48 protein-coding genes, 1 tRNA gene and 2 pseudogenes are annotated in these 51,484 nt (G+C 46.9%); 21 read left to right on the top strand and 30 right to left on the bottom strand.

The genetic code is table 11. The features are described 5' to 3' along the window. Positions 1–146: 146 nt before the first annotated feature. Positions 147–386, bottom strand: coding sequence for a hypothetical protein (locus RIF25_RS17420; protein WP_456154080.1), 240 nt, complete (start codon positions 384–386; stop codon positions 147–149). Then, a pseudogene (locus RIF25_RS15200) lies at positions 322–498 on the bottom strand (transposase); the annotation flags it as partial. The gene RIF25_RS17420 and the pseudogene RIF25_RS15200, both read right to left, overlap by 65 nt. A gap of 298 nt (positions 499–796) precedes the next feature. On the opposite strand from RIF25_RS15200, the gene sixA reads away from it, so the two are divergent. Next, a complete protein-coding gene (sixA, locus tag RIF25_RS15190; RefSeq protein ID WP_322879369.1) occupies positions 797–1,315 on the top strand; it encodes a phosphohistidine phosphatase SixA in 519 nt (172 codons plus the stop codon). A gap of 14 nt (positions 1,316–1,329) precedes the next feature. Here the strand turns inward: sixA and RIF25_RS15185 are convergent, their stop codons facing one another. The 5 genes from RIF25_RS15185 to RIF25_RS15165 all read right to left on the bottom strand — a co-directional run bounded on the left by RIF25_RS15185 (position 1,330) and on the right by RIF25_RS15165 (position 7,026). Continuing rightward, positions 1,330–3,018, bottom strand: coding sequence for a mechanosensitive ion channel family protein (locus RIF25_RS15185; protein WP_322879368.1), 1,689 nt, complete (start codon positions 3,016–3,018; stop codon positions 1,330–1,332). 80 nt (positions 3,019–3,098) lie between these two features. After that, on the bottom strand, positions 3,099–4,400 hold the full coding sequence (locus tag RIF25_RS15180; protein WP_322879367.1) for a glutamate-5-semialdehyde dehydrogenase: 1,302 nt from the start codon (positions 4,398–4,400) through the stop codon (positions 3,099–3,101). Between the two features lie 44 nt (positions 4,401–4,444). Continuing rightward, positions 4,445–5,287 (bottom strand): Rpn family recombination-promoting nuclease/putative transposase, encoded by an 843-nt coding sequence (locus RIF25_RS15175; RefSeq protein WP_322879366.1) that lies wholly within the window; start codon positions 5,285–5,287, stop codon positions 4,445–4,447. 125 nt (positions 5,288–5,412) lie between these two features. After that, a complete protein-coding gene (locus RIF25_RS15170; RefSeq protein ID WP_322879365.1) occupies positions 5,413–6,366 on the bottom strand; it encodes a PRC-barrel domain-containing protein in 954 nt (317 codons plus the stop codon). 99 nt (positions 6,367–6,465) lie between these two features. Then, on the bottom strand, positions 6,466–7,026 hold the full coding sequence (locus tag RIF25_RS15165) for a peroxiredoxin-like family protein (RefSeq protein ID WP_322879364.1): 561 nt from the start codon (positions 7,024–7,026) through the stop codon (positions 6,466–6,468). Positions 7,027–7,189: 163 nt separating this feature from the next. Here RIF25_RS15165 and RIF25_RS15160 point away from each other — a divergent pair, with 163 nt between their 5' ends. The 6 genes from RIF25_RS15160 (at position 7,190) to RIF25_RS15135 (ending at position 15,899) form a co-directional block, all read left to right on the top strand. After that, positions 7,190–8,188 (top strand): adenylate/guanylate cyclase domain-containing protein, encoded by a 999-nt coding sequence (locus RIF25_RS15160; RefSeq protein ID WP_322879363.1) that lies wholly within the window; start codon positions 7,190–7,192, stop codon positions 8,186–8,188. Positions 8,189–8,374: 186 nt separating this feature from the next. Beyond that, a complete protein-coding gene (locus RIF25_RS15155; protein WP_322879362.1) occupies positions 8,375–8,887 on the top strand; it encodes a DM13 domain-containing protein in 513 nt (170 codons plus the stop codon). A gap of 125 nt (positions 8,888–9,012) precedes the next feature. Next, positions 9,013–10,206, top strand: a complete 1,194-nt coding sequence (mltA, locus tag RIF25_RS15150) for a murein transglycosylase A (protein ID WP_407682447.1) — start codon at positions 9,013–9,015, stop codon at positions 10,204–10,206. A 421-nt stretch (positions 10,207–10,627) separates the two neighbouring features. Next, positions 10,628–10,999, top strand: a complete 372-nt coding sequence (locus RIF25_RS15145; protein WP_322879360.1) for a response regulator — start codon at positions 10,628–10,630, stop codon at positions 10,997–10,999. Between the two features lie 51 nt (positions 11,000–11,050). Then, positions 11,051–12,856: a SpoIIE family protein phosphatase gene (locus tag RIF25_RS15140; RefSeq protein WP_322879359.1), complete on the top strand. Its 1,806-nt coding sequence runs from the start codon at positions 11,051–11,053 to the stop codon at positions 12,854–12,856. 160 nt (positions 12,857–13,016) lie between these two features. Beyond that, positions 13,017–15,899 carry a response regulator gene (locus RIF25_RS15135; RefSeq protein WP_322879358.1) on the top strand — a complete coding sequence of 961 codons (2,883 nt, stop codon included), beginning with the start codon at positions 13,017–13,019 and terminating at the stop codon, positions 15,897–15,899. Between the two features lie 734 nt (positions 15,900–16,633). Here RIF25_RS15135 and RIF25_RS17415 read toward each other — a convergent pair. From RIF25_RS17415 to RIF25_RS15125, 4 genes are all read right to left on the bottom strand, one after another. Next, positions 16,634–16,768: an HNH endonuclease signature motif containing protein gene (locus RIF25_RS17415; protein ID WP_407682446.1), complete on the bottom strand. Its 135-nt coding sequence runs from the start codon at positions 16,766–16,768 to the stop codon at positions 16,634–16,636. 77 nt (positions 16,769–16,845) lie between these two features. Further along, on the bottom strand, positions 16,846–16,920 hold the full coding sequence (locus RIF25_RS17410) for a hypothetical protein (protein ID WP_407682452.1): 75 nt from the start codon (positions 16,918–16,920) through the stop codon (positions 16,846–16,848). A 10-nt stretch (positions 16,921–16,930) separates the two neighbouring features. After that, a complete protein-coding gene (locus tag RIF25_RS15130; protein WP_322879357.1) occupies positions 16,931–17,068 on the bottom strand; it encodes a hypothetical protein in 138 nt (45 codons plus the stop codon). A 165-nt stretch (positions 17,069–17,233) separates the two neighbouring features. Next, positions 17,234–17,315, bottom strand: a tRNA-Leu gene (locus RIF25_RS15125). Between the two features lie 186 nt (positions 17,316–17,501). Between RIF25_RS15125 and murJ the strand changes: the two genes are divergently transcribed. The 4 genes from murJ (at position 17,502) to RIF25_RS15105 (ending at position 21,323) form a co-directional block, all read left to right on the top strand. Next, the gene (gene murJ / locus RIF25_RS15120; protein ID WP_322879356.1) at positions 17,502–19,184 is read left to right on the top strand and encodes a murein biosynthesis integral membrane protein MurJ; all 1,683 of its coding nucleotides are present in this window, start codon (positions 17,502–17,504) and stop codon (positions 19,182–19,184) included. Positions 19,185–19,493: 309 nt separating this feature from the next. After that, on the top strand, positions 19,494–20,006 hold the full coding sequence (locus RIF25_RS15115; protein WP_322879355.1) for a DUF1993 domain-containing protein: 513 nt from the start codon (positions 19,494–19,496) through the stop codon (positions 20,004–20,006). 363 nt (positions 20,007–20,369) lie between these two features. Next, positions 20,370–20,810, top strand: a complete 441-nt coding sequence (locus RIF25_RS15110) for a beta-lactamase hydrolase domain-containing protein (RefSeq protein ID WP_322879354.1) — start codon at positions 20,370–20,372, stop codon at positions 20,808–20,810. Positions 20,811–20,882: 72 nt separating this feature from the next. Then, positions 20,883–21,323 carry a beta-lactamase hydrolase domain-containing protein gene (locus RIF25_RS15105; RefSeq protein ID WP_322879353.1) on the top strand — a complete coding sequence of 147 codons (441 nt, stop codon included), beginning with the start codon at positions 20,883–20,885 and terminating at the stop codon, positions 21,321–21,323. Here RIF25_RS15105 and RIF25_RS15100 read toward each other — a convergent pair. From RIF25_RS15100 to cysK, 4 genes and pseudogenes are all read right to left on the bottom strand, one after another. Continuing rightward, entirely contained in the window at positions 21,299–22,999 is a 1,701-nt protein-coding gene (locus RIF25_RS15100) for a family 2A encapsulin nanocompartment cargo protein cysteine desulfurase (protein WP_407682451.1), read from the bottom strand. The genes RIF25_RS15105 and RIF25_RS15100 overlap by 25 nt on opposite strands. 529 nt (positions 23,000–23,528) lie before the next feature. Continuing rightward, positions 23,529–24,458, bottom strand: coding sequence for a family 2A encapsulin nanocompartment shell protein (locus RIF25_RS15095; protein WP_322879351.1), 930 nt, complete (start codon positions 24,456–24,458; stop codon positions 23,529–23,531). A gap of 97 nt (positions 24,459–24,555) precedes the next feature. Further along, positions 24,556–25,520: pseudogene (gene epsC, locus RIF25_RS15090) on the bottom strand (serine O-acetyltransferase EpsC). Further along, positions 25,517–26,506, bottom strand: a complete 990-nt coding sequence (gene cysK, locus RIF25_RS15080) for a cysteine synthase A (protein ID WP_322879348.1) — start codon at positions 26,504–26,506, stop codon at positions 25,517–25,519. The pseudogene epsC and the gene cysK overlap by 4 nt, the downstream one beginning before the upstream one ends. A 486-nt stretch (positions 26,507–26,992) precedes the next feature. Here cysK and RIF25_RS15075 point away from each other — a divergent pair, with 486 nt between their 5' ends. Further along, positions 26,993–27,574 (top strand): Crp/Fnr family transcriptional regulator, encoded by a 582-nt coding sequence (locus tag RIF25_RS15075; protein ID WP_322879347.1) that lies wholly within the window; start codon positions 26,993–26,995, stop codon positions 27,572–27,574. A 429-nt stretch (positions 27,575–28,003) separates the two neighbouring features. On the opposite strand, the gene RIF25_RS15070 is transcribed toward RIF25_RS15075, so the two are convergent. The 5 genes from RIF25_RS15070 to RIF25_RS15050 form a co-directional block, all read right to left on the bottom strand. Then, complete coding sequence (locus RIF25_RS15070) at positions 28,004–29,089, bottom strand: sulfate ABC transporter substrate-binding protein (protein WP_407682445.1); 1,086 nt, start codon at positions 29,087–29,089, stop codon at positions 28,004–28,006. Between the two features lie 123 nt (positions 29,090–29,212). Further along, the gene (gene cysW, locus RIF25_RS15065) at positions 29,213–30,052 is read right to left on the bottom strand and encodes a sulfate ABC transporter permease subunit CysW (protein WP_322879345.1); all 840 of its coding nucleotides are present in this window, start codon (positions 30,050–30,052) and stop codon (positions 29,213–29,215) included. 44 nt (positions 30,053–30,096) lie between these two features. Further along, positions 30,097–31,002, bottom strand: coding sequence for a sulfate ABC transporter permease subunit CysT (gene cysT / locus RIF25_RS15060; protein WP_322879344.1), 906 nt, complete (start codon positions 31,000–31,002; stop codon positions 30,097–30,099). Between the two features lie 6 nt (positions 31,003–31,008). After that, the gene (locus tag RIF25_RS15055; protein WP_322879343.1) at positions 31,009–32,034 is read right to left on the bottom strand and encodes a sulfate ABC transporter substrate-binding protein; all 1,026 of its coding nucleotides are present in this window, start codon (positions 32,032–32,034) and stop codon (positions 31,009–31,011) included. Positions 32,035–32,182: 148 nt separating this feature from the next. Then, positions 32,183–33,196 (bottom strand): sulfate/molybdate ABC transporter ATP-binding protein, encoded by a 1,014-nt coding sequence (locus tag RIF25_RS15050; RefSeq protein ID WP_322879342.1) that lies wholly within the window; start codon positions 33,194–33,196, stop codon positions 32,183–32,185. 466 nt (positions 33,197–33,662) lie between these two features. On the opposite strand from RIF25_RS15050, the gene RIF25_RS15045 reads away from it, so the two are divergent. Continuing rightward, complete coding sequence (locus RIF25_RS15045) at positions 33,663–35,534, top strand: iron uptake porin (RefSeq protein WP_322879341.1); 1,872 nt, start codon at positions 33,663–33,665, stop codon at positions 35,532–35,534. Positions 35,535–35,680: 146 nt separating this feature from the next. Next, entirely contained in the window at positions 35,681–35,806 is a 126-nt protein-coding gene (locus RIF25_RS15040; protein WP_407682450.1) for a hypothetical protein, read from the top strand. Between the two features lie 182 nt (positions 35,807–35,988). Here RIF25_RS15040 and RIF25_RS15035 read toward each other — a convergent pair whose 3' ends face one another. Continuing rightward, positions 35,989–36,783: a PspA/IM30 family protein gene (locus tag RIF25_RS15035; RefSeq protein ID WP_322879340.1), complete on the bottom strand. Its 795-nt coding sequence runs from the start codon at positions 36,781–36,783 to the stop codon at positions 35,989–35,991. A 184-nt stretch (positions 36,784–36,967) separates the two neighbouring features. On the opposite strand from RIF25_RS15035, the gene RIF25_RS15030 reads away from it, so the two are divergent. Further along, positions 36,968–37,507: a peroxiredoxin gene (locus RIF25_RS15030; protein WP_407682449.1), complete on the top strand. Its 540-nt coding sequence runs from the start codon at positions 36,968–36,970 to the stop codon at positions 37,505–37,507. Positions 37,508–37,653: 146 nt separating this feature from the next. Here the strand turns inward: RIF25_RS15030 and RIF25_RS17405 are convergent, their stop codons facing one another. From RIF25_RS17405 to RIF25_RS15020, 3 genes are all read right to left on the bottom strand, one after another. Further along, on the bottom strand, positions 37,654–37,884 hold the full coding sequence (locus RIF25_RS17405) for a helix-turn-helix domain-containing protein (RefSeq protein WP_407682448.1): 231 nt from the start codon (positions 37,882–37,884) through the stop codon (positions 37,654–37,656). A gap of 442 nt (positions 37,885–38,326) precedes the next feature. Next, a complete protein-coding gene (locus tag RIF25_RS15025) occupies positions 38,327–39,016 on the bottom strand; it encodes a potassium channel family protein (protein WP_322879338.1) in 690 nt (229 codons plus the stop codon). 63 nt (positions 39,017–39,079) lie between these two features. Then, positions 39,080–40,270 (bottom strand): aldo/keto reductase, encoded by a 1,191-nt coding sequence (locus tag RIF25_RS15020; RefSeq protein ID WP_322879337.1) that lies wholly within the window; start codon positions 40,268–40,270, stop codon positions 39,080–39,082. A 68-nt stretch (positions 40,271–40,338) separates the two neighbouring features. On the opposite strand from RIF25_RS15020, the gene RIF25_RS15015 reads away from it, so the two are divergent. Both RIF25_RS15015 and lepB read left to right on the top strand, forming a co-directional pair. Beyond that, positions 40,339–40,977 (top strand): exopolysaccharide biosynthesis protein, encoded by a 639-nt coding sequence (locus RIF25_RS15015; RefSeq protein WP_322879336.1) that lies wholly within the window; start codon positions 40,339–40,341, stop codon positions 40,975–40,977. A 37-nt stretch (positions 40,978–41,014) separates the two neighbouring features. Next, positions 41,015–41,623: a signal peptidase I gene (lepB, locus tag RIF25_RS15010; protein WP_322879335.1), complete on the top strand. Its 609-nt coding sequence runs from the start codon at positions 41,015–41,017 to the stop codon at positions 41,621–41,623. A gap of 369 nt (positions 41,624–41,992) precedes the next feature. On the opposite strand, the gene RIF25_RS15005 is transcribed toward lepB, so the two are convergent. The 3 genes from RIF25_RS15005 to RIF25_RS14995 all read right to left on the bottom strand — a co-directional run bounded on the left by RIF25_RS15005 (position 41,993) and on the right by RIF25_RS14995 (position 44,463). Continuing rightward, positions 41,993–42,157: a hypothetical protein gene (locus RIF25_RS15005; RefSeq protein ID WP_322879334.1), complete on the bottom strand. Its 165-nt coding sequence runs from the start codon at positions 42,155–42,157 to the stop codon at positions 41,993–41,995. 291 nt (positions 42,158–42,448) lie between these two features. Further along, positions 42,449–42,895, bottom strand: a complete 447-nt coding sequence (locus tag RIF25_RS15000) for an Rrf2 family transcriptional regulator (protein WP_322879333.1) — start codon at positions 42,893–42,895, stop codon at positions 42,449–42,451. Positions 42,896–42,897: 2 nt separating this feature from the next. Further along, on the bottom strand, positions 42,898–44,463 hold the full coding sequence (locus tag RIF25_RS14995) for a SagB/ThcOx family dehydrogenase (protein ID WP_322879332.1): 1,566 nt from the start codon (positions 44,461–44,463) through the stop codon (positions 42,898–42,900). Positions 44,464–44,760: 297 nt separating this feature from the next. Between RIF25_RS14995 and RIF25_RS14990 the strand changes: the two genes are divergently transcribed. The 4 genes from RIF25_RS14990 to RIF25_RS14975 all read left to right on the top strand — a co-directional run bounded on the left by RIF25_RS14990 (position 44,761) and on the right by RIF25_RS14975 (position 49,468). Further along, positions 44,761–45,297, top strand: a complete 537-nt coding sequence (locus RIF25_RS14990) for a pentapeptide repeat-containing protein (RefSeq protein ID WP_322879331.1) — start codon at positions 44,761–44,763, stop codon at positions 45,295–45,297. A gap of 573 nt (positions 45,298–45,870) precedes the next feature. Beyond that, a complete protein-coding gene (locus RIF25_RS14985; RefSeq protein ID WP_322879330.1) occupies positions 45,871–48,348 on the top strand; it encodes a phospholipid carrier-dependent glycosyltransferase in 2,478 nt (825 codons plus the stop codon). A gap of 74 nt (positions 48,349–48,422) precedes the next feature. After that, positions 48,423–48,827 carry a hypothetical protein gene (locus tag RIF25_RS14980; RefSeq protein WP_322879329.1) on the top strand — a complete coding sequence of 135 codons (405 nt, stop codon included), beginning with the start codon at positions 48,423–48,425 and terminating at the stop codon, positions 48,825–48,827. A 2-nt stretch (positions 48,828–48,829) separates the two neighbouring features. Then, positions 48,830–49,468 (top strand): histidine phosphatase family protein, encoded by a 639-nt coding sequence (locus tag RIF25_RS14975; protein ID WP_322879328.1) that lies wholly within the window; start codon positions 48,830–48,832, stop codon positions 49,466–49,468. 7 nt (positions 49,469–49,475) lie between these two features. Here the strand turns inward: RIF25_RS14975 and RIF25_RS14970 are convergent, their stop codons facing one another. From RIF25_RS14970 to RIF25_RS14960, 3 genes are all read right to left on the bottom strand, one after another. Next, positions 49,476–50,195: an ABC transporter ATP-binding protein gene (locus RIF25_RS14970; RefSeq protein ID WP_322879327.1), complete on the bottom strand. Its 720-nt coding sequence runs from the start codon at positions 50,193–50,195 to the stop codon at positions 49,476–49,478. Beyond that, positions 50,192–50,968 (bottom strand): ABC transporter ATP-binding protein, encoded by a 777-nt coding sequence (locus tag RIF25_RS14965; protein WP_322879326.1) that lies wholly within the window; start codon positions 50,966–50,968, stop codon positions 50,192–50,194. Before RIF25_RS14965 ends, RIF25_RS14970 begins: the two co-directional genes overlap by 4 nt. Before the next feature lie 55 nt (positions 50,969–51,023). After that, on the bottom strand, positions 51,024–51,484 hold a 461-nt coding region (locus RIF25_RS14960), incomplete at its 5' end, for a DNA adenine methylase (RefSeq protein ID WP_322879325.1).

Genomic DNA, 51,484 nt, shown 5'->3' with positions numbered 1-51,484 from the left:
CCCATGAAAACTTTATCTTCCCCGAAGAGGTACTCCCCCGTGGTAACGCTCTCTAAGGCACGTCAATCTATTAACTTAAGTCAAGTATTGATTTGAGTTGGAGGGCTTCACCAGATATTTAGTGGAGCCCTTTTTTCTTGAGAATTTTAGAACTGTAAGATCAAGGCAATGGATTGATAGAGGGAAAGGACACCATCTTCAGCCAAGATAACATTTCCACCTTTGGCCAACACTAATTCGATAATTTCGTCAACGGCATTATCCATGACATCAACACCGCTAGGACTGTCAACTAACTGGAGTTGCCCGCTCTTGGTGACAGCGAGAGGTGCGTCCCCTGATCCGTCTAACAATTTCACGGATTGACTGGGATGGAGGGTACTCAATATGCATATGGATGTGATCCTTGCTCACCACTCCCTGCAAGATTTTGATATCCTCCGCATCACCAACTTGGAGGATCAGTTGCCGACATCGTTTCTGTATCTCTCCTTTGATAGCGTTACTGATTTAGAACTGGATAAAAATAATGCAGGAAATGCTCTACAGTCAGTCTTTTCAAGATTTCTACTCTCTCAGAAAAGTCTGCGTAATACTATAAAACCTGATAGCGATACTTCATGACCCAACAGTCAGACAGGTGATGGTATGACTTCCTCGTCGTTGTTCAACTATGATCGTTGAATTAATAGAACGGTTACAGGTGTGTAGCAACTAAAGTCTCCCACTAAAGTGGGTTGTTTCGACTAGCGGCCTGGGACAATGAATAATCATCAGATGAGTGTTAACAACAGCTATGGCTGAACTCCCCCTTTATCTAATTCGGCATGGGATTGCCATTGACCGAGAACTCTTTCCCGGCTCCGATGCTGAGCGTTACTTAACTAATCAAGGGGAAAAGAAAACTCAACAGATTGCCGAGCGGTTAGTGGATTTAGGGGTGAGTTGCGATTTAATTCTCTCCAGTCCCCTAGTCCGAGCCAAACAAACCAGTGATATTTTCCTCAATGCTGGCCTGGCAGATGAAGTCCAGATTAACGAGGCCTTAGCTCCGGGGGGGCGATTTGGGGATTGGTTACAGTGGTTAGACCAGTGGCACTCTCAAGCCAGAATGGGTTTAGCCTTAGTGGGTCATGAACCAGATTTAAGTCAGTGGGCCGAGTTATTGGTTTGGGGCAGTAGTTGGGGGGGATTAGAGATGAAAAAAGCCGGGGTGATTGGTTTGCATTTACCACTAGGGGATCCAGTCGGGCAAAGCAGGTTATTTTGGTTAACTCCGCCGCGTTTTATGTTAAGCAAAATTCCCAAGATTTAAGAGGGATTTGCTTGCTAATTAACTGATGGATCAGAGTTGACCTTAAACCCCGAAGCTTGATAGTCTTCCGGCAAATAGTTTCCTGGAATGGTGGAGTGGTTGCCATCGCGCAGTGCATGAAAGTTAGGTGACATAATCTCAATCCCGGCCTGGTTGCAATAGTCTTGGAGGTTTTGATGGAGTTCTGCCAAAATCCAGGGCATTCGTTCCGGCTTATCGGTGTAGGCATTAATTTCATAGCTCACGTGAAAATCATTTAAGCTGGTTTGCCAAACAAAGGGGGTGGGTTCTGCCAAAATATGTTCTGTAGCCAAGGCCGCCTCAATCATGACTTCATAAACTTTTTTCCAGGGCGTGTCATACCCCAAGGTGATCGTGGTGGAGAGGATTAAAGGATTGCGAGTTTTATCTTGACCGGCGGCACTGAAGTTAATAATTTGACTGCTGACAACGGTGGCATTGGGAATCGTAATCGTTAAATTCTTGGGCGTATAAATCCGGGTAACTAAGAGAGTTTGTTCAACAATTTGCCCCTGGGCCTCGCCAATTTTGACGACATCCCCCACCCGAAATGCCCGCGTATAGGTGAGAATTGCCCCGCCCACAATGTTAGAAACTGCGCCACTGGAACCGAGGGATAAAAGTAACCCTAAAAACACCGAAACCCCTTGAAAGGCTGGACTCCCCGAACCTGGCAAATAGGGAAAAGCAATAATCGCTGCAAAGGCAAAAACCAAGGCGCGAACGATATTGTAGGTTGGTTTACTCCATTCTTGATAGAAACCAGGGAAGGAAATATCACCCCGATCAATTTCCGTAAAAATAAATCGAACGAAACGTAAAGTATAGAGTGTCAGAAGAATAATAAACCCGACAAAAATCAGATTGGGCACATAATTCACAAAGTCCTGCCAAAGGGTGCTAATCGTATTTTTAATACTTTGGAGCAAGGAGGCTGCAATTTGGCGTGTCCAGGGAAAGTAACCCAAGACCAGTTGAACATAGGTATAGGCAAGGATGAGGACAAGGAACAAGGATAAGAGCTTAAATAATTCATTTAACCCGTCTGCCACTCGATCCACACTGAGTAATTCAGTATCAAACAGCCGCAAGGGAGGAAGATGTGCACGCTCCCAAGATTGAAGTTTTTGTTGTAAGGGATTCCGGAATTTATAAAAAACCTTAAATATAAAAACAGTGACAATGGTAGTAACGATTGTTAAAAGAACACCAAGTAAGATTGAAGTAGGCTTGTAGGATTCTCGATAGTTAAATATAGCTTCTTTGATCGTGTCTAAGTGGGCCTGGGCCAATTCAACCCGATTCATCCCTGTGCCTTTTGTATCGACATCAAACACACTGAAAACAATCGAGTCACCCGCCAAAATATCGGTAAATTCTTGATTTGGGTAATCTAAAATCCGAAATTGATCGAGTTCGAGTTGAACATTTTCGGCTAATTCTTTGAGGCGTTGAGAAATAATGCGAGTCCGGATTTCTGGGGTAAAAGCACTAATCCGCTCCCGAATTGGGAAAAGTTCTTGTCCATCGAGAATGACGTAATGGGTGGTTGGTGTTGACGTGGGGCTAGGGGTTGGTGATTGAGCAAATATGGGAAAAGGGAGAGTCAAACAGAGTGATAGAAAAATTCCCAGGCCCAAGCTAATGAACCGTGACCAAATCCGCAACTGACTCGCTTTCATATCACCTCAACGCCCGCGATGGAAATCAATATGGGCAAATCAATTATAGAGCCTGGGATTGACTGGAATTTAGAAGTGACTTAGGTCAGGTCTTGATGGGTAAAGGCTTTGGCACGAGGGCCGCTGTAGTCTTGGACAATGTGACCGTCTCCCACCAGTTGATATTTGTAGGTAATTAAGCCTTCTAACCCGACTGGCCCCCGTGGTGGTAATTTGGCGGTACTAATCCCCACTTCTGCCCCCAGGCCATAGCGAAACCCATCGGCAAACCGAGTCGAACAATTATGAAATACGCCAGCAGCATCGACTTGGGCTAAAAATTTCCGGGCAGTCTCCTGATCCTGAGTCACAATTGCTTCCGTATGTCCTGAGCCATAGGTGTCAATGTGTTCTAGGGCTGCATCCAGGGAATCCACCACTTTGATGGACACAATCAAATCACAATATTCGGTGGCCCAATCGGTTGCTGTGGCAGGGACTAGCTCGACAAATTGGCATGAGGTTGCATCTCCCCGTAGCTCGACTCCCTTGGCCTGGAGGGCATCACAAACCATTGGTAAGAATTTGGGGGCAATCTCGGCGTGAACTAAGAGGGTTTCAATGGCATTACAGGCGGCAGGATATTGAGTTTTGGAATCTACGGTAATGGCCACGGCCTGGGCTAAATCTGCAGCTTGATCAATATATAAGTGACAGATCCCATCGGCATGGCCGAGTACGGGAATCCGGGTATGGTCTTGAATGTAACGGACAAACTCATTAGAGCCGCGAGGAATAATTAAATCCACCCATTGATCCAGTTCTAAAAGCTGTTGAATTTCACTACGTTGGGTCAGCAGGGCCAGGGCGGCGGCGGGATAATCACTTTGGGCCAGTCCCTGATGAATCGCTTTAACAATGGCCTGGCAGGAGTGGATGGCTTCTTTACCGCCCTTGAGCACTACCCCATTGCCGGACTTCACAGCTAACGAGGAAATTTGAATTACTGCATCGGGCCTGGCCTCAAAAATGACACCCAATACACCCAAGGGACAGGTTAACCGCTGCAAAATTAGCCCTGTATCCAATTCCCGTTTAATTTGAACTTCACCGACCGGATCTGCTAATCCCGCCACCTGTCTGACTCCGGTAATCGCCCCTTGGAGTTTATTGGCATCCAGTTTTAAGCGAGCAATCAGAGCATTGGGTAATCCCTCAGCCTGGGCCTGTTCACAGTCTTGTTGATTCGCCGCGAGGATTTCCGGGGCAAAGGTTTCTAGGGCCTGGGCAATGGCTTCTAAGGCGTGATTTTTTGCTTCCGTGCTGAGTTGTCCGGTCGTGCGGCTGGCCTGGTGAACTGATTGAATAGTTGCCAATAGGGGCCGGGTGAATGCTTCGGTCATGATTCCTTTGCTACTGCGGGGATAAACTTGATCCTCGAACAATTTTAGTCATGCTGCAACCAGGCCTGGAGATCCTGCCCCGTTTGAAAGTCAAAAATTGCTAACCCCAGTTCCTCCAAGCGATCTAGAGATAAGGCTGTAATTTGAGTCACCAGGCCTGGATCAAGTTCACCCAATCGCTGGGATAGTTGCCGCAAAATCAAAAGCCGTTCTCCTTCTTGCAATCCCTCTTCTTTTACCTCTTGATAAAAGCGGCTTTTTTCTAGTTCACTGGTGGTAAATCCAAGCATCTCTTCAACCTCCTGCCGACTCAACTGGGTAAATTTATAGGCAATGATCGTGATAGTTAGGCTTATTATCGCTTGTTCTGTTGGGGGTGGATATTGCTTGGCCTGTTTGATGATATTTTGGGCTATTTCTTTTACGTCTTCAGTCCGAGTTACCGTGAGTTGGTTCAGTTGTCCGGGTAGAGAAGGGGCTGCACCGAGTTCAAGTTCATCTAAATACAGGCGATGGATTTGGGAACTGTTGAGAAGAGCTTGGTAAGGCGTAGTATTGTGCTGTTCGGTTTGGCGATTAGGATAAATGACCACGGCTTGCCAACTCGTAAAAGTCTGACGAAAGCGATAAAGGTAGATGAAAATTTCGCTAAAGAATCGTTCGTAAAATTGGTCATCTTTTTGAAACTGCACCTCACAGAAGTACACCGTGCCTAGCTCTACACTTTCCGGCGGTAAAAAAACTCCATCCAGTTGAAAGGCCGTTTCTTTGACTGTGACAGATTCAAACCGATACTCCGGGGCCTGGGGGGGAGCAGTGGTCAGCAGGTCAAAAAGGCAGGTGGGAAATTGTTGGAAGAGTTGATAAAAGATGGAGTCACGTCTCATAACACCCAACTGAGAGGTTTTCCAGGTTCTCCTTAAAAGGCTCAGTAAATTGGTGAAATCGTGGCTCTTGGCCCCTTTGAGGTTCGGGCTGATAGACGACTCTAATATTTTTATATATCAGCTAGTTAATACTCAGGCTCAGTTTCCTTTTGTTTAACCTTTTCAGAACTCGGAATATTAACCCGAGGAGCCTTATAGGGTTCGTCCTCTTGATTGCGCCAGGGATCCTGCTCAAGGTCGTCATCATATTCAATGGTTGGTTCTTGATAAGCGCGACTTTCCGGGGCAGCTTGGTAATTAGGGCGACTCAAAGGCCGGGCGGGTGGTGTTTCATCCCAATTCTCTTCTTCGTAAGATTGTGGGGCCTTGGCCGGTCGGGGTTCCCGATATTCGTACTCCGGCTCTGGTTCATAGGTCTGGCGGCGGGGCGCATCGTAACGACGTTCGGGGGGATAAACGGGGGTACGACTGCCTGCAGGTAATTGATTGCTCGTCGGGGTCATGGGTTGAATGTACTCGTCTTCCTCCTGCTCCCAAGGGGGCGCACCCAGGCCAACCCGTTCCAAAAGACCAACAGTTAACTGATTTAAGCGACTTTCGGCCCCTTCAAACACAATCAGCCGATCTGGGCCAGTGCTGACAATTTCGTCAATGGGTAATTCGTAGGTACTGATCAACTGGGAGGGAATCCAAGGCAAGCCAAAGGAGGCAATGACTAAATCTGTGACTTTGCCGGTTTCGACTTCAAACTTAAACCCCCGGACTTTACCCAAGAGTTCTCCGGTTTCTGTAATCACTTCACTGTCAATCAGGGTGCTGTAGTTAAAGACATTGACTGGCTCGAGGGAATCTTCGGTATCAACGAGCACCACGTCTCCAATTTGGCGAATACTGTCCAGGTAGATGTAGCGTTGCTCCCCGGTGAAGAGGGTATTCCGCATCCCAAGGGCCACCACCGATCGCTGATCAATGTCCACCCAGACTTGATTAATCACACCCAGTTTCCGACCAGAATCCCGGGTAATCACCTGAGTTCCAATCAAATCGCCCCGTTGCAGGAATTGTTCCGAAATGGTCATGCTGCTTCTGCTTCCTAATCTAGTGTCCTGAGTGCGAGCCTATCTCAATACTAGCGATTGAATATTACGAATCGTATCATTCTAGCCGAAGTGGGTTGTTTAAGCCGGTAGTTCATCAAGCTCTGCCAGCAATCGGGAGGCACTCGCATTGTGATCAAAGAAAGAAAATAGGTGTTTGTAATGGAGTCGTCCGGCGGTGGTGATGATGAACTGGGCTGGGAGGGGTGCGCCGAGGGCCTGGCCGGTTTGATATTTCTTGAAGGTTTTGCAGTCCGGGTCGCTGAGGAGGGGCATTTTAAGTTGCAGGTCTGTGACCACCATTTGACTTTGGCCAATGTCGGTACTGGTAATCAGTAATAGTTCGGCTCCCTTGGCCTGGAACGCTTCGTATTGTTGATTCAGGTCTTTAATATGGGGCAAACAAAAGGGGCAATACTGATGTTGGGTGAAAATACGGGTAAAGGCAATCACTACAGGCTTCTCAACCCAGAGACTGGCTAAACGAATTCGGTCTCCTTGCTGGACAACGGGCAATTCAAAATCGGGCACCAGGCCCCCAATATCAAGAGGGTTCGTGGCTGGCACCGGGAAAAAGTTTTGCCAGAAGCGGTCATTGACCAGACCAGTGAAGTTGTTGGAACTAAAAAAGGGTAGCTGCACGTTACCAGTGACCCCAACCACGCATTCATTAAGTAGTTTACCCTGAGATCGGGATCAATACTCTCTCCAGGCCTGGCAATGGTTAGCACAGCCTAGTAGCCTCATGTGGATGCAAATCTTTTTGGCAATGTTACCGTTGGAAGAGTTATCAAGGAGTAATTTTATGCCAGAAATTTATTGCCGTCCCGATGGCGAAACAGTGCCAATTAACCCCAATGAGACGGTGCTGGATGCCCTGTTACGAGCCAATATTGACCATACCCATGTCTGTGGTGGCCATGCCAATTGCTCGACCTGTCGCATCATGGTCTTAGATGGGATTGAGCATTGCACACTGCCTTCGGGGCCTGAACTAGCCCTAGCCAAAAAGCTGGATTTTCCCTTTCATATTCGCTTGGCCTGCCAAACCAAAGTCTCCCAAGGCAAGGTGGAAATTCGCCGCATGGTGTTAGATCGAGATGACATTGGCCTGGTGGATCAGCAATTAGCCCATCGGGGGACTGGCGCAAAGAAAAATGTGGCTCTCCTGGTGGCTGGAATTCGGGGCGAGGCGGAGTTTGATGAGGTCAATTTTCCCTTTGATGTCGTTTATGTCATTAGCCGCTACTTTAATCGCCTCCATCAGGTCGTTAGCAAGTTTGGGGGCACGCTCAACAACTTTCTGGGGAATAGAGCGATTGCCACCTTTGGCGTAGAGGAACGTGAGAATTCGGCTCGCCAGGCCATTTGGGCAGCTTTAGAAATGCAAACGGCGATGGGTGAACTAAACCATTTTCTCCAGACCCTGTCCTACCAACCCTTGCAACTTACGATCGGTGTCCATTTTGGGCCTGTGGTTCTAGTCCCTGTGGATCCAACCCGTCCAGAACTTGTCAGCCCTTTTGGGGAAGCCGTCAACGTCGCCACCTTGATTGAAGCTGCGAATAAAAACGCTGGGACAAGCCTGCTAGTGTCTGGGGATGCCCATCAGCAAGTCAAAGATGCTGTGACGACTCAACGCACGGGCCGCCTGGCGAGAACCGGAGGAGATTTAACCCTGGTGGAAATTACTGCCATTACCGGAGAACCTCCCTTCGTAAATTCAATAGTTTCCCAGGCCACAGCACCAGGCCTATCTTTGGGACAACGGGTGACAGCATTCATGAACCGATTTAAAAAATAAACTCTGCTCAAAACCCAGAATACCTAGACATTTAACAATGTAAAGTTGCCCCACAGCCCTGAACAAAGGCGTAGTCAGAACTTTCCAGTTAACTCTCAGCATTTTCTCAGATTTCGTTCAGGTGATTATCAGGCCGACAACCCATGATCTAAAGACAAATCAAGTTTTCGATCACTAGGAGCAGTTATGAGAATTCAGCCTGCAAAACGATTCAAGTCTTCGGTTCGCTCTGTAATGGTCGGTTTAGCTGCGGCGGGCCTGGGACTCGTGGGGGGTATTCATGCCAGTTTCGCCAGCCCTGAGTTTTTATCTCCGACCAATCCAAACCAACTCCTTGCCCAGGCCAGCACAGTGGTCAGTTCCGGTCAATTTGTGGCTGGGGAGAAACCGACCAAAGGCATGGCCAAAATTGTCAATCAAGGCGGCAAAAAGGTTCTCCAATTAGACCAGGCGTTTAACACCTCATCTATGGGGCCAGATTTGGTGGTGATTTTGCACAAGTCTAAAAATCCAATCGCTGGTGCTAAAGCTCCCTTTTCCCTCAAGTCTGGGGATTATGTTGTGCTGGCTCCCCTCCAAAAGTTCCAAGGGGCCCAAAGCTATACCATTCCTGAAAATGTGAACTTGGCAAACTACAAATCTGTGGGGATTTGGTGTCGGAAGTTTAACGCCACCTTTGGCTATGCGGCTCTCCAGTAACGTCTCGATCAGCCCCAACTCTGCCGCACTTGGAACCTTCTTGACCTCACCCTGGTCATAGTCTCAACTAAGATGCAAGTAGTGTCATTAATAATGACTCATTACACTATCAGTTGATCTCGGTGATGGTATCTGTTTTACCTAAAATAGTTGCGACAGTGGTGGCTCCAATAGTGCTGGGGTTTAGTGGGGAAATGGTGGCTCTGTCCGAACTCTCCTTGCCCTTTCGCCCTATACCGACTAGTGAAGTTAACCCCATGGCTGGTTTGGATCAGAGATTATGGGGGCCTGGTAATGATCGGTCACGGTTATTAGCCGCTATTAATCAAAGTCTGGTGTATCTTAATTCTCCTAAAGCAATCACTGATTATGAAAAATACACGGCCCCTAACCAGCCCGGTGCAGCCCTTGGCCCCAATCTCAGGCAGCGGGTCATCCAAAGTTTACGACGATTCCGCCAATTGGTTACCCACAGCCCAAACCCCCAGGCCTTGCAAGCGGCTGTAAAAAAAGAGTTTGCTTTTTATCAAGCTGTCGGGAATGACCAGGCCGGAACCGTACATTTTACAGGCTATTACGAAGCTGTCTATTCTGCTAGTCTGGTTCCTACCCTTGAATATCGCTATCCCATTTATGGCCGTCCAGTAGGTTTTGAAACTTGGCCCCAACCTCATCCCACACGTTTGGAATTAGAGGGAAAAGATGGCTTGCAAGGCTCCCAAGGAAAATTAAAGGGGCTAGAATTGGCCTGGCTCAAGGATCGGCTGGAGGCCTTTTTAATTCAGGTGCAAGGCTCAGCCCAGTTACAACTCACCAATGGGCAAATAATGACCGTTGGCTATGCGGGTAAAACTAATTTTCCCTACACCAGCATTGGTCAGGAATTAATTAAGGATGGTAAGATTCCCCGTGAAGAGCTGACCCTCCCCCGACTGATTGCTTATTTCCAGGCCAATCCCTCAGAAATGAACAATTATATTCCTCGGAATGAAAGCTTTGTATTTTTTCGGAACACCCAAGGAGGGCAAGCCGAGGGGAGCATCAATGTCCCAGTTACCGCCGAGCGTTCCATTGCCACGGATAAAAGTCTCTGGCCTCCCGGTGCTTTGGCGATTATCAATACGGTAATTCCTCCTAAGCTTACACAAGGTCATAACTCTGGGCAGCCCGTTAGTCGTTTTGTCTTAGATCAAGATACGGGCAGTGCCATTAAGGGGCCAGGGCGGGTGGATATTTTTATGGGCACTGGAAATGTTGCCAAAGCGAGGGCAGGCCTGATCAATACCGATGGTGAACTCTACTATTTACTCTTAAAATAAAATTAGGTTATAATTGATACCTATCAGAAATAGGCATACGTCTAGATGCTTATTAAAACTTAGTCATCGAGATGTTTCAACCAGCCCTCAAATCCTTTTATTGAACCTTGACTATGGCATCAATCGAATAATGATATGAGCCGATAGATCGAGGAATAGTGTAAAGATAGCGAAGGAGCTAAGGAGAAGTTAAAAGGGTCCTGCTGGCAGAACTATGAAGATTTTTATAAATCAGCACAGTCTGGGTAAAGCAATCCAATCCAATTGATAGGTAGTAACGGATTCAGGGGCTGTGTCATGGAAGTCAGGTCAGCGTGCTATCAACATCGGGTATCCGGTATTTTTTTAATTTGTCCATTTTTCAAGCATTTCCGTTATGATTAGCAAAGAGAGAAGAGACTATTCTCTTTGAGATGTTTACATGGCTCGAATTTTACTCGTCGAAGACAATGAACTGAATCGAGATATGTTATCTCGTCGCCTGATTAAAAAGGGCTATGAAATTATTTTTGCCGTAGATGGTTCTCAGGCTATAAATCTGGGTATTTCCGAAAAGCCAGACATTATTTTAATGGATATTAGTTTACCGATTATTGACGGATGGACAGCAACCCAAACGCTGAAGAACAATCCCGAAACTCAACATATCCCCATTATTGCTCTCACAGCCCATGCAATGGCCGGGGACAAGGAGAAAGCCTTAGCCGCCGGATGTGATGATTACGATACAAAGCCCATCGAATTACCTCGTTTACTGGGCAAAATTGAGCAACATCTTCATCATCAGAACTGACACAAAAGAAATGAGATTCGAGTTTAGCTTATTTTTCATGGTTTTTGTGTCATGAGTACATCTGAATCTGACTCAGTTTCCGCTTCTCATCAGCAGGTGACTGAGGTGTTGTCATTGCTCAGACATGAGTTACGCACCCCAGTTAACGGTATTTTGGGCTATAGCGAAATTATTTTGGATGATTTAGAAGGTGATGAGTCTTTGTCATCAAATCAGACTATTATCAACGCGCTTAACTCACTTCAAATTTGTGGACAAAAGATACTTACGAATGTCAACAATCATCTAGTGATTTCTACAGAGTTAGTCAATAATTTTGAATCTGATTTTATAACTGTTATTAATTTACTGACCCATGACATCGTTCCAATCATTGATGATATCTTTGAAGATTGTGAGATTCTTCACCATGAAGAACAACTAAAGGCATCAGGGACAGATATTGAAAAAATTGAAAGCTCAACTAAAAACCTCAAGAAAATCATTAATTTAATTTCTCAGATAAAGATTGCTTCAGCCGAGGATATTCTTTGCATATTTAGAGGCGAAAATAAACATATTGAAAATGTCCAAGTTAACAATCCTCAAAACAACAGATTAAAGAGTGATTCAGAGCAGAAATTTGGAGTCATATTAGTTGTTGACGATGTTGAAAATAATCGAGTCTTGTTCTCTCGACAATTACAACGCCAAGGGTATGAGGTTGATACAGCCGTTGATGGGTATCAAGCCCTAGAAAAGCTGTCACATAGGGCATATGATTTAATTCTTTTAGATTATATGATGCCAGAACTGAACGGATTTCAGGTCCTAAGTCGCCTTAAGTCTGATCAAAAATTGCGGCATATCCCAGTGATTATGATTTCTGCTAATGATGAAATTGATCAAGTTATTCGCTGTATTGAAATTGGGGCAGAGGACTATTTACCCAAGCCCTTAAATTCAACTTTACTACGGGCCAGAATTACTTCAACACTCGATAAAAAACAACTCCGAGATCGGGAGCAGGATTACTTACGGCAAGTGGAATCACTTTCCGCCAAAATGACCAAAGAGCTGGAAATGGGGCGGCAGATGCAACTTAATTTCTTACCTCGGGAACTGGTGCAGCATCCAAGTTGGCAGTTTTCAGCATTCTTTAAGCCGGCGCGGCAGGTGGCTGGAGATTTTTATGACCTATTTGAATTAACTGAAAACCGTGTGGGAATTGTCATCGCTGATGTTTGTGATAAAGGGGTTGGGGCCGCCCTTTTCATGGCTTTATTTCGGAGTTTAATTCGGATTTTTTCATTTCAGATTCAAATGGGCCATAGGGCAACTTTCTCGCCATGCAGTGATAGTTTAAGTGATTTACCCATCCTAAAGCCTGAGCAGATTTTGGCAGCTATTGCCCTAACAAACGATTATGTTGCGATTCACCACGGCGATTTGAGTATGTTTGCAACATTATTTTTTGGCATATTGGATTTAAATACTGGTGAATTAGCCTATATCAATGGCGGCCATGAACCTTTAATTATTATTTCAAGTGATGGAAAAATCAAAGAGCACCTGAAAGCAACTGGCCCAGCCGTGGGAATGATGCCCCAAATTACCTTTAGAACCGCGAACACCCAAATTGAACCGGGTGAAACCTTAATCGGATATACGGATGGCGTTTCTGAAGCCAGAGATCAAGAAGGGAAGTTTTTTTCCAAAGACCAATTATATCAAATTATTCAGAAACCATTTAACTCTGGATCGGGTTTAATAGAGATGATTAAAGTAAGTGTCTTAAGCCATATAGATACGGCCGAGCAATTTGATGATATTACCTTACTGGCCATCCATCACCGAGGCTCCCCCAGTCCTTCCTAGGAATATAACCTTGATCTTTTTAGAATTACAGTTTTTAATAGCATTATTAGCCAGGGCAGGTTACTAGCAACAAACCGCAAAGTAAATATTTTCATACTCTAGATAAAATATGATTTTGATTGGATTGACTTTGAATTCTAGGGCAGTTTAGAAAACGATGATGAAAAAAGATCATGATGTGAGCAAGAATAAATCTCACTATTCCGGTTCGATTGTTCGGAACATTCTCCTCAAAACGAGTGCAGGTATTGCAGTAGCAATATTTTTTTCAACCCTAGTTGGCTATGTTGTCACCTATTACAACGTCAAGAGAGAAATACTTGATCAAGAGCTTTATAACCTGGAACAAAAAGCTGAACTCTACGGACAAAACTTTAGGGATGCCAAATTTAAGCAAACCCTACTAAAGGCAGCAATTTTGCGAGAGTTAAATACTCCACATTTCGGTGATATTGCTGAGGAATTTAACCGCCTATTTGTGAAAATGCCTGATGGTTCATTGCGAAATCGCCCAGAAATTTTACGGCAAAGCTGGATTCCACAAGTTTTTATTAAGCCAGGTACGACCTTATCAACCTCAGAAAAACGGCAATTACTGGCTTACTATAAAATTCTTAGCCACTATGGGCCGGCCTGGCAGACTATTTTTGCCAATCTCTATGTTGAAATCCCTAAAGTCGGCATCATTATTTATTTACCTCATTACCAGATTGATATTGAAGAATTTTTTAATGATTATGAACGAGTTAATCAGAGGCGAGGTTTGACGGTTTGGTTGGATGGTCATTATGATCAAGACTCCAAGGCCTGGGTTGTGACTTATGCCGCACCTGTGATGACCAACTCTAATTCCAAAGTTGTGGTGGGATTTGATTTATTTTCTGAACGGTTTAGAAATTCAAAGTTATATTCTTCGCGCTCTCAGACCCAAAGTATTTTGTTTGATAAAAATGGGACTTTGATTCGACATCCCGACTACGCAAGTGTTATTAAGCGGAATGAATATTTTAATATTTTAGAGAGTAATGATCAAAGTCTTATTGACCTCTATAAGCTAGTGATTAACCAGAATACTGATAAGCAGATTATAGATGATAGTAATCATGATCAATATTTAATCTTTGCTAGAATTGATGCTTCTGATCAATATTTAGTGACAACAATACCTAAGGCTTTATACTTTTATCAAAGTGACATCTTTCAATATACCTCGATCTTTTTGATTATTGGTATTGTATTACTACTTTCCATTGTTGTGATACTAATGTCTATTATGCGGCGACAGGTTTCTGTGCCTTTATTACAGCTGACGGAAGCAACTGAAGCAATTGCATCTGGTAATTTAGAGGTTAACTTAGATTTTAAGCGCAGAGACGAACTGGGGCGATTAGCTTTTGTCTTTAATCAAATGGCCCAAGAACTCCGCTATGCGTTTAACTGTCTGAAAAAGTCTAATGAAGAATTAGAACTCCGGGTTGAAGAACGCACCCATGAACTGAAGGAAGCGATGGAGCAAGCTGAGGCGGCCAATAGAGCAAAAAGTTCCTTTATGGCCAATATGAGTCACGAACTGAGAACGCCCTTGAATGCAATTATCGGCTATAGCGAGATGCTCCAAGATGATGCAGAGGATGTTGGTGCAGATGATTTAATTGATGATCTTAAAAAAATTGAAGGTGCGGGAAAGCATTTACTTGGACTCATTAACGATGTCTTAGATTTATCTAAAATCGAAGCAGGACGCATGGAGCTTTTTCTGGAAGATTTTGATTTGGCCCCTATGATTCAGGAGGTGATCGCGACAATTCAACCTTTAGTCGAGAAGAATCATAACAATTTACAGGTTGAGATGTCTGACAATTTGGGGTCAATGCATTCTGATGTTACTAAAATTCGTCAATGTTTGTTTAATTTAATTAGTAACGCGAGTAAGTTCACCGATAATGGTACTGTTTGTCTTACTGTTGATCGAATGAATGAAGGTGATATGGATTGGATTGTTATGAGTGTTAAAGACTCGGGAATTGGCATGACACCTGAGCAACAAGCAAAATTATTCCAAGCATTTACCCAGGCCGATGCTTCGACAACGCGTAAATTTGGTGGCACTGGCCTGGGTTTATCTATTACAAAAAAGTTTTGTCAAATGCTAGGTGGAACAATAAACGTTGATAGTCAATATGGTGTCGGTTCTACCTTTACGATTCATTTGCCAGCAATACTTAACACCCTTGTAAATATTAATTCCAGTCAAACATCTAACTCAGGTACTTTTGAAAGCACCATCTGGACTGGTAAGACAATTTTGGTAATTGATGATGACTTAGCAATCCATGATTTGATTCGACATTATTTTGAACCTAAGGGCTTTAAGGTGATGGTCGCTGATGATCCAGAAGTTGGCTTACAGCTTGCTAAGGATCACCACCCCCATGTGATTATCTTAGATGTAATTATGCCCAAAATAGATGGGTGGGGAGTCTTGACCAGGCTTAAAGCTGATCCTGATTTATCTTTAATTCCGGTGATCATGGCAACGATTGTTGATGATAAAAGTATGGGGATCACCTTAGGTGCTACTGATTTTTTAGTCAAGCCCATTCAACGAGAACAACTGGATAAATTATTGAAGAAATATCAAGAAAGATTTACTTCTAACCTGATTTTGGTTGTGGATGATGATGAGAATAATCGTGAATTAATTCAACGACAATTAGAAAAGGATGGCTGGGAAGTCTTAGTAGCAGAGAATGGTATCACTGCTCTCAACATCTTAAGACAATATACCCCTGCCCTTATTCTGCTTGATTTGATGATGCCTGGATTGGATGGGTTTGGGGTAATCGAGCAGTTACGCCAAAATGAACAATGGCAGGATATTCCTGTTGTGGTGATTACTGCCAAAACATTGATCGATAAAGATCGAGCGCGTTTATATGGTTCTGTTGAAAGTGTCCTGCAAAAAGGCAATTATAGTCGGCAAAGTTTATTGCAGGAAGTTCGATTATTGATTGAGAGAAATCATTCTACTTTTTTACTATAGCCATTGTTTCAGTCATTTTTGTATCGTTACTCGGATTCTATTTATTTATGAGATAATGATAAATTTATCCATAAACATAAATTTCAATCGACCATTCCTATTTTTAAATAAATTTACGTTACTTTTGATAATAACAGTTATAGTATGTTGGAACAATATTCGTAGGGTCACTGAAGGACTAGATGACGGCACTTCGGATTACATTGATCGGGGATGTGACTGATTCTAGTTACCTACACAGAAGTTATAATGCCCCATTATGGCCTGGGATTAATGGCTATATTTTGGCGTAATATGAAGTCATTTCCTGCCCTGGACATTTTAATTTCAACTTCATTTTTATGATAGAGTAACGTTTACTGGACTAAATTAGTGTCATCCATCCACAAACTGAGTAATTCCTATCGTCGTAGGTATGTCTACATCTTGGGTAATATTCCGAAAAGATTGGGTGGTTTTCCAGTCATGCAAGCTGTTCGTTAACTCAAATACGGCGACTCTGTAAGGAGTCAGTTACTTCTGGATCAAGTCGGTTTTAGTAAAATGGGGCGAAATGGGCCGCAACTTAGTGAAATAGAGACTGGCAGGCATCGGCATCCGGTTGCCTAGAAAACGAACTGAACACGGAATTCTGAATCAACTCGAAAACAAGACTATTTCTCTGAGAGAGGCTGATCCAGAATGAAATGATCACTTTTTAGGGCCACTTCAAGTAACATCGTCTGTATTCATAATTAGTTGATAGATTTGACACCCTTGCGGGCGTTGCATTCTGGACAGAGGAGGCGGAGGTTGGCTGGGTCTGTAGCGAGGGTGTGACTCTCTGCCCACTGCCATTGAAACTTGCTGAACCATTCTCTGGCTACCACCTCAAACCGTCCCGACTCATGGCCAAATTTAGCTCCTGGGTTGCTTTACGCTCTGCTGGTGGGTTTATCCCATTGCCTCACAGTTTCTTAGCCTCATACCGCCGTTGCCTGGCATCTGCCAATGTGATCGCAGGATAAAGCCCTAAACTCAAGAGCTTCTCTTTACCCTCGTAGCGATACTTGAGCCGCCATCGTTAATCCACCCTTCTTTGGGACTTCCAGATAAAGCCCGTCGCCATCAAAGAGCTTTTGGGTTTTCTCAATAGCCTTTGCCTTAGGAATTGCCAACTCTGTCAGCATTGGGGGTAGCTCCCTTCACTGTTGGGGGAATTACCCTTAAACTCACTCCCACTTACCCCTAGCTTACCCTAGACAAAATGAGACCGAGTGAGACAAGGTAATGGTGTAATGCTTTGCCAGTATTGGTTTATAGACAATTTTAGACTGTCTCAGATTCTTCTGTGATGGGCGAGGTCGGACTCGAACCGACACTCCTCGCGGAACAAGATTTTGAGTCTAGCGCGTCTACCAATTTCGCCACTCGCCCGTGGATTATGATTGTAGCGTAGACGCGTAACAAATGTGACCAACTTATTTCGGGGAGTAAGGCAGGCTGATGACAGACTTTTTGGCCAGGCCGAGGGGAATTCAGCCTCCTTCCACTCAAAACCTGACAACTCAACACAACGGGGTATGATTTTATTGCTCTTTGCTCCGGCCTTGGCTGTACCCCATGAAGGAAAAAACAGATCCTTCCCCCTCCCCTGAAGACTCAAATTCAACAGACAATCCTGACGGAATAACCTCAACGGATTTGGGAACCCAGCCGACTCCGACCCATCCATCCAAACCTGTGCGGTCTTTAGCGACCATTGCCACAATTGTTGCCATCGCCACCCTGATTAGTAAGCTGGCTGGTTTAGTTCGTCAACAGGCCATTGCCGCTGAATTTGGAGTTGGGGCCGCGGTGGATGCCTATAACTACGCCTATGTAATTCCGGGATTTTTATTTGTCCTTCTAGGTGGGATCAACGGCCCGTTTCACAGTTCGATTATTAGCGTTGTCCTCAAGCATCCCAAGGAAAAAGCGGCTCCCTTGGTAGAAACAGTCACAACCTTAGTGGGTGGACTCTTATTAATTTTGACAGGACTATTGATCCTATTTGCCAGGCCCCTGATTCAGATCATTGCTCCCGGTGCTTCCCCAGACATTCAGGCCATAGCCACTGAGCAGTTCCAAATCATGGCTCCCTTGGCGGTCTTATCGGGGTTGATTGGGATTGGTTTTGGGACTCTCAATGCCGCAGATCAGTATTGGTTGCCTTCCGTAAGCCCCTTACTGTCCAGCGTCACAGTGATCATTGGCATTTGGTTCTTTAGCCATATTTACGGGCCAGCGGTCTTGGCCTGGGGGACGTTGGCCGGGGGGCTGTTGCAATGGTTTGTCCAAATTCCGGCCCAGTGGCAAGCGGGAATGGGACGACTCCGACTGCGGTTCGACTTTAATCAACCAGAAGTGAGGGAATTGGGGCGGTTAATGGTGCCAGCAACCCTCTCATCGGGGATGTTATTGATCAGCGTCTATATCAGTCTCTTTTTTGCCTCACAGTTACCGACCGGGGCCGCCTCAGCCTTGGGATATGCCCAATTATTGTTTCTCACGCCCTTAGGAATTTTGTCCAATGTAATTTTAGTTCCCTATATGCCCATTTTCTCCCGGTTGGCAGCTCCTCCTGATTGGCCGGAACTGAAACAACGCATTCGCCAAAGCTTAGTCTTAACAGCCCTAAGTATGATGCCAGTGGGGGCCTGGATGGCGGCCTTAGCATTGCCCACGGTGCGGGTTATTTATGAACGGTATGCCTTTGACTTTGCCGCCTCCCGTTTGGTTGCTGCCCTGTTGCTGGTGTATGCGGTGGGGATGTTTGCCTATTTGGCCCGAGATGTTCTAGTCCGGGTGTTTTATGGCCTGGGAGATGGTAATACGCCCCTCAAAATTACCCTCTGGGGCCTCGCTTTTAATTTTGGTTTTAACTTCTTCTTTACTCGCTCCTTTGGCGCACCCGGCCTGGCTATGGCTACCGTAGGGGTAAATCTGCTCTCATTTCTGGCGTTACTGTGGATATTGCAACGGCGACTGGGGGGCTTACCTTGGCGAGATTTGCTTTGTCCCTTGGGGGGGGTGGCGTTGGCCAGTGTGGCTAGTGGTGGAGCCTGTTGGGGAGCATTGCAAGGGTTGAAGGGAGTTATGGGAACTGAGGGGTTAGTGAACCAGTTGATGCAGCTAGCAGTGGCTGGCCTGGCGGGAGTAGTTGTGTTTGGGTTAATGATTTGGCCAATGAAGCTGACAGAACTGGATTTTTTCTTAGCCAAGCTCTACCGATTTCTTCCCTCAAATTGGCGTAGGAATGGGTGAGTGGGAGATAGGTTTGTAGTCACAAAAAATATCAAGACTCTCGACATATATAGCAAACAGAAATGATTTTTGAGATCAAGTAAGCACTTATTTGTTGTCGTACAAGTTCTGACTTAAATCCACGCTGAATGAATAGCTATTTTCTAGATAAGCTGACAATCATTAATCATTCTCGCCAATAAAAACAGACTAATATACAATGCTTTGATGAAATCAAAACTTAGTTTATACCGCTCAATGCAACTGTCAGGCGGCAAGCTGTCGCAGATAACGCTATGCTTCATGAAGAGGGTCTTGAGGGATTACAAAATGCAAAGTCAGAGTATAGCTTCTCTCCAAAACCTTTTCCAAAGCCGATTAGCGACTCTTGATTACCTCTTGATGTCAGCTCAGTCCCATTTTGGTGACAACGACTCTTTCCTACAAACACGCATTACGGCAGATATGCTTCCCTTTGGCACACAGATTGTGTTCACCTGCAATCAGCCCCGCAACTTTGCTCTGTGGTGTGACGGTAAACCGATGGATAATCTAGATCCAGATGTTCTATCTCTTCAGCAAGCATCTGCACACATATCAAATACCAAAAAGCTCCTAGCGGACTTGAGCGTTGAAGACGAAAAGCTAGATGAGGTTACACATATTGACTTGGGGCAGGGACTCTATGCCGAATTATCTGGTAGTGCCTATGTGAATGATTTTTTGATTCCCAACTTCTACTTTCATATGGTTACGGCTTACAACATTCTTCGTATGGCTGGTGTGCCAATTGGAAAACGGGATTACATGATGCACTTGCTACCATATGTCAGACAAAAATGAAGTCAAACTATTCCAATTAAATGCGGCAGACGGTCGAGCACCACTAATGCTGAATTTAAGACTATTATCGCCGCTGATTTGAACCGCTATAGCGCTACTCATTTAGGGTAGACAAGGATAAGTCAGAAAAATTATTTATGGGCAGTCTTTAAGATTTCTACTCTCTCAGAACAGTCTACGTAACGCTATATAAGAAGATTGCGCCAAAAAACCAAGCACTGGGAACTAACCTAGAGCAACCCTATCTCAAGTCATTTTTAAGTCATAACTTCACAACCACTTCGGCTTGAACCGATCAAAGGGGATCAGGCCTTGTTGTAAGATCAAATAGTACGGTTTATCGATCGTCTTTTAGGAGTATTTATGATTTCGATCAAGAAAATTAATCAAGACTACGCTGGGGCCGACCAACCCAATGCTACGGATTTTCAAAAGCTGGTGGAGCAGGGGTATCAGTCTGTGATCAACCTCCGCTCTGTTGGAGAAAACGGTTTTTTAGAGAATGAGGCTGATCTGGTGGCTGAAGTTGGCCTGGAGTATCGGCATCTTTCCCTCAATTCAGAAATTGCAGAGGATCGGGGAATTGAGGCTATTCTAGCTGAGGTCCAAAAGTTACCCAAACCGATTGTCTTTCACTGCGGTGCTGGAGCCAGGGGTAGTGCTTTAGCCTTGATTGCCTTGGGGATTCAAGAGGGTCTCAGCCATGACGAAATCGTGCAAAAAGCCGAAGAACTGGGAATTAGCCTGGAACAGCCCCACCTCAAGTTATTTTTAAGCCATAACTTCCTAACCACCTCGGCTTGAACCAGTCAAACGTGACCAGGCCTGCGATAAGATTAAATAGTACAGTTTATCGATCGTCTTTTAGGGGTATTTATGACTTCGATTAAGAAAATTGCTCAAAACTACGCAGCGGCTGATCAACTCCATGCTTTGGATTTTCAAGGTTTGATGGCTCAGGGCTATCAATCGGTAATTAATTTGCGTTCTCCCTTAGAGAAAGGCTTTTTAGTAAATGAAGATGCGTTGGTGGCTGAAGCAGGCCTGGAGTATCGCCATCTTCCTCTGAGTCCAACCAAAGCAGACCCTCAGGCCATTGAAGCGGTTTTAGGCGCAATCCAAACATTACCGAAACCCATCTTGATTCACTGTGCGGCTGGAGCGAGGGCTGGTGTCGTGGCCTTAATAGCCTTAGCAATTGAAGAAAATCTTGGCCATAATGAGGTGTTCCAAAAAGCCCAAGAACTTGGCATTAGCCTACAACAGCCCCAACTCCAGCAATTTTTAAATCACTACTTAGCCGCCACCCCAGCTTGAATCCGTCTTAAGGCAGCAGTGAGGGCTTCCAGTTCCCCGTGGGTGTTGTAGAAAGCAAGAGAGGGACGCACCGTGGCTTCCAGGCCAAAGCGCCGCAAAATCGGTTGAGCGCAATGATGACCGGCCCGCACCGCGATTCCCTCTTGATTCAAGGCAGTACCCACTGCTTCCGGACTGTGGCCCTCTAAGACAAAAGACAACACCGCCGCTTTTTCCGGAGCCGTCCCAATCAAGCGCAGGCCAGGAATTTCTTGCAACAGAGCCGTCCCATAAACCAAAAGCTCATGCTCATAACGGCAAATGGACTCCAGGCCAATCTTTTGGACATATTCCAAGGCGGCCCCCAGGCCCACCGCATCGGCAATATTCCCAGTCCCCGCTTCAAAACGGGCCGGAGCCGGTTGATAGACAGTTTTCTCAAAGGTGACATCCACGATCATGTTGCCGCCGGTCTGCCAGGGTAGTGTGGCATTGAGCAAATCTTCTTTGCCATAGACCACGCCAATCCCCGTCGGCCCAAAGACTTTGTGACCAGAAAAGACAAACCAATCACAATCCAAGGCCTGGACATCAATGGCCATGTGGGAAACCGATTGCGCCCCATCCAAGAGAACTTTGGCCCCATAACGGTGGGCGAGGGCGATCATTTCCGCAGCCGGGGTGACAGTACCTAAGGCATTGGAAACATGGGTAAACGCCACGATTTTTGTCCGGTCACTCAGGAGTTTTTGATACTCATCCAGCCGAACTTGCCCATGATCATCCACCGGAACGACCCGCAAGCGCGCCCCTTTTTCGGCACAGAGTTGTTGCCAGGGAACAATATTGGCATGGTGCTCCAGATGGGTAAGAACAATTTCATCGCCTTGCTGGACATTTTGGGAACCCCAACTTTTGGCCACGAGGTTAATCGCTTCGGTCGTCCCCCGAACAAAGACAATCTCATTCGTGGACGAGGCATTGAGAAACCGCCGTACCTGTTCCCGTGATTTTTCGTAGGCATCAGTGGAGCGCGCCGCTAATTCGTGGGCAGCCCGGTGGACATTGGAGTTTTCATGCTCGTAGTAGTAGGTCAGGCGATCAATCACCGCTTTGGGTTTATGGGTGGTGGCAGCATTGTCAAACCAAATTAAGGGCCGACCGTGAACTTTCTCTTGGAGAATTGGGAAATCTTGCCGGACAGCATGGAGATCAAAACCAACACTTGAACCGACCCGTGGCCCCACCAGTTGCGGCACTGTCAACGGAAAATCATGGCCGGGATGGGCTTGCAAGTATTGGGGATTGAACGCTTGGGTCAATGGGACTAAATGTTGCTGCTCATCAATAAAGGCAAACCCGGTTTCAAAAGAAGTGGGCGGGGCCTGGGGAATTTGGGGCGGGGATGGGGTAGTGGGGATAGGCGGCACACTGGAAATCGGCTCCAGGCCATGGGAAATACCAGCAACCGGGAGAGTCTGTAAATCGGGGTGAAAGACTGGGGGCGTTAACTCCGCAATCCCAGGCCCCGGCGAACTTGGAATATTTAGCCCTACAGTTGAACTCGGAATTGAACCCGATGGATTGGGAACGCCTAGAATTGCCTCCACTGGATTAGCAATACTGGGCAACGAGTCTGGGGTGGGTGCGTCCACAGGTGAATTGGGAATCGCGGGAATCAACTCTGGTGCAATCAGTCCCCCCGTGGGTAGGTTAGTCGAGGGCGTGGGAATTGCACTGCTGGGATTGGGAACACCGGGAACCGCCGCTGAACTGAGAATTGCCCCCGTAGGATTCGTTAACCCTGGCACTGAACCAGCACTAGGAATTTCGCCCGTGGGATTTTTTGAAGCCACTGGAATTGTTCCGGAACTCAGAGTTGACCCCGCTGGATTAACCAGGCCTGGAACCACTCCGGCACTCGGCCGCACACCACTGGGATTAGGAACTTCCGAAATCGAAGCCGGTGTGGGTAATGTCGTGGATGGACTTGGCAGGCCTGGGACTGCGGGATTGGAAATACCCGGAACAGCATCCGGAGTGGGAGTCTCTTGCAGCGAAACCGCTAACACCTGATTTAGATCCTGCACTACCGCATTGACCAACTGTTCTAAGGCCGCCTCATTAAATAGGGGATCAGGCAAAGAATTTGAGGTGAGTTGACTAGAACTAAAAGCCGGTTGGGCGGCACTAGCCAGGGCCTGGATACTGGGAAACGAACTGGGATTACTCATAGCGGTAGGTATGGTACTGGGTCACATCCACGTTGTCTAACACTGCCAAGGCATCATCGGTCAAGACAGCCAAAGAGCAATAGAGGGAAACCAAATAGCTGGCCAGGGCTTTGCGATTGATCCCCATAAACCGCACCGAGAGGCCCATCCCTTGTTCACCGGGTAAATTCGGTTGATACAAACCAACAACCCCTTGGCGACTTTCACCAACCCGCAACAGGATAATCTTCGACTTGCCTTTGACTACGGCCACTTTATCGGAGGGAATTAAGGGGACACCCCGCCAGGTAATAAACGGCGTTCCAAACAAGGAAATAGTTGCAGGCGGCACACCCCGACGCGTACATTCCCGGCCAAAAGCAGCAATGGTTTGGGGATGGGCCAAGAAAAAGCCGGGTTCTTTCCAGACTTTGGTCAGCAGTTCATCTAAATCATCGGGAGTGGGGGCGGCTCCGCGGGGCTGAACGATTTGGCTGGGAGCTACGTTGTTGAGCAGGCCATATTCAGGATTGTTGATCAGTTCATTTTCTTGCCGCTCTTTCATGATCTCAATCGTCAAGCGCAGTTGCTCACGAATTTGGTTATGGGGGCTGCTGTAAAGGTCAGAAATCCGGGTATGAACATCCACCACGGCATTAACGGCACTGAGAAAGTACTCCCTTGGGTTCTCGATGTAATCGACAAAGGTTTCGGGTACATCGGCCTCATCGCGACTAGAGCAGGCTACCTCAATTTCCGAGGCATCCCGGACTTGGTTGACTCGATAGATTCCTGCTTCTACGGGTAACCAATGGAGAAGTCGGACTAACCACCGCGGGGAAATCGTTTCCAGTTGGGGAATAGTTTTAGTGGCATTGGCTAACTGGCGTGCCGCAACATCCCCCAACGCTAATTGGGGTGCATCAGATGCGCTAAAAGTCATGAAATTTCCTCAGTGAAAGTTCGATTGATCTGAAATTAATTTTAAGCCAAATTCAAGATCAGAGTAATAAATACAAAAACCTGACGTATTTACAGGTCTATATGCCACCGCCGTTTTCAAAGCTATCGGAGCGGATTCGGGCCTGGGAAATGAAGCTACCGGGAGGCACATCTTTCGTTAGCCAGACATTCCCGCCAATGGTGGAGCCTTTGCCAATGGTGATTCGGCCTAAAACCGTGGCTCCCGAATAAATGACGACATCATCTTCAATCACTGGATGTCGGGCCTGGCCCTTAATCAATGCCCCGGTTTCATCCCTGGGAAAACTTTTTGCCCCTAGGGTCACGGCCTGGTAAATCCGCACCCGATCCCCAATCACACAGGTTTCACCAATCACAACCCCCGTACCGTGATCAATAAAAAAACTCCGGCCAATGGTGGCTCCAGGGTGAATATCAATTCCCGTTTCGGAATGGCTCACCTCGGCAATAATCCGGGCTAACAGAGGTAATTCCAGTCGGTAGAGGGCATGGGCTAGGCGATGGAAAGTGATCGCTGCAATACCGGGATAACAGAACAGCACCTCACTAGTAGATTGGGCTGCTGGATCCCCTAAATAGGCTGCATTAACATCGGAATCGAGGATAAATTTAATCCCAGGTAAGGTTTTGGCAAATTGGCGCGTCAGTTCAACAGACAGATGGTTAATCGTGGCTTCGGTATAGTTAAGATCATCTCGATACTGCTGTTGGAGCCAGAGTTCTCGTTGAATCTGGACTTTCAAAAAATTGAGGGTTTTATCCAGGGTATTGCCGACAAAGTAGTGGGTGGTTTCATCGGACAGTTCAGGATCGCCAAAGTGCCGGGGGAATAGGGCCGCCCGCAGACTATGGACAATGGTTGTCAGTCGTTCCCGTGAGGGTAAGGGATAGAAGTGTTCCGAGAGGCTGTAGTGAGGGGCTGATCCGTGGGGGATTGGCTCAGGGCTGCCACAACATCTTCCAGGCCCCAGTCTGCGGTACTGCTTTTGGCAATTAAGCCATCAGAGGTGGAGTGGGTCATACCAAAGCCAATCCTTTTTCATTGAAAATGCCATCAAATAAAACCGTGCTGAGATAACGCTCACCCGAGTCAGGCAGAATTACAACAATAGTTTTGCCCGCGTGTTCCGGTTGTTTTGCCAGACGTACCGCCACAGCCGCCGCCGCCCCACAGGAAATACCAGCAATAATCCCTTCTTCCCGAGACAGACGACGGGCATACTCAATTGCTTCTTCGTTGGTGACGCTTTCCACTTGATCCACGATGGATAAATCCAAGTTTTGGGGGACAAAGCCAGCACCAATGCCTTGAATTTTGTGGGGGCCTGGTTTTAGGGGTTGACCCGCTCGCGTTTGGGCAATCACCGGACTATTCTCAGGCTCTACTGCAACTGACAAAATCGGCTTGCCTTGGGTCTGTTTGATGTAACGGGATACCCCAGTGATTGTCCCACCCGTACCCACGCCTGAAACTAAAATATCAATCTCCCCATTGGTCGCTTCCCAAATTTCTGGGCCAGTGGTTTGTTCATGAATGGCCGGATTAGCCGGATTGCGGAATTGTTGCAGCAACACATAACGCTCTGGGTCAGAAGCGGCAATCTCTTCAGCCGTTAAAACGGCCCCGGTCATCCCCTTAACACCCTCAGTCAAAATCAACTTGGCTCCATAGGCTGTCAGGAGTTTGCGCCGCTCTAGGCTCATGGTTTCGGGCATCGTCAAGGTCAAGGGAATTCCTCTGGCCGCGGCGACAAAGGCCAAGGCAATGCCAGTATTCCCACTGGTGGGTTCGATTAACTCTTTCCCAGGCCCCAGTAAGCCCCGTTTTTCTGCATCCCAAATCATCGCCGCCCCAATCCGACACTTAACCGAGTAGGCAGGGTTACGCCCTTCAATTTTGGCTAAGACCGTTGCTGGGGCCTGGCCTGGAATCCGATTTAGTCGTACCAGTGGGGTTTCACCAATGGTTTGACTATTGTCCGAGAAAATCTTGTTTGTAAGCCCCATAACCACCTCTTGGCACTCAAGACATAAATTTTGAATTTTCAAGCAACAACTTTAGACCGTTCAAGCTCTGGCGTGACTATTTGGTTAAGTCAGGTCTTAACAAATCACTAAAAGCTCAGAGAGTCTGTTTTACTTACCTACAATACAAGTAACCACACAAATATACTAGGTTTTTAGTAGATTATGATTATTTAATAATATCGAGAAAAATATATCTATCAGAGGCGATGAGTGCAGTTTTCATTAGGGCTATAGGCCAGAGTTTATTATTATGCTCAAAAATGTATTGAAGAAGGCTGAAAAATAACTATTAGTTTTTAGGAAATGATACTTCCATAAGCCCATTCACTAACTTCGTGTTCTAGATTCTTGCCACTCTGGAACTGCTAGAGCAAAAAGTCATCACTCTACGCTCCTGTGATCTAGTAATTATCAAGGTGTTCACATATACTACGAATATTCTGTCAGGATTTAGGAGTATAGTCCATGGTTGCGTCTTTACCCCATTTTGGCGCAGGCGGAAACTTCTGGGAATACCCTTCTCGTAGTTTCTTGCCGACTGTCCCCAACCGCCTCTGGCTGATTGAGTCTGGTTATGTCCGTTCCTATATTTACACTGAGGAGGGAAGTTTAATCGTGATGGGAATTTGGGGGCCTGGGGAAGTAGTTGGTGCTGCCCTCGCCTCAATTCATCCTGTTTATCTGGAAACCATAACACCCGTCCAGGCCCGTTCAACGGCATGGGTTACCTACACGAATAAACAGCATCTTTATGCAGCCTACCTTAAACAAGCAGAGGCACTTTTGGTGATTCGCTCACAAAAGCGAGTTGAACTGATGGTAACGAAACTGTTGCAATGGCTAGGGCAACGGTTTGGACAATCCTTAGAACAGGGACAAGTTTTAGAGCTAAGGCTCACCCATCAAGATATTGCTGAAATTTTAGGTGTAACCCGTGTCACGATTACTCGCACGTTTGGGTTATTGGAACAACAAGGATTTATGCAACGGCTTTCAACACAACGGATTATTTTACGAGAATCTGATGTTTGGCATTATCAGATTTAAGTATTTAATCTATTAATGTCCTAGCCTAATATAAAACCTACATACACACTTACTCATCTTAAAATCAAGACATTCTTACGGACTCGTTGTGAGATTTTCTCAGACTTTTATCTATACATGATTGTTTTTTGCTGTTTGTCTCTGTAGATATAGCAAACAGTAATGATTCGTGAGATTAGCCCAAGATTATTTATATCTGATAAATTTTGACTTAACCCTAGGCTTAAAGAAGGGCTACTCCTGACCAAGGGCAGTGATGATCAAACATTCTCACAAATGAAGACGGATTACTATATCCTCTGCGGCACAAGTAAGAGAGTTAATTTAAGCAGTTTGAACCCTTAGCAAAAATAAATAGCCGCCTATAAGCAAAGACGGCTAAGAGGACTATGTATTAGACTAAGGAGTGTTGAGGAGTCAACAGGGAACTTAACGACGGTTTGCCAGCAAGATTTGATCAAAGAGTCCGTTATTGGCAAAGAACTTCTTCTGGGCAACATCCCAGCCACCAAACTTATTGATATTACTCAGGTTCGTGACTGCTGGAAATTGCTTGCTAAATTGTTTGGCTACAGTCGGATTAACAGGCCGGAAGAAGGCCTTGGCATATTCCGTTTGAGCTTCAGGCGTGAAGAGATATTTCACAAATGCTTCCGCTGCTTTCCGGGAGCCATTCCGATCCACATTCCGATCCACTACAGCTACAGGAGTATCAATAGAAAAGTTGACAGATGGAATTGTGAAATCGACTTTTTCTCCTTTAGATTGCGCCAGCAGAACCTCATTTTCGTAATTGAGCAACACATCGCCCTGCCCTTGCTTCACAAACACATCCGTAGCTTCCCGAGCATCTTTAGGCAGAATCGGAGCATTTTTTAGCACTTGGGCGACAAACTGCCGGGCTTTGGCATCATTACCACCGGTTTGGAGGACAGAACTCCACAAACCCAAAAAGTTCCAACGCGCTCCACCAGAAGTTTTGGGGTTGGCCGTAATTACCTTGATACCTGGCTTGATTAGGTCTGTCCACTTAGTAATTTTCTTAGGATTCCCATCACGGGTGATAAAGGCAATTACCGAGCGCTGAACAATGGCATTGTTGGGGGCCCGCTTTTCCCAACCGGGTTTAACCAGGCCGGCCGATTGCAATTGATCCACATCAGCACCTAATGCTAAATGCACCACATCAGCATTTAAGCCATCAATCACGGCTCGAGTTTGAGAGCCAGATCCCCCATAACTCTGTTGGAATTCCACAGTTTGCCCAGTCTGCTTTTTGTATAGTGCCACAAATTTGGGGATGATCCGCTCATAGGCAGATTTGGTAACGGCATAGGAAACCAGGGTCAGCTTAACTGGGCGGTTCTGGGCAAATGCTGGTTGCGCTAAACCCAGGCCAGTCGTAAGCAGCAAGGCAGAGCCACTCAAGCCCAGGAAGGCGCGCCGAGAAGTGGAGCCAAGAGGAATAGAAAATTTTCGTGGTAGAGAAGAATTTGACAACCTCATAAAGTCCATAAAACCTGTAGTGATTAAGTAGTTGTTTAATATAAGAATCACATAGACTTTGTGAAAATGCAATAGGATTAGCTTAAGGTGATTGGAAAAATAGCCTTGAATTAATGCCCTTTTCAACCAGGCTTAACTGGCAATGCGATTATCGTAACGGCGTAAAAGTTCTTGGCAGATCAAAGTGAGCAGTGCGACTAATCCAAGTAGGGATGCACCAGCAAAGGCCGCAATGGTTTCATATTCCAAATACATCCGTTCTATATGGAGCGTTAAGGTATTCGTCTCGCCAATAATTTTGCCGGAAACCACCGAAACGGCCCCAAATTCCCCCAGTGCTCGCGCCGTTGAGAGTAAGACCCCATACAAAACTGCCCAACGAATATTTGGTAACACCACTTGCCAAAAGACTTGCCAGCCGTTGGCCCCCAGGGTTTTGGCTGATTCCTCCTGTTCACGACCTAGATCCTGTAATGCGGGCAATACTTCTCGGACAACAAAGGGCAAGGTGACAAAAACAGTAACGAGGACAAGGCCAGGCCAGGCAAAGATAATTTTTAAGTTCCACTGGTTCACCCAATACTCAAACAAACTACCGAGGGGGCTATAAAGCAGCACAAACATCAGACCAACAATGATCGGGGAAATCGTTAATGGTAAATCTATTAATTGAAGGAGGAGTTTCCGCCCCCAAAATTGTTGCCGCGCAATCATCCAGGCCGCGCTGATGCCAAATACAGTATTTAGGGGAACTGCAATCATGACTGCTGTTAGGGTTAGACCGATGGCGTGCCAGGCCTGGGGGGTATTAATGCCTTGCCAATAGGCTAATAATCCTTTGTTAAAAGCCTGATAAAAAATATTTATGACGGGCAATCCCACCACCAGGCCCAGGAACCCTAATCCCAGGCCAATCCAGAGCCAGCCCCAAGCCGAGATAGTTTTTTGAGCACGAATCCGGTTTACGTTCACCCAGGCCTTAACTCCATCGAGATTGATATCTTCAGAACGGACGGTTATTCAGCATCCCAAGGCCGACTCCATCCCTGACAGGCATTCGCGACCCCGAGCAAGAGCACAGACATGATCAACAGCACAATTGCGACCGCCGTGGCCTGGCTGAGTTGAAACTCCTCAATGCGCTGGTAAATATAGACCGTTGAAACCAGGGTTTGATAAGGAATATTCCCAGATAGGATCACCACGACCCCATACTCCCCAATTGCCCGAGCTAAGACCAAGGTAAATCCAGTCAAAAGGGAATTGAGAGACTGCGGTAAGATAATGCGCCAAAACAACTGCCGCGGGCGCGCCCCCAACGTCATGGCCACTTCTTCCACTTCCGGCTCAATGGCTAAGAGGGCTGGTTGGACAATTCGCACGACAAAGGGCAACGTGACATAAACTTGGGCGAGCACTACACCAATCACGGAGGTAGTTAAACTGACTTCTGGCAAGCCAAGCTGCTCAAGCAAGTTTCCCAAGGGATTTCCAGGATCAAATATCTGCCCAATAATCCCCCCCGGCCCATACAAGGCGACTAAGGTAATCCCCGCCACCACCCCCGGCAAGGCAAAGGGTAAATCAATCAGGGCATCAGCAATTCGCTTTCCCGGAAAGGTGTAGCGGGTTAAAATCCAGGCCAAGATTAAGCCAAAGACAGTATTGATCGATGCGGCAATCAGGGCGGTGGTCAGAGTTAGTTTGTAAGCATCCCAGGCCGCGGGGGCCGCAATGGCCGTCCAGAGATCCGTCAGTGGTTCTTGGCTGGCTTTCCAAAACAGGCTACTTAAGGGCAAAACTAGGATAAAGAGGAAGTAAACCCAAACCAGGGCCTGGGTCACCCGTTGATTCAGATGCCACTGCCAACCCAAGAGCCACGGGTAAAGTCGTGATTGGTTGGCCTGGAATAAAGGACTCATCTACAACTAACGCTTCGCAGCCGCTTGTTGAGCCCGATCAAATAATCCCCCATCCGCAAAGATTTGTTGATCCAATTGTGTCCAGCCCCCCAAATCAGCAATTGTAAAAACTTTGTTCACAGGTTTATATTGCCGGGCAAACTGATTCCGCACTTGCTGGTTATAGGGGCGATACCCCAGTTCTGCGTAAATCCTTTGACCAGTTGGAGAAAATAGGAATTTTGTAAATGCTTCGGCCACTTTCCGCGTTCCCCGTTTATCAACGACGCGATCAATTACGGTCACGGGGAAATCCACTTGTAAATTGGGGGAAGGCGCAACATAGGGGAAGTCCTGGGGAATTGCCTCATTGGTGAAAATAATTTCACTTTCAAATGTCAGCAGAACATCACCAACCCGATTTTTGACAAAGGTATCCGTGGCTTCTCGCCCAGAGTTAACTAAGGTTTTAATGTTGCGAACAAATCCATTCAAGTAGGCCTGGGCGGCGGACTGTCCCTGAGTTTTTAAAATTGAACCGTAACCAGCTAGGACTCCCCAGCGGGCATTCCCTGATGTCTTAGGATTAATCGCAATAATGTCAACACCGGGTTTAGTTAAATCAGACCAATTGCGGATCTGTTTGGGGTTCCCAGGCCGGGTCACTAAGACCATCACACTGTAGGCAGGAACAGCTTTATTGGGTAAACGTTGCTCCCAGTTAGACTTAACCAGGCCCTTTTCAACCAGGGGGGTAACATTAGTCTGGAGGTTTTGGGCTAAAACATCGGCTTCTAATCCAGCTAAAATCGCTCGAGTTTGCGCGCCAGAGGCTCCATAGGACTCCTTAAAGGTCACCGTCTGCCCGGTTTTAGCCTTCCATTCCTTTTGAAACGCTGGAATTAATTTTGCAAAGACGGGTTTCGCCACGGCATAGCTGACTAAGGTTAATTCAACAGACTGCTGGGCCTGGGCAGGTTGTAATGGTAAGGCCGGAATCACTGTCGCCCCTAAGGTTACTAACCCCAGTAGTAAATACCGCCGCTGTAACATCTGTGCCTCCATCAATTAATTAAGTCTGAATAATCTGTAGATTTATCGTAGATTAAAGCAAGGGAAAATCTCAATCTCTGTCAAGCTCCAAATCTCCAGGCTGAAAACCCTTAAGCAATGGAATCTAGCCCCAGGCCGGAGTCGATGACTAAATAGAGTAAAACAGGGGAAATGTTTTGGCTCCTTTGGGTGAGATATGGACTTGCTGCTGGGGCCGGAGATCTAGTAGATCGTAAGTTTCCCGAGAGAGGTGAGCCGTAATAATTTGCCCATCATTTAAGCCCAACTCCACTTGAATTTCCCAACCAAGATGGATAATCCGCTCAACCTTAGCTGGGACTGTAGTTCCATTGGCAGAAGCAGCAATTTCAATATCATGGGGTCGTAAGAATAAATTGGACTCCGGCGGGGCATCTTGCTTGGGAAATAACCCGGAAGCATTGGAGACAACATTCACAGGCCCAATAAAACTCATGACAAAAGGACTAGCTGGATTATCATAAATTTCTGGGGGAGACCCTACTTGTTCTACCTTGCCATGATTCATAACCACAAGTTCGTCAGCGACTTCCATGGCTTCTTCCTGGTCGTGGGTAACAAAAACAGTGGTGACATGAACTTCCTCATGGAGACGGCGTAACCAGGCCCGCAGGTCTTTCCGCACCTTGGCATCCAACGCCCCAAAGGGTTCATCTAGCAATAACACTTCTGGTTCAACTGCCAAGGCCCGAGCTAGAGCTACCCGTTGCCGCTGCCCACCAGACAGTTGGGAAGGATAGCGATGACCCAGGCCTCCAAGTTGGACTAATTCCAATAATTGATCCACACGGGCTTCTACCTTATCTTTGGGGGTTTTCTTTAGCTCCAAGCCAAAGGCAATATTTTTACGAACGCTCATATGCTTAAACAAGGCATAGTGCTGAAAGACAAAGCCGATATTGCGATCTTGGACACTCTGGTTTGTTGCGTCTTTCCCCGTCAAGACAATTCGCCCCGTATCAGGAGACTCCAAACCAGCGATCAGTCGCAATAGGGTGGACTTGCCAGACCCTGATGGCCCAAGAAGAGCAACCAATGAACCGCTGGCAATTTCGAGATCAATTTGGTGCACGGCCTGGAAGCTACCAAACCGCTTAGAGACATTTTGGATTTGAATGCCCATTCGTCTGACTCTCTGCTCTAAAGTCAATATAGTCTATCAAGTTACCGTATTTATGAAAATAGATCAAAACAAGGATAAACTTATATGGCGTTACGCAGGCTGTTCTAAGTCAGTAGAAATCCGCAGGTTCTGATCTAAATAATGATTTCCTAATCCCCTCTTCTCCAGTTCTAAGTCGGTGAGACTATATCAGCATCTTCCTGACAGTCGCCTACGGTGATTATCTATTTTGAAAAGGATGCTCAGATCAAAGAACAAGGCAACCCTAGACAAAATCTGAATCTCACATTTATAATACGCATACTTAGTCAAGATACCGTTCTTAGTGAGATTATTGACGATCTAACCACTTCGCAAGGGTTTTCCAAAAGGTAGTTCCCTGTTGTGTTAGCTGGATTTCTATGAACCATCGTGTCTCCGTCTGAGTTTTGAGATTTGTGTGTGAGGAATTTTCAAGGAGAAATCTATGTCCCGTATTTTGTGGAAGCTACTAGCCACAACTCCCGCTCTGGCCTTAGGGGTGAGCAGTGGTGTTTACGCTGCCGAAGCCAACTCAAGCCTTTTACAACTAACCCCTGGGGAACTAAATTCTGCCCCCACCAGCCTAACCACATTGCCAGCACAGCCGACGACTAACCTTGCTCAAAGTCTGCCGGCAATGCGTTCTTCCCCTTCTGTATCGTCCTTGGAAGCCGATCCATTGGCTGGTACTCTTGCCCCCGCCGCCCCATCAACTCAGCCCCAAACCCAATCGGCCATTGGTTCACGGGCCCAGCAGTCAATCCCCCAAGTCACTTCTGTCAGCCAGTTGTCCGATGTCAACCCCACCGACTGGGCCTATCAAGCCTTAGCATCCTTAGTTGAGAAATATGGCTGTATTGCGGGGTATCCAGATGGCACTTTTCGGGGAAATCGGGCTGCAACTCGGTTTGAACTGGCAGCGGCTCTCAATGCTTGCTTAGATGTTATTAGTGACCGATTTGCCACGAAGGAAGACTTGGCTGCTGTCCAACGCTTGGCCCAAGAATTTGCCAGTGAGCTAGCTGTTATTAAAGGTCGAGTCAACAACCTGGAAGCCCGGACGAGCAACCTAGAAGCAACCCAATTCGCAACCTTAACCAAGCTAGCGGGTAACATCGTCATCAACACATCTGATGTCTTGGGTGGACAACGGGCTAACCCGCCTGGGCCTGGAGGTGTGAATACTGCTGGCCCAAACATTGTTGATAACTTGATTGTCAGCAGCCGGACTCGGCTTAACTTTGACACAAGTTTTACTGGAACCGACCTACTGCGGATTCGTTTGCAAGCGGGGAACATTGTCAACTATTCCTCAATTACTGGAACTAACGCAGGCCGGTTAGCCTATGACGGCGACAGTGGCAATACGTTTCAATTGCAAAAATTGTTTTATCGGTTTTCGCCAATTAAAAATCTGACAGTTTTTGCGGATGCTAATGCCGGTCAGTGGGAAGATAACACCTTTACCTTCAACCCCTATTTCTCGTCTGGGGAAACAGGAGCCTTATCTCGGTTTGGTCGCTTTAACCCAATCTATCGGATTTATGCGAACAGTGCGGCGGGTGTGACCTTCAACTACAAGTTTGCAGAAAATAAGCAAGCAGGCACCAGTGTTGACTTTACCCTGGGCTACTTGGGTGGCGGAACCAACACAACGGCTCCCGGTGGTGTCACCTTTGATCGTAGCCCTGGGAATCCATCCCCGCCTGGTGGTTTCATTGGGGATTCCTATAGTGCCTTAGCGCAGTTTAATGTTCGTCCAGTCAAAAGCCTTGCACTGGGGGTAACCTACGTCCGGGCCTTTGGTGTTGATCCCAGCGGTGGAACTGGCACATCTGGTTATCCTGGATCAGCCAACAATCCAACTGCCTCTGCTGCCCTAAGTGGAGGTGTCGGTAATGTTGCTTCCGATAACTTTGGGTTTCAATTTACCTATCTAGTCATTCCCCAATTTACCCTTTCAGGCTGGGTTGGTTATTCTAGTGTGAATCAACCCCAAGGTGGCCCCGTCACTGGAAGAAATGCGTCATTGCTAAACTGGGCGATTACGGCTGCTGCTCCTGACTTGTGGCAGAAGGGTGATGTGGCGGGTTTAATCTTTGGGCAGCCTCCCCAAACCATTAGTACTAACTACACATTGGCCGGAAACCCAAATATTACTCCTTTCAATACCTATCACTTGGAAGGTTTCTACCGCTTCCAGTTGAGTCGGAATATTTCTCTATCCCCTGGAATTATTAGTATCTTCAACCCCAACAACAACTCGGCTAACGCTCCGATTGTTCTAGGAGTGGTACGGACAACTTTCCAATTTTAGGTTGATTCTTCTGAATTTCTTAAACATTCCAAATAAAATTAATGCAGAACTGGGGACTTTTTCTTCAGTTCTTTTTTTATAGATTTTATAGAGTAGTTGCGTAAGTATGGCGTTACTTCATCAAGGCAGGATAGGGATGCCCCCAGATCAAACATCAGTTCTGGAGAGGAGAATTTTCTAGTGAGGGATATTTTGTCAGTACAGTTTGTCAACATGGTGATGAGGGAATGATTGCCAGCTATGTTAAGAATCAAGGACAAGAGTATATGTAGTTACATTGAGATGAGCAACTGAGCATTTCTTGATACCGATACCCCATTCACCTGTGGAGGCGAGGGTTGATTCACAAGTTGACACTCCGCCATCCTTATAGCTTGCGTGCGTAGCAGGACGGGTTTTAGACCCAAAATTTTCGATAAATAAGAGGCTTGTTCTGAAATCTTGCTAGTAGATACTAGTTTTTTTCTAGTGCCCTTCTGATTTCATCAATATCTGGGTCGCTGGGAACCGTAGATTGATAGGAGGGTGGGGAGGAAGAAGCATCAACAGGAAATGGCGAACTCGCAGCGGGTAAAGCCCCAGTCGTTGATGGAGTACCAGCTATCTGCCGTTTAAGTTCTTCCAATTCGTCGTTGACATCACCACTTTCAAGTTGGGCAAACTGGCTTTCTAAGGCACTGCCACTGAGTTCAGCAATGGCTTCCGAGCGGGCTTCTTGTTCCAAGACCTTATTTTCCATCCGCTCAAACAAGGCAGCAGAACTACTGGTGTTAATATTACCAACCACTTTCTGGATTTGCTCGCTAGCCTTGGCAGCACGGGCGCGGGCAATCAACATATCTTTCTTAGTCTTGGCCTCAGAAATTTTACCCTCCAAGGCAGTCATATTTTTCTTGAGGGTTGCAACTTGGGCTGCGGATTGCTCGAGTTGAGCTTTCAGGGCTAAGGCAGTTTCGGTGTTTGTTTTCTTCCGGTTCAAGGCTTCTAAGGCGAGGGCTTCATCTCCTTTCGTGAGTGCCAACTTGGCCCGGCGTTCCCATTCACTGGCTTGTTGTTGATTGGTGTTGTACTGCTGCTCTAAACGTTTTTGGGATGCAATCGCTTGGGCCACGGCCTGGCGTAAACTGACCAAATCTTCATTCATGTCAATCAAGGCCTGCTCCAGCATTTTTTCTGGATCTTCAGCCGCACTGACCATTGCATTGATATTAGAACTGAAGACTTTGCTAATTCGATCAAAAAGTCCCATACCAACGATTCCTTACAATGAGGAGCATCTCTTCCAGACTAGCTAAATTACTGAGTTTTGCCTAGTAGTTGCCATTGTCCAGGCCCCTGCTGTTGATCGGGTGATCTTGCTATAACAAGAAGGGCTGCTATCAATCAGAATTTTCTGGGAGTTAAGGACAATGCCAACGCGCCGTCAGTGGATTATGGGTTTGCTTGGGGTGGTCATGGCCTGGGGTCTCTTGGCGGGGAATCAAACAGCCTATGCCCTCGGTGGCAAACTCCCGGAATTAGATCAACCTGCACCCACCTTCACCTTACCGACCAACACCGGTGATGGGGAGATTTCTCTAGCAGACCTTCGGGGACAATGGGTATTGCTCTACTTTTATCCCAAAGACTTTACATCCGGCTGCACCCTAGAAGCCCAACGCTTTCAAAAAGATTTGGCAGAATATCAAACCCGGAATACGGCCATTATTGGGGTAAGTGCAGATTCAGTAGATTCCCACGCCGAGTTTTGTGATTCCGAAGGTTTGAAATTTCCGCTCTTGTCCGATGCGGATGGCAAAGTCAGCAAGGCCTATGGATCGTGGTTGGGGTTTGTGTCTCTGCGTCATAGCTTTTTAATTGATCCTGAAGGTATTTTGCGAAATCGGTTTGTGGATGTTCGCCCCGCCAGCCATAGTCGGGAAGTCTTAGCTCGCTTAGATGAATTACAGAATACCGGAGTCTTCCTACCTTAGTTTTGCTTTAGGTTAGAGATAGGAATCTGTACTCCCGTATCTGTTTTGCCTCAGGTATATCTGCAAGTATCTCCCCAGACTAAATGACTCAATCCCTCCGGAAGGTTAGGCCAACATCTACGCAATAGACCAAGGTTTCCCCAGATTCAATACTGAAGCGACGCGCCTCTAGGGCCTGACAAATCTCTTTTTTTTAAGGCGACTTTCTCGGGGTCTTTCAAGGGATGAATGACCTGGGCTTTTTGCCAAGATAGACCCGCCTCATGCAATAAATTATAATAACTTGACTTGGCTGCATAAACAACATCAAATGTTTCTAATATATATGCTTCTAATTCTTCAAGATTCCAATGATTCTGTTGTTTTAACCACTGAATAACCTGTTGTTTTTCAAAATCTGATCAATATCCAGTCTTGCCTTTGTAGCCCAGTTTTAATGTGTTGACACCGGACAATAAAAAGCTTGCTTCCATTTCGTATAGACTGAAGGTCGTGCGTAGCAAAATCCGGATAAAACTTGGAGAATATTCATAATCTGCTGATGCGTAAATCCCTCTAGTGTCATCTTTACCGCTAGGGCGCGCTTCATTTCTCTTGAATCTAGACACGTATCTATAAATTGATTGAGTTCATCCATGAGATTATCCATACTATAGTCATTTCTGCCAAAAGTGAGACATTCAAGAGTACCACTGGTGATGGTTTCAAGCATTTCTGTGTTTCATTCTTAAGTGAAATGACTATACATTACTCATTCTCTCATATTTGAAAGCGGATTGTTAGATATTAAATCTAACGAATAAGAAACTTCCAGAAAAATTACAATCGTGGGGCCTGGCTGGAGGAAAGATATTGACTAATTAAACAAGAAATAATAATTGCTGGATACATTTGCCCGATAACAGCCTCAAGAATGGATAAGGCCATAGCAACTCCAGTGGCAGGCGTAATATCTCCATACCCAACCGTTGTTAGCGTAACAAAGCTGAAATAGCCTAGTTCCCAGGAAATATCCACCCCCTTAGTCAAGTTAAAACTACTACTATCCAGGTTGTAAAGCATTCGGTAGGCAAATGCCCAGCTAAAGCCCAGTAGTAAATAAACGCTGACCCCGCCTAAAATTGAGTCTCTCGTTACAGATTGCTGCGTAAATATCTTCTTGAGAATAACTTGAATGACCATAAAGCTAAATGTTAAATGAACTACCCCTGTTAATAAGTCAATTAAGATACCAATATTTTGTTGAACATAGTTAGAAAAATAGTCCAATAATTCTAAGGCAAAGATAGATAAACTGACGACTAAGTAAATATAAAATTTAATTCGCCGAGCGCGTAGGATCTGTAGGATCAGTACAATTACGAATGTTTCTAGACTGAAGGAAATGAGTGATGACCAACGCTCTGAGAAAAGGGTCGGAATCAGAATGAGAGAAATTAGCCCGATGAACAGTCTTGCATATTGATTTTCCCAAAATGGATCACTGTGACTCGATTTGCGATCAACCATGAGTTATTCCAAATTACAGCTTTAGATTGAGAATACAGTGAGTCATTCCTAAAGTTGGCTTTATTAACTTTGAGATAAACGTTTTTGGGCCGCCCCGCCAAGAAGTTGATGGGTTTCCACTAGTAACTGAGGAATCATCTCTCGCTGGGGACTGTTCTGGAGGCATTGTTGGAGTTGCTGGTGGCTGATGCACTCTAGGTCTTTAGCCTGCTCCCCTGGAAACCAGTGGCTACCATTCCCAAGCAGGTTGTATCGCATCCGCCCATAGTCCACCAGGCCCCAGGCCAAGGCCAGATTCCGTAACCAAAGGATTGTCCGAATATTGATCTGTCCAGGAACCTCTGTGTAATCGGGTAAGCCTTGGGTCCAGGTCTCACACCAGTCTTGGCCAAGGGTCTCAATCAGGGCCTGGTTTAAGCGGTGGAGGATGGGTGGCAGAATCGTATCAGCTTGACTCAGCAACTCCAAGGTTTTCAGATGTTCTGGGAAGTCTTCGGGATGGGCAGCACCAATACTCAGGGTATGCACTTGTGGATGGCTGAGGCAAAATAGGTCATTAAACACCATCGGACTTAGGGGTTGGCACAGTTCCATCAGGCGGGCCGGTGGCTGATTGAGCATTCCGCCTTTATTGGTTGGGCTGATGATAAAGACTCCCAGATCCTGTTTTTGCGCCGCGAGAATGGCAGGCCAGTTGGTTTGATTGATGTAGTACCAATGGAGATTGAGATAGTCAAATTGCCCCGATTCAATGGCCGGCAAAATGATCTCTAGAGGGCCGTGGGTGGAAAAACCAATAAACCGTACCCGCCCTTGGGCCTGGAATTGCTGGGCAACCTCTAAACATCCACCTGGCCGGAGGGTTTGATCGAGTAATTCGGCGTTATTGATCCCATGAATCCCCAATAAGTCCACATAGTCTAGGTTGAGATTGTTAAGGGATTGCTCTAGGGTTTTGCTAAATTCAACCGAGTTGGCGGTGGGGGAAACTTTGGTTTGGACGATCAGTTTTTCGCGCCGGATTTTCGGGAGGATTTGCCCCAGTTGCAGTTCTGATGTGCCATAGCCACGAGCCGTTTCAATGTGGTTGATCCCTAAAGCCAGGGCCTGGTGAATGGTGGCTTCAAGGTTATGTTGATTATCCGCTGGAATTTCTGCCCAGGGGGTATCTTGCCATTTGTATTGATAACGCATCCCCCCACAGGAGAAAACGGGCATGGCTAAGTTGGTGCGGCCAAAACGGCGGTACAGCATGACAAACTCCGATTAATCCACTGACAGGCCTGGTAAGCTAAACATCGCGCTTAGTTTCTGTCTCCACCATGGCCAAACTCTCCCAAGACCTGCATCGTTATTTTATCGAGTCTCCTCCACCGGAGATGGAAACCGTCAGCCTAGCCGCCCTTCTTGACCAGGCCGGGGAACGTATCTTTGGTTTTTTATTGGTGATTCTCTCCCTCCCCTCTGCATTGCCCATTCCGGCCCCTGGTTATTCAACCCCCTTTGGAGTGGCCCTATTTTTACTCGCGATGCAACTGATTGCGGGGAAAACGACACCGTGGCTCCCCAATAAAATCATGCACTACCAAATTCCCTTGCCCCAGGCCCAGGGCGTGATTAAAGCGGGGATTCCTTGGTTGAAGCGGATTGAAGCTATTTCCCGGCCACGCTTATTACCCATCTGTACCAGTACGCCAGGCCGGGTGATTTTGGGGATGGCGATTGCGTTGATGGCCATTTCCATGATGATTCCCATTCCTGGCACGAATACCCTACCCGCGATGGGCATTTTTGTCGTTGGCTTCGGCTTACTGGATGATGATGGGGCGATTTGCTTGGGGGGCCTGGTGCTTTGCCTGATGGGAGCTATCTTATCCACCTCAATCATTGCCGCTTTGGTTTGGGGCGGGACAAGCCTTTATGACACACTCAAAGAAGGCTTAAAAAGCTTATTCCAGTGATCATTTGACATTTAAATTGCCCCTCCTCCTATTGCTCATGACTTCTCACAACTCCTCTTCTCTCTGGCAACGGCTCTGGCAGGCCCAAAAAGGAAATTTGCTTTTGATTTTGATTGCTTTGGGGTTAGCTCTGCTCTTACGGTTTTGGGTCGCGGAGTCGCGCTATATTCCTTCAGAGTCTATGGAACCGACCCTCTGGCCTGGAGATCGAATTGTAGTCGAGAAGATTTCCTACTATCAGCGTTCTCCCAAAGCTGGTGATATTGTCGTGTTTCAGCCACCGCCCTACCTCCAAGCCTTTGGCTATAAACCCGATCAAGCCTTTATTAAGCGAGTGATTGGCCTGCCTGGACAAGTTGTACAAGTTCATCAAGGAAGGGTTTATGTAGATGGCTTACCTTTACCTGAGCCGTATATTGCTGAACCACCCAACTATGAACTTCCGCCCGTGCGAGTGCCTGAGCATAGCTTGTTTGTCATGGGGGATAACCGCAATAACAGTAATGATTCCCATGTTTGGGGGTTTCTTCCAGAAAATTCCCTATTGGGGCGGGCTGCTTTTTGTTACTGGCCACTAGAGCATTGGGGGCCAATTCAATCCACAATTGAAGCTAGGCTAGAAACCCTCCCAGGTGATAGCGGGTGATTGTGAACATCCTACAAACTCATCCCAGGGTGGAAGTTACGGCATTACATAGGCTGTTCTGAAATGATAGAAACTTCTTTTTGTCCTGCCCCACAATGCTGATAGATGATCTCTGGGCTATTGCTAACTAACCTGAGTTCGGGATACGGAATTACCGCAAAAACCCTATCTACTGAGACTTTCCGCCAATCTAGGGCTATTCAAGGAACAGGAAATAAAATCTCTTGTCAAGATGATACAGATCTGGTTACTTTTCTGAAGAGGTTTTATAAACCTACACCCTCGCGGTTGTCTTAAACAGTTACATGGCCTTCTTTTCAGACTTTTTGCTTATCTCGAACTGACGTTTGATAGGAAAATTAACCTTCATTATTTAGACACCTTATCATCCAACGCTTTTATCTCTGCCCGTAGCCCATTGATTTCACCTTTCACTTCCGCCCGTAATGTCTTGAATTGCGCATCAGTCCTAGCAATGTGGATGTTTTTTTTAGCAAAGGATTGAATAGCATCTAAATATTTGCCTTGCTTCACTGGCTGCTATCCTTCAGTCATTTAGTTATCTCCCTTGGGTTTACGCCGCTTAGAAGTGCCTCCATTAGACTGATTAGCCAGTGTGGCTTCAACCGGATTAGATTTTTTTAGCAATTCCCGCTCTACCGCCTCGGTAATGACATTTCTGAGCCATTCCGAACGATTGGTCTGATGAGGGCAGTCATAAAAAAGTCTTGATTTGTGCATTCCCATCTTTATCTCTTTAGGTATGCGTCTGCCCTGCTCATTTAATATAGGTTCTTGATAGAAAACGCTTGGGTCACTTAAACCTTAAACCACAAAACTGGCACTTTCTCCTTGGGCCGCTTGCCAACTGCGGGCATCGTAATATAAATCTTCAAGGGAAATATTAAACAGAGCATCCCTTAACTTTTGATCGAGGCGTTTCCAAAGGCTAACTGTGACCCAATCGGCAGCGGCTAAATCTGGGGGAGTATCGTCTAAGAATAAGGGCTGGCTCGATTCACCCACGGCCTGGAGGATTTGCCCCAGAGAAATTTTACCCGGAACTTGAGCCAATTGATAGCCACCTTGGGAACCCCGTAAAGAATTGACTAACCCCGCCCGGCGTAGTTCGATGAGGAGTTTTTCTAAATAGGGGGCCGGTAAATCCTGGCGTTGGGCAATGTCACGGACTGAAGCGGGGCCGTAGTTGGGCTGCAAGCTGAGATCCAGTAGGGCTTTCACGCTGTAATGGCCGCGGGTGGTTAACTTCATAGCTAGGCCGGTACTCCCAAAGTGGTTAAATACAAGACAGCATCATCCACTGGGATCCCCAGCACTTCATTCACCTGATCATCAAAAAATCCGGCAATGCCACTGGCACCCAAATTTAACTGCATGGCGGCTAAGTTGAGGCGTTGGCCCAAATGTCCGGCATCCATGTGCAAGTAGCGATAGGCCCGTTCTCCCAATTCCGTAATCGCCGCTTCTAAATTCGCCGTTTGAAAGACCACCGCCGCCGCATCCCGCCCCAATTCCTGGCCCAAGCTGAGGTGATGAAGTTCGGTGCGGAAATTCTTAAACCGGATTTGGCGGAGTTCCTTGGCCTGGGGCGCATAATAGTAACAGCCAGCCTCAAGACCTTTCACCTCAGAGACGGCGACAAAGGTTTTAATCAAGTTCAAACAGAAATAATCCGGGGTCTCATCCAGGCCTTGGGGTTGATAATGTTCGGGGTGATAGGCAAAATCCAAAATTTGGGCCAGTTGGGCCTGGGTGATACTGCCACCCGAATAGACTCGAGTTGAACGCCGCCGTAACATAGTGTTTTCCAGGCCAGTGCAATTTTGTTGCCAGTTGATTGGCTCTACCCCTAAGTGAACGCGAGTTAAGCCCGGAAAATCATATAAATCTGGGGTGGGTTCCGGCTCTGGCTCAGGTTCCGGTTCTGGGGGTGGCATGATGGCTACACCCGTACATAAATCTAAAACCACACCATCGGGGTCGGCCTGGGGCTTGGGGGTATAGGTTAAGTCGGTTGCCGTAATTTGACTGGCTTGGTGACATTCATGGAGCAAATCCCCAGCAGCAATTTTGGGAATCGTGGGACAGACGGGGGAGGGAAGGGCTGTGGGTAAATGGGGCAAATTTTCGGAAACTTTCAGGAGATCCGCCAAACCAATCACAACAAAGGCTGCCTCTTGATCGCCATCTAAGTAGAGCAAATCATTCAAGGCCGAGTCCACAAAACCCCCCAGCAAATGGGCCCGGAAATCATTCAAGTTGGCGGCCAGTTCAATGTTACCCAGCAAATGACCCAAATCCAGGCCAATCCGCCGATAAGCCCGATCCTCATAGCGCCAGGCCGAGCGATAGAACACCGCCGTCAGCACTACCGCCAAGGTGACATGATCTAAAACCGGATGCCAAAAACAGGCCGATTGCAACGCCGACCAGACATTACTTTCCCAGAAGTGAATCAAACCGTGGGGGCGGGCCTGGTAGTTATAAAGTCCAGCGGGTAAGCAACTATCTTGACGGGCAATCAGATACAGTTCAGCCGGATAGAGTCCACCTGCCGAGGGGGCCGCCCGTAAATAGTAGGGGTCTCCAGTGGTGGCAACGGCGGCGGTAATGCCATAACTCAGATAGAAAAAGCGGGATAAACGCTCACCTAGGTTGGGATCCAAATCTGCGGGTAGTTGCTTCAGGTTAATCAGATGCCCAAACTTATAGTCCTTATAGGGAATCGGCTGCTGACTAAAATCTAAGGCTTTGCCCCGTTGCCGAATGGTGACTGGATCGTATTTGGTGCGCTCGTGATAGTGCTGGGCCAGAGACATAGGGCAAGGGGGGACGGAGAAACTGATTTCATTGTGCCGTGATTTTGACCCAGGCCTGGAGCTTGGCAGGGCTTAAGAAAAGATTAAGCAAGATTAAGTTTTGTATGCCGACCCCTTACATTCAAAGAACGTAACTAAGCACAAATACTTAGCCATTATTGAGGGGTTTATTCTGACCAGCCTGATAGTCATTTCGCTTAGGAATGAAACACAAAGATACTTGAAACCATCACGGGTGGTAGTTTTGAATGCCTCAGCTTGGGCAGAAATGACTATAGCTTGACTTAGAAGCAGACTATGACCAGCTTAAATCGTGAGGAATTCATTCAAGCCTATCTGGCCGGAGAGCGTAATTTTTGCGGAGCGAACCTGCCCAAATTAGACTATTTTGAGGCTTTGCTGGCGGATGTGAATTTAACTGCAGCTAATCTTGCCCAGGCCTACCTCCCTTATGCCCAACTCCAACGCGCCATCCTAATTGAAGCCAATTTTACGGAGGCGGAACTAGGAGATACTCAACTCTACCAGGCCAACTTAACAGGAGCAAACCTAGCTGGGGCCAATCTTTCTCGGGCTAACCTTCGGGCAGCAAACCTACAGGGGGCCAATTTACAGGGGGCCGATCTAACGCGAGCCGATCTGCGGGGGGCGAACTTGGCAGGGGCTGATTTACGAGATGCCATTTTAAGCCGGGCCAACTTAGACGCAGCAGTCCTAGATCAGGCCCAACTCCAAGGCACAAACTTGTTTCAAAGTACGGGTCTGGAGAGCAAGGGAATCATTTACGACTTTCGCACCAAGTTTCCCGATGGCCATCATCAACATTGCAGTTAATCCCCAGACTTCCCCGAACTACTCAGATAGGGGTAGGCAGACTTCTGCAAATATATTCCAAGAAATTTTTTACTTGATTTCATTCCCGGCGATGTCGCATCAAAGGGATAGATTACATCAATCATAAACTATAATTCCTTAGTAACTAATCTCCATAGATAGTCATTTCTGCCCAAACTGAGGCATTCAAAACTACCACCCGTGATGGTTTCAAGTATCTTTGTGTTTCATTCCTAAGCGAAATGAAGATGGTCGTGGGTTTCTAACAAGTGAGGTCATAAATTATAAATTTTTAATAAAAATCTTTTCGAGTTAGGAGTTCTTCATATTTCCAGTAGTAACCCCAGTAGTAACCAATGTAATTTTCAGAGGATACGTTGAAGTTGGAAAGATTCAACAAAGTCTGTATCTTGAGTAATTAGCACTCGCTGCTCGCGGATCGATGTAATTGTCAGATGTTGTATTCTTATCTGGCAAGTCAAAGGTATGTAACTATGTCATACGTCATAACCAGTACTTTTCACCCAGTAGCAGTAGTTAATCTCCTCCTCAAGTTACCCGGCCCTGTATCCCTTGTCTAAACTCCTAACTCGTGCAATTCCTCGCTGGCGTGATCCGCTGATTTTAGTCATTCTCTGGCTGGGGGCAACGGTCTTTGATCGCCTCTGGTTGAGTTTAGATCAGGGGGTGCCGGCCTGGGATCAGGGGGATCATCTCAGTCGGGCCTTGGATTATTGGCGGGCCTTTTGGCAACCGGATTTTTTTTCGGGTCAGTGGTGGACTAATCTGTGGCAATTATCCCCAAGCTATCGGGCCCCGCTGGTCTATTTGGCCACTGTACCCTTGCTTCAGATTTTTGGGACGGGGGTGGATGGGGCAATTACGGTCAATGTATTATTCACCGGGATTTTACTAGTTGCGACCTATGGCCTGGGGCGATTGTTATTTGACCGGCTGACAGGCCTGTGGGCGGCTAGTTTTGCGCTGTTGATGCCGTTCCTGATCCAGTTGCGTTTGGATTATTTGCTCGACTATGGCCTGGTAGCACTGGTGACGGTGACGTTTTGGGGACTGACGGCCTGGCGGGGGGCATTTTTGCGGTCTCAAACAATCACGGGTGGGAGTTGGCTTTGGGCGGGGTTAACGGGTGGTGGCCTGGGTCTGACGATTCTGACTAAACCGACTGGGATCCTATTTTTTGCTGTGCCCTTGGCCTGGATGCTAGTCGCAGTCATTAAAGCCAAATCCTGGGGCCGCTGGGGGCAATTATTCTCTCTGGGTTTGGCGGCACTGATCACGGCTGGGTTTTGGTTCCAGGCCAATTGGTTAACCATTCTCACCTCTACGGATCGCTCTAATCGCAACTGGCAACCCGAGGGGGTGATTCCGGGGGATGTCTGGTCAAACTGGATCTACTACCTGCGTCAACTTCCGGATCTGGTCACGGGGCCGGTGCTGTGGTTATCCCTGGGCAGTTTTTTACTCTGGTTGGGTTATACACTTTGGCGGGGTAATATTCGGATCAATCCTCGACCGTGGCAAAGCGGGGCCTGGTTACTAATTTTTCTTTTGGGAACCTATGTTTTATTCTCAATTCCCCAAAACAAGGATCCCCGCCATATTGTCCCGATTGTGCCGATCCTTTTGGTGCTTTTAAGTCGGGGGTTTACGGTTTGGTCAAGGGCCTGGGCCGGATTGTTACCCATGCTGGCCGCCGGACTCACTTTGTATTGGGTTTTAGTGAATTGGTTCCCGATCCCAATTTTGAGTCAAGGGGGTGGTCGGCATTTACCTTACCCAGGCCCCATGTATCCCTTAGCTGAAGTCGCTCAAACCATTAACTCCTCAACTCCCTATTTGCGCGGAAATTTAGCCGTTCTGCCCAACACCGCCGCAGTCAACCCGATGAATCTCAACTATTTTGGACAGCGGGAAAATTTCAAAGTCTTTGCCCGAGAAGTGGGGTTTCAAGAGTTGGGCGTGGAAAAAGACCTCGATGATTTTCAGTGGTTTCTCGTCAAGACCGGCGAGCAAGGTGTGGATCATAATTTTGCCCCCGGAAAAGCAACCCTAGAAAGATTAGTTGTTAACAGTCCCCAGTTGGCAATCACCCAGGCCTGGAATTTACCCGATGGCAGTGAACTCAAGCTCTATCATCAACGCCAACCCCAAATTACAGTCGCAAGGAAGGATAGTCGAGATTTACAGGTGGGCCTGAAACAGGTGCAAGTCCCAGAGAAAGTCAACCCTCAGCAAAATATCCCTGTGATCTATGAAGTCTGTGGGCCGTGGGAGCAACTGAAAAATGGGGTTTTAGTTCTCACTTGGCAAAATCAAACCAACTTGGCCTGGGTGCATGATCATGGCATTGGCCTGGGGAATTTAGACGCGGGGCAGTTTCCGAGTCGGCGACAACCAGAAGGCAATTATTGTGTCCAAGAACGCCTGGTCATGCCCACCGCCGCAAATCTCACCCCAGGCCCCTATCGCCTCACCGCCACCTATCTCAACCGTCAAACCCAAGCCCATTACCCACTAAACACAACTGCAACCACAGCCCTTGATCCGACAACCGCTCCAATTCCCGCCCCTACTCCAGATTTAGTCAGTCAATTTCGCCAACTGATCCCCTCTCTCCGCCAAGGTCAACTGGATCCCGTTTTTGGCAATTTGAACCGGATGAACCAGGCCGACCCCACCCAGGACTACTACCAACAACTGGCGGCGGCGGCCCAATTTCGCTTGCAATCCGAACCCAATAACCTCGACCAACTTTATATCCTCCTCCTCACCCAAGTCCTCCAACGCCAGGCCCCGCAAGCCGAAACCACCGCCCTAAAAATTACCGAACTGGATGCCGAAAACCCCTATGCCTGGGCCTATTTAGCCGTGATCTATCTCTATCAATGGCAGGGGGGAAAGGCTCAAATGGCTCTCGATCAAGTGGCCCGCTTAAATCCAAATCTGAGTGAACTGAAAACCCTGAATATTGTCGCCGCGATTATGCAGTTAAACTTAGTCCAGGCCTGGAGTTTACTACGCAATTCTTAAGCCCTGGGGGATACCTGATCTACAATTCAACCCGCAGACTACAGTACATTAAACTCAGAGTTCCAGACCCGCCCATGCCCACCTCCCCATCCTTAGATCGCTCTGCCCCCGCCCGCTTCCAAGCCAATCTTCAGCAATTTCAACAAGACGTCGCCCAATTCCAACGCGGAACGCAGCAGTTTCAAACCGATGTCCGCCAACTCCAGGCCGAGATTCAGACAGAAATGGCCAACATTCGCAGCCATGTGGCCCCACTTCGCCATTTAGCCCCGCCCACCCACCCCCAATCTCGCCACAACCCCCAACTTAACCAGGCCCAACAAGCTGCCTTAAGCCAATTTTTAGATCGGGGGAGTAGGCTATGGTATTGGACGAGTCATGGCCTGATTTTCATTGGGACGTTTGTGATTGGGAATGCCATCTTGCACCCCTTTGAACCTTGGCTCCGGGCCTGGATTGATCATCTCCTCGGACGCTAATTATGCCCCTGAAACTTTATTTTCTCCGTCACGGTCAAACCCCCTACAGTCGTGCCAATGCCTTTTGTGGAGCCTTAGATCCAGATTTAACCCCAGAGGGAACCGCCATGGCCCAAGCCTTTGCTGAGGGGTATAAAAACCTGGCCTGGACTGCCGCCTATGTCAGCCCGATGAAACGTACCCAGGCCACCGCCGCCCCCTTATGCCAGGCCTTGGGATTAAAGATGGAATTACGGGATGGCCTGAAGGAAATTTACTATGGCCAATGGGAAGGACTCAATCCCCAAGAAGTCAATCTCAAATTTCACGATGATTATGTCAGTTGGTTAGCGGATCCCGGCTGGCACGCACCGACCCAAGGGGAACGGGGGGTTGATATTGCCTATCGCAGTAACCAAGTCCTGACAGAAATTGAACAAACCCACGAGAGCGGCAACATTTTAATCGTTTCCCATAAAGCCACGATTCGGATTATGCTTTGTGGACTGCTAGGCATTGATGTCGGGCGATTTCGGGATCGGATTGCGGCTCCGGTGGCAGCAGTGTCGGTGGTGGAATATGGAGATCATGGGCCATTACTGTTAGCCTTGGGAGAGCGTTCCCATTTAAGTCCCGAATTGCGCCAACTGCCGGGAACTTAATCACCTTTCAACCTAAGTAGGCTTGTTTTACCCGCTGATCTTCGGCCAAATCTTGAGCCTTACCCGATACAATCAGTTCTCCCGATTCCAGCACATATCCCCGATCCGCAATGGCCAGGGCTAAATTGGCATTCTGTTCCACTAACAATAACGAAATACCCTGTTGCCGGAGTTCCCTTAAAATCCTGAAAATTTCTTGAACAATCACCGGGGCCAGGCCAAGGCTAGGTTCATCAAGTAACAATAGTTTGGGCCGACTCATCAACGCTCGGGCTAAGGCTAACATCTGTTGTTCTCCCCCGCTTAAGGTTCCAGCTAATTGATGTTGACGTTCGGCCAAGCGGGGAAAAAATTGCAATTGTTGGGCCAAATCTGCCTTAATTTGCGGCCAATCCTGACGACAATAGGCCCCCAGTTTGAGATTATCTAAGACCGTTAAACGGGATAAAATTCGCCGTCCTTCTGGTACATGGGCCAATCCGAAACTGACTAATGACTCGGCTCGATAGCGTTGGATATTGCGACCTTGATAAAGAATTTGCCCTTGACTGAGATTGACTAATCGAGAAATGGCTTTGAGCGTTGTACTTTTACCTGCCCCATTGGCCCCAATTAACGTCACACATTCCCCGGCCTGGATCGTTAAATTAAACTGACGCAGGGCCTGGATTTGGCCATAATGAACCGAGACATTTTCCAAGACCAAGAGTTGGCTATCAAGGCTCATGGTTGATCTCCCAAATAGGCCGCAATGACCGCCGCATCTTGACGCACTGTTTCCGGTTTTCCCAGGGCAATTAACTGACCAAAATCTAAAACTGCAATCCGGTCACATAGACCCATCACCAACGGCACATGATGTTCAATCAAAACAATCGTTAATTGAAATGTTTGTTGAATATAGCGGATAAACTCACAGAGTTCTTGTTTTTCAGTTGGATTCATTCCCGCCGCGGGTTCATCTAACAAGAGGATTTGCGGGCGAACCGCTAAGGCGCGGGCAATTTCTAAACGGCGTTGTTCTCCATAGGCTAAATGACTGGCTTTTTCCGATTGACGCGCCCCCAGGCCAAGCAGATTTAAGATGTCTAAGGCTTCAGTCCGGGCAACTCGCTCCCAATTATTGATTTTTGGTAAAGGTAAAATTCCAGGCCAGAGCTTAACGGGGATATGAATATGGCGACCGATCAAAACATTGTCTAACACCGATAAGTCTCGAAATAAACGAATATTTTGAAAGGTTCTGGCAATGCCGCGCTGGCTAATTTGATCGGGTTGATAACCAACAAGGGATTGATTCTGGAGAAAAAACTGGCCCTGTGTCGGTGGAATTAAACCGGTCATGATATTAAACAGAGTCGTTTTTCCAGCACCATTGGGGCCAATCAAGCCAAAAATCTCACCCCTGTAAATCTCACAAGACACATCATTCACGGCCACCAGGCCCCCAAATGTCCGACTGAGATGCTGGAGGGATAAAAGGGGTTGGGAATCATCCATAGAACTTAGTCATGGTACGCCTGGTGACGGGTTATTGCTTATCTCTGTAGCGGAGTTAACCATCGAGATTTAATATTAAAACTTCTTGGCTGGACTTATTGCGACTCATGCCATACTTCCAATCTGGAAAAATAATCTCATAATCCCGATAAAGCTCCAGAATTTCAGGACAATGGTTGTAAGACAATATCCACCGCTGACAGGTTTTTAGTTTTTCGGCCAAGGCTTGATGATCAAATCCTTTATGGGTACTGCCTCGATTACCGTACAACGTGGATTTAATTAAATAAGGGGGATCAAGATACATAAATTCAGCCCCATAATCCTCAAGCACCGTTTGATAATCACCCCAGGCCACGCTGAAATAATCCCGACAAGTCTTCACTGGGAAATTTCGCAGCCGTTCAATGGAAGATTGGGTAAAACGTTGAGTCACGGATTGTTGTGAGCAGCCGCCGCTGAGGGTTGTCCCAGAAAATGAAGCTCGATTGAGGACAAAAAATAAGACCGCTTGCT

The sequence above is a fragment of the Pseudocalidococcus azoricus BACA0444 genome (assembly GCF_031729055.1).
In the GTDB taxonomy this organism is placed as follows: Bacteria; Cyanobacteriota; Cyanobacteriia; order Thermosynechococcales; family Thermosynechococcaceae; genus Pseudocalidococcus; species Pseudocalidococcus azoricus.
The sequence above is the reverse complement of the archived record's forward strand: the minus strand, read 5'-3'. Positions and strand labels throughout refer to the sequence as shown.

What these genes read in the sequence shown, in the direction of transcription:
- sixA (WP_322879369.1), top strand. Translation starts at nt 797, where the DNA reads ATGGCTGAACTCCCCCTTTATCTAATTCGGCATGGGATTGCCATTGAC.
- RIF25_RS15185 (WP_322879368.1), bottom strand. Translation starts at nt 3,018, where the DNA reads ATGAAAGCGAGTCAGTTGCGGATTTGGTCACGGTTCATTAGCTTGGGC.
- RIF25_RS15180 (WP_322879367.1), bottom strand. Translation starts at nt 4,400, where the DNA reads ATGACCGAAGCATTCACCCGGCCCCTATTGGCAACTATTCAATCAGTT.
- RIF25_RS15175 (WP_322879366.1), bottom strand. Translation starts at nt 5,287, where the DNA reads ATGAGACGTGACTCCATCTTTTATCAACTCTTCCAACAATTTCCCACC.
- RIF25_RS15170 (WP_322879365.1), bottom strand. Translation starts at nt 6,366, where the DNA reads ATGACCATTTCGGAACAATTCCTGCAACGGGGCGATTTGATTGGAACT.
- RIF25_RS15160 (WP_322879363.1), top strand. Translation starts at nt 7,190, where the DNA reads ATGCCAGAAATTTATTGCCGTCCCGATGGCGAAACAGTGCCAATTAAC.
- RIF25_RS15155 (WP_322879362.1), top strand. Translation starts at nt 8,375, where the DNA reads ATGAGAATTCAGCCTGCAAAACGATTCAAGTCTTCGGTTCGCTCTGTA.
- mltA (WP_407682447.1), top strand. Translation starts at nt 9,013, where the DNA reads ATGGTATCTGTTTTACCTAAAATAGTTGCGACAGTGGTGGCTCCAATA.
- RIF25_RS15145 (WP_322879360.1), top strand. Translation starts at nt 10,628, where the DNA reads ATGGCTCGAATTTTACTCGTCGAAGACAATGAACTGAATCGAGATATG.
- RIF25_RS15140 (WP_322879359.1), top strand. Translation starts at nt 11,051, where the DNA reads ATGAGTACATCTGAATCTGACTCAGTTTCCGCTTCTCATCAGCAGGTG.
- RIF25_RS15135 (WP_322879358.1), top strand. Translation starts at nt 13,017, where the DNA reads ATGAAAAAAGATCATGATGTGAGCAAGAATAAATCTCACTATTCCGGT.
- RIF25_RS15130 (WP_322879357.1), bottom strand. Translation starts at nt 17,068, where the DNA reads ATGCTGACAGAGTTGGCAATTCCTAAGGCAAAGGCTATTGAGAAAACC.
- murJ (WP_322879356.1), top strand. Translation starts at nt 17,502, where the DNA reads ATGAAGGAAAAAACAGATCCTTCCCCCTCCCCTGAAGACTCAAATTCA.
- RIF25_RS15115 (WP_322879355.1), top strand. Translation starts at nt 19,494, where the DNA reads ATGCAAAGTCAGAGTATAGCTTCTCTCCAAAACCTTTTCCAAAGCCGA.
- RIF25_RS15110 (WP_322879354.1), top strand. Translation starts at nt 20,370, where the DNA reads ATGATTTCGATCAAGAAAATTAATCAAGACTACGCTGGGGCCGACCAA.
- RIF25_RS15105 (WP_322879353.1), top strand. Translation starts at nt 20,883, where the DNA reads ATGACTTCGATTAAGAAAATTGCTCAAAACTACGCAGCGGCTGATCAA.
- RIF25_RS15095 (WP_322879351.1), bottom strand. Translation starts at nt 24,458, where the DNA reads ATGACTTTTAGCGCATCTGATGCACCCCAATTAGCGTTGGGGGATGTT.
- cysK (WP_322879348.1), bottom strand. Translation starts at nt 26,506, where the DNA reads ATGGGGCTTACAAACAAGATTTTCTCGGACAATAGTCAAACCATTGGT.
- RIF25_RS15075 (WP_322879347.1), top strand. Translation starts at nt 26,993, where the DNA reads ATGGTTGCGTCTTTACCCCATTTTGGCGCAGGCGGAAACTTCTGGGAA.
- RIF25_RS15070 (WP_407682445.1), bottom strand. Translation starts at nt 29,089, where the DNA reads ATGGACTTTATGAGGTTGTCAAATTCTTCTCTACCACGAAAATTTTCT.
- cysT (WP_322879344.1), bottom strand. Translation starts at nt 31,002, where the DNA reads ATGAGTCCTTTATTCCAGGCCAACCAATCACGACTTTACCCGTGGCTC.
- RIF25_RS15055 (WP_322879343.1), bottom strand. Translation starts at nt 32,034, where the DNA reads ATGTTACAGCGGCGGTATTTACTACTGGGGTTAGTAACCTTAGGGGCG.
- RIF25_RS15050 (WP_322879342.1), bottom strand. Translation starts at nt 33,196, where the DNA reads ATGGGCATTCAAATCCAAAATGTCTCTAAGCGGTTTGGTAGCTTCCAG.
- RIF25_RS15045 (WP_322879341.1), top strand. Translation starts at nt 33,663, where the DNA reads ATGTCCCGTATTTTGTGGAAGCTACTAGCCACAACTCCCGCTCTGGCC.
- RIF25_RS15035 (WP_322879340.1), bottom strand. Translation starts at nt 36,783, where the DNA reads ATGGGACTTTTTGATCGAATTAGCAAAGTCTTCAGTTCTAATATCAAT.
- RIF25_RS15030 (WP_407682449.1), top strand. Translation starts at nt 36,968, where the DNA reads ATGGGTTTGCTTGGGGTGGTCATGGCCTGGGGTCTCTTGGCGGGGAAT.
- RIF25_RS15025 (WP_322879338.1), bottom strand. Translation starts at nt 39,016, where the DNA reads ATGGTTGATCGCAAATCGAGTCACAGTGATCCATTTTGGGAAAATCAA.
- RIF25_RS15020 (WP_322879337.1), bottom strand. Translation starts at nt 40,270, where the DNA reads ATGCTGTACCGCCGTTTTGGCCGCACCAACTTAGCCATGCCCGTTTTC.
- RIF25_RS15015 (WP_322879336.1), top strand. Translation starts at nt 40,339, where the DNA reads ATGGCCAAACTCTCCCAAGACCTGCATCGTTATTTTATCGAGTCTCCT.
- lepB (WP_322879335.1), top strand. Translation starts at nt 41,015, where the DNA reads ATGACTTCTCACAACTCCTCTTCTCTCTGGCAACGGCTCTGGCAGGCC.
- RIF25_RS15000 (WP_322879333.1), bottom strand. Translation starts at nt 42,895, where the DNA reads ATGAAGTTAACCACCCGCGGCCATTACAGCGTGAAAGCCCTACTGGAT.
- RIF25_RS14995 (WP_322879332.1), bottom strand. Translation starts at nt 44,463, where the DNA reads ATGTCTCTGGCCCAGCACTATCACGAGCGCACCAAATACGATCCAGTC.
- RIF25_RS14990 (WP_322879331.1), top strand. Translation starts at nt 44,761, where the DNA reads ATGACCAGCTTAAATCGTGAGGAATTCATTCAAGCCTATCTGGCCGGA.
- RIF25_RS14980 (WP_322879329.1), top strand. Translation starts at nt 48,423, where the DNA reads ATGCCCACCTCCCCATCCTTAGATCGCTCTGCCCCCGCCCGCTTCCAA.
- RIF25_RS14975 (WP_322879328.1), top strand. Translation starts at nt 48,830, where the DNA reads ATGCCCCTGAAACTTTATTTTCTCCGTCACGGTCAAACCCCCTACAGT.
- RIF25_RS14970 (WP_322879327.1), bottom strand. Translation starts at nt 50,195, where the DNA reads ATGAGCCTTGATAGCCAACTCTTGGTCTTGGAAAATGTCTCGGTTCAT.
- RIF25_RS14965 (WP_322879326.1), bottom strand. Translation starts at nt 50,968, where the DNA reads ATGGATGATTCCCAACCCCTTTTATCCCTCCAGCATCTCAGTCGGACA.